Source organism: Arthrobacter ulcerisalmonis (assembly GCF_900609065.1).
Classification (GTDB): Bacteria; Actinomycetota; Actinomycetes; order Actinomycetales; family Micrococcaceae; genus Arthrobacter; species Arthrobacter ulcerisalmonis.
Window position 1 is genome coordinate 1 of sequence record NZ_UXAU01000035.1, and the last position, 57,041, is coordinate 57,041.

50 protein-coding genes, 3 tRNA genes and 2 riboswitches (1 of these 55 running past the window's edge) are annotated in these 57,041 nt (G+C 65.0%); of the genes, 15 read left to right on the top strand and 38 right to left on the bottom strand.

Annotation, left to right across the window (positions count from 1 at the left end):
- Window positions 1–60 precede the first annotated feature (60 nt).
- Window positions 61–2,127: a DUF4082 domain-containing protein gene (locus PSET11_RS11675; RefSeq protein WP_124092491.1), complete on the top strand. Its 2,067-nt coding sequence runs from the start codon at window positions 61–63 to the stop codon at window positions 2,125–2,127.
- 91 nt (window positions 2,128–2,218) lie between these two features.
- Here the strand turns inward: PSET11_RS11675 and PSET11_RS11680 are convergent, their stop codons facing one another.
- The 6 genes from PSET11_RS11680 to PSET11_RS11705 form a co-directional block, all read right to left on the bottom strand.
- Entirely contained in the window at window positions 2,219–3,409 is a 1,191-nt protein-coding gene (locus PSET11_RS11680) for an acyl-CoA dehydrogenase family protein (protein ID WP_124092493.1), read from the bottom strand.
- A gap of 359 nt (window positions 3,410–3,768) precedes the next feature.
- Window positions 3,769–3,842 (bottom strand) — tRNA-Ile (locus PSET11_RS11685).
- A 77-nt stretch (window positions 3,843–3,919) separates the two neighbouring features.
- Window positions 3,920–5,116, bottom strand: coding sequence for a glycosyltransferase (locus tag PSET11_RS11690; RefSeq protein ID WP_124092495.1), 1,197 nt, complete (start codon window positions 5,114–5,116; stop codon window positions 3,920–3,922).
- Between the two features lie 104 nt (window positions 5,117–5,220).
- The gene (locus PSET11_RS11695) at window positions 5,221–6,129 is read right to left on the bottom strand and encodes a DMT family transporter (protein WP_124092497.1); all 909 of its coding nucleotides are present in this window, start codon (window positions 6,127–6,129) and stop codon (window positions 5,221–5,223) included.
- On the bottom strand, window positions 6,129–6,752 hold the full coding sequence (locus PSET11_RS11700) for a CDP-alcohol phosphatidyltransferase family protein (protein WP_124092499.1): 624 nt from the start codon (window positions 6,750–6,752) through the stop codon (window positions 6,129–6,131). The genes PSET11_RS11695 and PSET11_RS11700 overlap by 1 nt, the downstream gene beginning before the upstream one ends.
- A gap of 76 nt (window positions 6,753–6,828) precedes the next feature.
- Window positions 6,829–7,680: a phage holin family protein gene (locus PSET11_RS11705; protein WP_124092501.1), complete on the bottom strand. Its 852-nt coding sequence runs from the start codon at window positions 7,678–7,680 to the stop codon at window positions 6,829–6,831.
- A 178-nt stretch (window positions 7,681–7,858) separates the two neighbouring features.
- Between PSET11_RS11705 and PSET11_RS11710 the strand changes: the two genes are divergently transcribed.
- The 3 genes from PSET11_RS11710 to PSET11_RS11720 all read left to right on the top strand — a co-directional run bounded on the left by PSET11_RS11710 (window position 7,859) and on the right by PSET11_RS11720 (window position 9,808).
- On the top strand, window positions 7,859–9,082 hold the full coding sequence (locus tag PSET11_RS11710) for a multidrug effflux MFS transporter (RefSeq protein WP_203415965.1): 1,224 nt from the start codon (window positions 7,859–7,861) through the stop codon (window positions 9,080–9,082).
- Between the two features lie 11 nt (window positions 9,083–9,093).
- A complete protein-coding gene (locus tag PSET11_RS11715; RefSeq protein ID WP_124092503.1) occupies window positions 9,094–9,288 on the top strand; it encodes a hypothetical protein in 195 nt (64 codons plus the stop codon).
- A 112-nt stretch (window positions 9,289–9,400) separates the two neighbouring features.
- On the top strand, window positions 9,401–9,808 hold the full coding sequence (locus PSET11_RS11720; protein WP_124092504.1) for a hypothetical protein: 408 nt from the start codon (window positions 9,401–9,403) through the stop codon (window positions 9,806–9,808).
- An 88-nt stretch (window positions 9,809–9,896) separates the two neighbouring features.
- On the opposite strand, the gene PSET11_RS11725 is transcribed toward PSET11_RS11720, so the two are convergent.
- The 6 genes from PSET11_RS11725 to PSET11_RS11750 all read right to left on the bottom strand — a co-directional run bounded on the left by PSET11_RS11725 (window position 9,897) and on the right by PSET11_RS11750 (window position 16,250).
- Window positions 9,897–9,969, bottom strand: a tRNA-Asn gene (locus PSET11_RS11725).
- Window positions 9,970–10,093: 124 nt separating this feature from the next.
- A tRNA-Asn gene (locus PSET11_RS11730) sits at window positions 10,094–10,166 on the bottom strand.
- Window positions 10,167–10,242: 76 nt separating this feature from the next.
- Entirely contained in the window at window positions 10,243–12,129 is a 1,887-nt protein-coding gene (gene dnaG, locus PSET11_RS11735; protein ID WP_124092505.1) for a DNA primase, read from the bottom strand.
- 62 nt (window positions 12,130–12,191) lie between these two features.
- Window positions 12,192–13,490 (bottom strand): deoxyguanosinetriphosphate triphosphohydrolase, encoded by a 1,299-nt coding sequence (locus tag PSET11_RS11740; protein ID WP_124092506.1) that lies wholly within the window; start codon window positions 13,488–13,490, stop codon window positions 12,192–12,194.
- Window positions 13,474–14,652 (bottom strand): tRNA dihydrouridine synthase DusB, encoded by a 1,179-nt coding sequence (gene dusB / locus PSET11_RS11745; protein ID WP_124092507.1) that lies wholly within the window; start codon window positions 14,650–14,652, stop codon window positions 13,474–13,476. The genes PSET11_RS11740 and dusB overlap by 17 nt, the downstream gene beginning before the upstream one ends.
- A gap of 65 nt (window positions 14,653–14,717) precedes the next feature.
- Window positions 14,718–16,250: a YibE/F family protein gene (locus PSET11_RS11750; protein WP_124092508.1), complete on the bottom strand. Its 1,533-nt coding sequence runs from the start codon at window positions 16,248–16,250 to the stop codon at window positions 14,718–14,720.
- Between the two features lie 84 nt (window positions 16,251–16,334).
- Here PSET11_RS11750 and PSET11_RS11755 point away from each other — a divergent pair, with 84 nt between their 5' ends.
- Both PSET11_RS11755 and PSET11_RS11760 read left to right on the top strand, forming a co-directional pair.
- Window positions 16,335–17,093 carry an alpha/beta hydrolase gene (locus PSET11_RS11755; RefSeq protein ID WP_377946973.1) on the top strand — a complete coding sequence of 253 codons (759 nt, stop codon included), beginning with the start codon at window positions 16,335–16,337 and terminating at the stop codon, window positions 17,091–17,093.
- A 31-nt stretch (window positions 17,094–17,124) separates the two neighbouring features.
- A complete protein-coding gene (locus PSET11_RS11760) occupies window positions 17,125–17,955 on the top strand; it encodes a lysophospholipid acyltransferase family protein (RefSeq protein WP_124092509.1) in 831 nt (276 codons plus the stop codon).
- A gap of 61 nt (window positions 17,956–18,016) precedes the next feature.
- On the opposite strand, the gene PSET11_RS11765 is transcribed toward PSET11_RS11760, so the two are convergent.
- The 3 genes from PSET11_RS11765 to PSET11_RS11775 form a co-directional block, all read right to left on the bottom strand.
- Window positions 18,017–19,033 (bottom strand): GNAT family N-acetyltransferase, encoded by a 1,017-nt coding sequence (locus PSET11_RS11765; protein WP_124092510.1) that lies wholly within the window; start codon window positions 19,031–19,033, stop codon window positions 18,017–18,019.
- Window positions 19,034–19,035: 2 nt separating this feature from the next.
- Window positions 19,036–20,421, bottom strand: coding sequence for a glycine--tRNA ligase (locus PSET11_RS11770; protein WP_124092511.1), 1,386 nt, complete (start codon window positions 20,419–20,421; stop codon window positions 19,036–19,038).
- Between the two features lie 134 nt (window positions 20,422–20,555).
- Window positions 20,556–21,542, bottom strand: coding sequence for a DMT family transporter (locus PSET11_RS11775; protein ID WP_124092512.1), 987 nt, complete (start codon window positions 21,540–21,542; stop codon window positions 20,556–20,558).
- Between the two features lie 32 nt (window positions 21,543–21,574).
- Between PSET11_RS11775 and PSET11_RS11780 the strand changes: the two genes are divergently transcribed.
- Entirely contained in the window at window positions 21,575–21,805 is a 231-nt protein-coding gene (locus PSET11_RS11780; protein ID WP_124092513.1) for an RNA-binding S4 domain-containing protein, read from the top strand.
- Between the two features lie 56 nt (window positions 21,806–21,861).
- Here PSET11_RS11780 and PSET11_RS11785 read toward each other — a convergent pair whose 3' ends face one another.
- Window positions 21,862–22,230 carry a VOC family protein gene (locus tag PSET11_RS11785; protein ID WP_124092514.1) on the bottom strand — a complete coding sequence of 123 codons (369 nt, stop codon included), beginning with the start codon at window positions 22,228–22,230 and terminating at the stop codon, window positions 21,862–21,864.
- A 60-nt stretch (window positions 22,231–22,290) separates the two neighbouring features.
- On the opposite strand from PSET11_RS11785, the gene PSET11_RS11790 reads away from it, so the two are divergent.
- A complete protein-coding gene (locus PSET11_RS11790) occupies window positions 22,291–22,761 on the top strand; it encodes a MarR family winged helix-turn-helix transcriptional regulator (RefSeq protein WP_124092515.1) in 471 nt (156 codons plus the stop codon).
- A gap of 67 nt (window positions 22,762–22,828) precedes the next feature.
- Here the strand turns inward: PSET11_RS11790 and PSET11_RS11795 are convergent, their stop codons facing one another.
- The gene (locus tag PSET11_RS11795; protein WP_124092516.1) at window positions 22,829–23,479 is read right to left on the bottom strand and encodes an alpha/beta hydrolase; all 651 of its coding nucleotides are present in this window, start codon (window positions 23,477–23,479) and stop codon (window positions 22,829–22,831) included.
- Between the two features lie 76 nt (window positions 23,480–23,555).
- Between PSET11_RS11795 and PSET11_RS11800 the strand changes: the two genes are divergently transcribed.
- Together PSET11_RS11800 and PSET11_RS11805 are read left to right on the top strand one after the other, a co-directional pair.
- The gene (locus PSET11_RS11800; protein WP_124092517.1) at window positions 23,556–24,422 is read left to right on the top strand and encodes an SGNH/GDSL hydrolase family protein; all 867 of its coding nucleotides are present in this window, start codon (window positions 23,556–23,558) and stop codon (window positions 24,420–24,422) included.
- 68 nt (window positions 24,423–24,490) lie between these two features.
- On the top strand, window positions 24,491–25,072 hold the full coding sequence (locus tag PSET11_RS11805) for a hypothetical protein (protein WP_124092518.1): 582 nt from the start codon (window positions 24,491–24,493) through the stop codon (window positions 25,070–25,072).
- A 98-nt stretch (window positions 25,073–25,170) separates the two neighbouring features.
- On the opposite strand, the gene metX is transcribed toward PSET11_RS11805, so the two are convergent.
- The gene (gene metX, locus PSET11_RS11810; RefSeq protein ID WP_124092519.1) at window positions 25,171–26,283 is read right to left on the bottom strand and encodes a homoserine O-acetyltransferase MetX; all 1,113 of its coding nucleotides are present in this window, start codon (window positions 26,281–26,283) and stop codon (window positions 25,171–25,173) included.
- A 12-nt stretch (window positions 26,284–26,295) separates the two neighbouring features.
- A riboswitch (SAM riboswitch) is annotated at window positions 26,296–26,411 on the bottom strand.
- A gap of 126 nt (window positions 26,412–26,537) precedes the next feature.
- Window positions 26,538–27,869, bottom strand: a complete 1,332-nt coding sequence (locus PSET11_RS11815; protein ID WP_124092520.1) for a bifunctional o-acetylhomoserine/o-acetylserine sulfhydrylase — start codon at window positions 27,867–27,869, stop codon at window positions 26,538–26,540.
- A 42-nt stretch (window positions 27,870–27,911) separates the two neighbouring features.
- A riboswitch (SAM riboswitch) is annotated at window positions 27,912–28,027 on the bottom strand.
- A gap of 161 nt (window positions 28,028–28,188) precedes the next feature.
- Between PSET11_RS11815 and PSET11_RS11820 the strand changes: the two genes are divergently transcribed.
- Window positions 28,189–28,827, top strand: coding sequence for a VOC family protein (locus PSET11_RS11820; protein ID WP_124092521.1), 639 nt, complete (start codon window positions 28,189–28,191; stop codon window positions 28,825–28,827).
- Between the two features lie 277 nt (window positions 28,828–29,104).
- Window positions 29,105–30,070 carry a patatin-like phospholipase family protein gene (locus PSET11_RS11825; protein ID WP_124092522.1) on the top strand — a complete coding sequence of 322 codons (966 nt, stop codon included), beginning with the start codon at window positions 29,105–29,107 and terminating at the stop codon, window positions 30,068–30,070.
- Window positions 30,071–30,141: 71 nt separating this feature from the next.
- On the opposite strand, the gene PSET11_RS11830 is transcribed toward PSET11_RS11825, so the two are convergent.
- From PSET11_RS11830 to tdh, 6 genes are all read right to left on the bottom strand, one after another.
- Window positions 30,142–30,939: a CPBP family intramembrane glutamic endopeptidase gene (locus PSET11_RS11830; RefSeq protein ID WP_124092523.1), complete on the bottom strand. Its 798-nt coding sequence runs from the start codon at window positions 30,937–30,939 to the stop codon at window positions 30,142–30,144.
- 54 nt (window positions 30,940–30,993) lie between these two features.
- Window positions 30,994–31,782, bottom strand: a complete 789-nt coding sequence (locus tag PSET11_RS11835; protein WP_124092524.1) for a DeoR/GlpR family DNA-binding transcription regulator — start codon at window positions 31,780–31,782, stop codon at window positions 30,994–30,996.
- Window positions 31,783–31,860: 78 nt separating this feature from the next.
- A complete protein-coding gene (locus PSET11_RS11840; protein WP_124092525.1) occupies window positions 31,861–33,072 on the bottom strand; it encodes an amidohydrolase family protein in 1,212 nt (403 codons plus the stop codon).
- A gap of 12 nt (window positions 33,073–33,084) precedes the next feature.
- Entirely contained in the window at window positions 33,085–34,185 is a 1,101-nt protein-coding gene (locus PSET11_RS11845) for an NAD(P)/FAD-dependent oxidoreductase (RefSeq protein WP_124092526.1), read from the bottom strand.
- Window positions 34,186–34,229: 44 nt separating this feature from the next.
- Entirely contained in the window at window positions 34,230–35,426 is a 1,197-nt protein-coding gene (locus tag PSET11_RS11850; protein WP_124092527.1) for a glycine C-acetyltransferase, read from the bottom strand.
- 8 nt (window positions 35,427–35,434) lie between these two features.
- Entirely contained in the window at window positions 35,435–36,481 is a 1,047-nt protein-coding gene (gene tdh, locus PSET11_RS11855) for an L-threonine 3-dehydrogenase (protein WP_124092528.1), read from the bottom strand.
- Window positions 36,482–36,598: 117 nt separating this feature from the next.
- On the opposite strand from tdh, the gene PSET11_RS11860 reads away from it, so the two are divergent.
- Window positions 36,599–37,510, top strand: coding sequence for a LysR family transcriptional regulator (locus PSET11_RS11860; RefSeq protein ID WP_124092529.1), 912 nt, complete (start codon window positions 36,599–36,601; stop codon window positions 37,508–37,510).
- Between the two features lie 79 nt (window positions 37,511–37,589).
- Here PSET11_RS11860 and gatB read toward each other — a convergent pair whose 3' ends face one another.
- From gatB to PSET11_RS11880, 4 genes are all read right to left on the bottom strand, one after another.
- Window positions 37,590–39,098, bottom strand: coding sequence for an Asp-tRNA(Asn)/Glu-tRNA(Gln) amidotransferase subunit GatB (gatB, locus tag PSET11_RS11865; RefSeq protein ID WP_124092530.1), 1,509 nt, complete (start codon window positions 39,096–39,098; stop codon window positions 37,590–37,592).
- Window positions 39,098–40,666, bottom strand: coding sequence for an Asp-tRNA(Asn)/Glu-tRNA(Gln) amidotransferase subunit GatA (gene gatA, locus PSET11_RS11870; RefSeq protein ID WP_124092531.1), 1,569 nt, complete (start codon window positions 40,664–40,666; stop codon window positions 39,098–39,100). Before gatA ends, gatB begins: the two co-directional genes overlap by 1 nt.
- A gap of 2 nt (window positions 40,667–40,668) precedes the next feature.
- Window positions 40,669–40,965, bottom strand: a complete 297-nt coding sequence (gene gatC / locus PSET11_RS11875) for an Asp-tRNA(Asn)/Glu-tRNA(Gln) amidotransferase subunit GatC (RefSeq protein ID WP_124092532.1) — start codon at window positions 40,963–40,965, stop codon at window positions 40,669–40,671.
- Window positions 40,966–41,128: 163 nt separating this feature from the next.
- The gene (locus tag PSET11_RS11880) at window positions 41,129–42,616 is read right to left on the bottom strand and encodes a CitMHS family transporter (protein ID WP_124092533.1); all 1,488 of its coding nucleotides are present in this window, start codon (window positions 42,614–42,616) and stop codon (window positions 41,129–41,131) included.
- 157 nt (window positions 42,617–42,773) lie between these two features.
- Here PSET11_RS11880 and PSET11_RS11885 point away from each other — a divergent pair, with 157 nt between their 5' ends.
- Together PSET11_RS11885 and PSET11_RS11890 are read left to right on the top strand one after the other, a co-directional pair.
- The gene (locus PSET11_RS11885) at window positions 42,774–44,483 is read left to right on the top strand and encodes a sensor histidine kinase (RefSeq protein WP_203415966.1); all 1,710 of its coding nucleotides are present in this window, start codon (window positions 42,774–42,776) and stop codon (window positions 44,481–44,483) included.
- Window positions 44,476–45,141: a response regulator gene (locus PSET11_RS11890; protein WP_124092534.1), complete on the top strand. Its 666-nt coding sequence runs from the start codon at window positions 44,476–44,478 to the stop codon at window positions 45,139–45,141. Before PSET11_RS11885 ends, PSET11_RS11890 begins: the two co-directional genes overlap by 8 nt.
- A gap of 1 nt (window position 45,142) precedes the next feature.
- On the opposite strand, the gene PSET11_RS11895 is transcribed toward PSET11_RS11890, so the two are convergent.
- The 9 genes from PSET11_RS11895 to PSET11_RS11935 form a co-directional block, all read right to left on the bottom strand.
- Window positions 45,143–45,526: a RidA family protein gene (locus tag PSET11_RS11895; protein ID WP_124092535.1), complete on the bottom strand. Its 384-nt coding sequence runs from the start codon at window positions 45,524–45,526 to the stop codon at window positions 45,143–45,145.
- A gap of 47 nt (window positions 45,527–45,573) precedes the next feature.
- Entirely contained in the window at window positions 45,574–46,077 is a 504-nt protein-coding gene (locus PSET11_RS11900) for a GNAT family N-acetyltransferase (protein WP_124092536.1), read from the bottom strand.
- Between the two features lie 40 nt (window positions 46,078–46,117).
- The gene (locus PSET11_RS11905) at window positions 46,118–47,326 is read right to left on the bottom strand and encodes an AAA family ATPase (protein ID WP_124092537.1); all 1,209 of its coding nucleotides are present in this window, start codon (window positions 47,324–47,326) and stop codon (window positions 46,118–46,120) included.
- 4 nt (window positions 47,327–47,330) lie between these two features.
- Entirely contained in the window at window positions 47,331–48,185 is an 855-nt protein-coding gene (locus tag PSET11_RS11910; RefSeq protein WP_124092538.1) for an inositol monophosphatase family protein, read from the bottom strand.
- On the bottom strand, window positions 48,182–50,473 hold the full coding sequence (gene ligA / locus PSET11_RS11915) for an NAD-dependent DNA ligase LigA (protein ID WP_238989134.1): 2,292 nt from the start codon (window positions 50,471–50,473) through the stop codon (window positions 48,182–48,184). The genes PSET11_RS11910 and ligA overlap by 4 nt, the downstream gene beginning before the upstream one ends.
- 78 nt (window positions 50,474–50,551) lie before the next feature.
- Window positions 50,552–51,139: a hypothetical protein gene (locus tag PSET11_RS11920; RefSeq protein ID WP_124092540.1), complete on the bottom strand. Its 588-nt coding sequence runs from the start codon at window positions 51,137–51,139 to the stop codon at window positions 50,552–50,554.
- A gap of 120 nt (window positions 51,140–51,259) precedes the next feature.
- Window positions 51,260–55,705 carry a type VII secretion EssC family protein gene (locus PSET11_RS11925; protein ID WP_124092541.1) on the bottom strand — a complete coding sequence of 1,482 codons (4,446 nt, stop codon included), beginning with the start codon at window positions 55,703–55,705 and terminating at the stop codon, window positions 51,260–51,262.
- On the bottom strand, window positions 55,702–56,406 hold the full coding sequence (locus PSET11_RS11930) for a hypothetical protein (protein ID WP_124092542.1): 705 nt from the start codon (window positions 56,404–56,406) through the stop codon (window positions 55,702–55,704). Before PSET11_RS11930 ends, PSET11_RS11925 begins: the two co-directional genes overlap by 4 nt.
- A gap of 65 nt (window positions 56,407–56,471) precedes the next feature.
- Window positions 56,472–57,041, bottom strand: the 3' portion of a protein-coding gene (locus PSET11_RS11935) for a serine/threonine-protein kinase (protein WP_124092543.1). Its footprint extends 1,125 nt past the window's final position; the window shows 570 of its 1,695 coding nt (coding positions 1,126–1,695); the start codon falls outside the window, past its right edge; its stop codon occupies window positions 56,472–56,474.

Below are 57,041 nucleotides of genomic sequence, written 5' to 3' on the forward strand. Positions count from 1 at the left end.
CTCAAATACAACACTCCCCCTCCCCCTCCCTCGCGGCGCATACGAGAGCGAGCCTTTTCCATGCCTTCACTCAGTCGCGCTTCCGACGCGCGTTCCTCCAGATTCAAACGACGTATTGCTACCGTCATATCGCTGCTTGTTGTGGCGTCCGGCATTGCCATCGTGGCTCCGGCCATAGCGGCGGCCGATTCATCCGGAATCTTCTCCGAGAGCCTGGAGCCCGTGACCCCTGTTGATCCCGACCGAACCACCGTGGAACTTGGGGTGAAATTCTCCAACAGCAACGCTGGCACCGTCAGTGCACTGCAGTTCTTCCGGACTGAGGCTCAGACCGAAGACTACAAAGCCACCTTGTGGTCTGCCAACGGCACTCCCCTGGCCACCACGACCTTCCTAGCAAATGGCGAAACCGGGTGGCAGACAGCCACTCTCTCCAAGCCCGTCGACATAGCTGCCAATGAGCAATATGTCGCCTCCTACCTGGCCACCCACGGCTCCTACGCAGTCACCGAAAACGCGTTCACCCGCACCTACCGCAGTAATGGATTCACGGTGCGCAGCAACGGCGGAGTCTTTGCCTATGGCGACGGCGAGTTCCCTACGTCGAACTACCGCAACTCCAACTACCTGGTGGATGTGGTCTTCAAGCCCTCCGACGCCACCGTTCCGGGGCCGACCACAACGCCGACAGCTACACCGAGCGCCACGCCTACGGCGACGCTGACCGCGACACCAACGGCAACGGCAACGCCCCCCGTGACGCCAACCGCCACCCCAACGGCCACATCTACACCTTCGGCTACCACTACGCCGCGCCCCACCGTCACGGCAACGCCGTCGGCCACCCCCACAGCAACGCCGACTGCAACCCCCACGGCCACCCCACAGCCAACAACGACTCCAACGGCTACTCCCACCCCATCGGCTACACCCACGCCGACCAACCCGAACCCAGGCACCAGTGTGCTGAACCTGCCGCGGATTCCCTGGGAAGGTGGCCCGGACTACTGGAAGCAGTTCCCCAATGCCAAGGAGTGGACTGACCCGTCGTTCTTCCCCATTGGCATCTGGTTCAACGGCTTCAGCAATAACGCTGAGGTTCAGTGGGACAAGGACCACGGCATCAACACCTACGCCGGAATGTGGGAAGGTACGGACTTCTCGCTCTTCGAGGACAACGATGTGTACTGGCTGGGCAACAAGCTGAACTCCACCTTCAAGGACGATTCACCAAACTGGCCCGGTGTCCTGCTGGACGACGAAGTGGACGGGCGCTTCACCCCGTCCGAGGGCATCAAGCACCTTGAGAGCCTGAAGAGTGAGCTGGTGACCGGCCAGGGCAAGTTTGCCTACGCCAACTTCACCCAGCTGGTTATTGGCTCGGATATGTCCATCGCCGACCAGGAGCGCTACGTCAACCTGACGGACGCCGTGTCGGTGGACATGTATTGGTACACCATCCCGTTCTGCGACTGGACTCCATACCGCGGCACCCTTTATGCCGATCCGGTGGACCAGGCCACGTGCCGGACAGCATCCAGCTACGGCAAGGCCGTCAACGGCATGACCATCCGCGATGCTGCGGACGGCAAGTTGCAGCCCCGGTGGATGTTCCTGGAGAACCTGAACGGCTTGTCCGGTCAGGCCCACGTTGGCTACATTCAGCCCGGCCAGGTCAAGGGCGCCGCCATGAGCTCCGTCATCAACGAAGCACGGGGCCTGTTCTGGTTCAATCAGTCCTTCACCGGCGATTGCCAGACCGATGGCGCACTGCGACTCGCCCAAGTGCAGGGCACCAGCTTCTGCGGCTACCCCCAGATGCAGGCCATGGGTGAGGTCAACAACCTCATCCAGAGCCTGGCCCCTGTCCTCAACACCCAGTCCTACGAGTGGACGTTCGGACAGCGGCTGGACACCATGTTGAAGGTCAGTAAGGATTCTGCCTACATCTTCGCGATGACAGACGGCACCACCGGCGCGCGGACCTTCACCCTGCCAGCGGGGATCAAGGGAACCAAGATCGATGTGGTCGGCGAAAACCGGTCCCTGACGGTCACCAACGGTTCGTTCTCTGATAATTTCGCCAACGAGTACACGTATCACGTGTACAAGATCGCGATGGGCTAGCCACCAGAGCCACCGCACGTACAGAGGGCCCCTTCCGAGTCTTGAAACTTGGAAGGGGCCCTCTGTGCGTCAGCCAGGTTTGCCGATCAGGTCAGACGATTGTGGAAATACCCGTAATGGCCCGCCCTGTCACCAGCGTGTTGATTTCGTGCGTTCCTTCGTAGGAGTAGACAGCCTCGGCGTCAGCGAAGATCTTGGCCATGCCGTAGTCCGTCACGATCCCATTGCCGCCCAGGATGTTGCGGCCCGTGGCCACCGTTTCGCGCATCCGCTGGGTGGTGAAGGCCTTTGCCAGCGCTGACTGTTCGTCCTTGGCCACGCCGGCATCTTCAAGCTGCGACAGCCGGACCATCATGCCCATTGAGCTGACGGTATTGCCCAGCATGCTCACCAACTGGCTTTGGACCAATTGGAAGGACGCCAACGGGCGGCCGAACTGTTGCCGCTCCACGGCGTAGCTGCGGGCCACATCGAAAGCCGCAAGCTGCAGCCCGACTGCCTGCCAGGCAACGCCAAGGCGGGTGACTTTCAGGACTTTGTTGACGTCGCGGAAGCTGTTCGCCTCGGCAAGTTTGAAGAAGTCGGGTACCACCACATCGGTCAAGGTGATGTCAGCGTTTTGCACAGTCCGCAGCGAGATCTTGTTTTCGATCTTGGTGGCCGCATAGCCGTCCCAGCTGGTGTCCACCAGGAAGCCCTTGACCTTGTTGTCCGCCACGTCGCGCGCATAGATGACCACCCAGTCTGAGAAGGTCGCATTTCCGATCCAACGCTTTGCGCCGTTGAGGATCCAGGTGTCGCCGTCGCGCCGTGCCGTGGTGCGCGTTCCACCAGCTACATCGCTGCCACCCAGCGGCTCGGTCAAGCCAAAGGCCCCGATCTTCTTCATGGCGTAAATATCTGGCAGCCACGCATCTTTTTGTTCCTGCGATGCCAGGGCTTCAATGGATCCGGTGAACAACCCGTCGTGGACTCCCATGAAGGTGGAGATTGAGGCGTCCGCCCGAGTTACTTCCGCGTGGACCAAGCCAGCAAAAACATTCGAGTAGCCCTGCCGGCGAACTGGGCTGACCAGGTCAATGCTGGCGAGCTTGGGAATCAGTTCCATAGGGAACTCGCCGCGGTTCCAGCAGTCAACAGCGATCGGCTTCACTTCGCGGGCCAGGAAATCCCTGATCTCCGCGAGCCTGTCCTGCTCCTTTTGGCTTAGCAGTTGCTCGAAGGCATAGAAGTCGCCGTCCGCGTAGGGAAGTGACGAGAGATCTGCGGAAGTGGTGGACATGATGACCCTCCAAGCGTTGACGGGCGCTTCGCAGCCGAAACGCACATAAGTTACTGGACAGTAACTTACCGCAGTCCTGCAGATCTGCATAGGGCGGACGGCGATCGAGATCAGCGGAGAGCGCCAGTACCGCGGGGCAAAAGCGCGAGACATGTCGGACGAATGCGCAGGCTGTGGAGGCCAAGGCGCGAACTCTGCCCGCGAGGAACCGAGCTGTGCTCGGTGAAGGCAGCGGCGTCCGAGAATCTGCGGCGGAAGGATGCACTGCGCCGCTGGGTCCCGGGTGTCCGGGCCCCATGTAGGTAGCGCTAACTGCAGTTTTGAGGGGTCAAAACTGCAGTTAGCGCTACTTAGTTGGGTAGGGCTACTCGGACTTGAACCGAGGACCTTAGGATTATGAGTCCCGCGCTCTAACCAGCTGAGCTATAGCCCCGTGCAACCCAGTCCGAACCGACACGAAACCGAGGCGGACGGAAGGGCTAAAACACTCTAACAAAGACCCGGCGGAGCCTAGACCACTGTGTCGTCGTAGCTTGCGCCCCGGTAGAGGTTTTCAAACGTCTGCAGGGTGCCGGCGATGCTGTGGGGCTCCACCATCTCCCGGCTTACCCGGCCCATGGCCAAGCGCTGGTCCGCTGGAAGTTCCAGGATTTGGGTGATCTTCTTGGCGAGGTCATCGGCGTCGTTGGGGATGAAGAGGTAGCCGTTAACGCCGTCGCGAACCAGGTGCGGCAGTGCCATGGCGTCGGCAAGGACCACCGGAGTGGACGCGGACATCGCCTCCAGCGTGACGAGTGACTGCAGTTCGGCGGTTCCCGGCATGCAGAACAGGTCAGCCTTGATGTAGGCCAACCGCAGGTCCTCGTCGCTGGCCAGGCCTAGGAACTTCACCCGTGAGCCCAGGCCCAGGCGCTGGACCAGGTCTTCGAGCGCGGCCCGAACCTCGCCGCCACCCACAATCTCGAGGTGCACGTTGAGTTCGGCAGGCGTTTTGGCGATCGCCCGGATCAGCACATCTACGTGCTTTTCTTCTGCCAACCGGCCGGCAAAGACAACAGTCGGGTGCTGGTGCGGTTCGATCTGCTCGCCTGGCTGCACCTCATACGCGGCTGAGTCGATGCCATTGGACAGCGGCAGGACTTTCCGAAGGAACGCGTGATCGTGCATGGCCTTGGCGGCAAGCGGCGTGGGGGTGGTGATGACCTGAGCCTGGCCCATGACCTTGCCCATGTCCCGCCAGGAAACCCGCCCAATCCGGTTCTTCAACCACTGCGGGAACGGCAGGAACGGGTTGAGGTTCTCCGGCATGAAGTGGTTGGTGGCAACGATCCGGATGCCCCTGCGGACGGCTTCCTCGAGGACTGCCTTGCCGATCATGTAGTGGCTTTGGATATGCACCACATCGGGCTGTACCCGGTCGAAGAGCGCGGCGATGTCTTTCCGGATCTCGAAAGGTAGGCAGATGCGGAAGTACTCGTGGGTAAACGCCTTGCGGGAACGGAGCCGGTGCACGGTGGCTTCGTCCCGAAACTCGGAGAATGGCTTCCCGTTGTCTGCCCGGCCGGCCACCACGTGGACAGTGTGTCCGAGGGCAGTCATGCCTTTGGCCAGACGGTAGCCGAACTGGGCCGCACCGTTCACGTGGGGCGGGTAGGTGTCCGCGGCGATCAGAATTGTCAGCGGTTGCTGGTCTGCGGGCGTGGTCATGGGGAATTCTCCTGATGGTCACGGTGCGGACAGCGGAAGCTGAGCGCACGGTTGGCCGCTGGCAGGGTTGGCGCCGGGCCTCGTGGGCTAACTGGTTGATCGGTTTATCGCGGCGATTTACCCGAAGCTTTGCGCGCTTCTTTCCTGCGCTTGGTGACCTCGGGATGGTGCCGGGAAAGGGCAATTACCCCAACGATAGCAAGGCAGGCAGCGGTTCCCATGGCAATCGCCATGACGGCGTGGACGTCCGGGCGCAGTTCGCCCAAGATGACGATGCCAATGGCAATGCCCACAATGGGGTCGATGACTGTGAGGCCCGCAATCACCAGGTCCGGCGGACCGGCCGAGTAGGCGCTCTGGACGAACCACGAACCGAGCCCACCTGCGGCGATGATAGCCACCACCGAATACCACTGGACGTTCAGCAGGAACTGCCCGTTGGGATCGAGGAGGTGCTTACCAATGATCCGCGTTAGAACTGCCACAAAACCAAAAAGGACGCCGGCGCCCAGAATGAAGATGAATGCGTTCAGTCGATGCCGGAAGACGACGGCGAGGGTACCGAAGATGCCGACCGCCAGGGCCAGCAACAAGACAATGGTCAACTCGTTTTCCGTGCTGACGTGATGGTTTTCCTGCGTCACCGTCACGGCCAGCAGCACGAACAACGCAGATCCGCTCACACATGCAGTGATGGCCACGATGGTGGCCCTGTTGATGGTGAGGTGTTGGTCCCTGGCGTTGACGACAGTGGTGATGACCAGCGCGATCGCGCCGATGGGCTGGACAACGGTCAACGGCGCCGACACCAACGCCACCGCATTCATCCCCATGCCCACCACCAGGAGGACCAACCCGAAAACCCAGCGCGGGTTGCGCAGCAAGCGGAGGAAACCGTTCGAGTTCAGTGCAAGCCCACCGGTGTCGGCTTTAACCGCGCTCCCCTGCCGTTGCGCACCAAAGGCGAGGCAAAACGCACCCAGCACGGCGAGGACTACCGCCACCCACACCACTAGGCGGTCCCGCCGTCGTGCGTTGAATGACCGCGGCCCTTACGGAGGATGGCCCAAAAATAGTTATAGGCAGCGATCCAATGGCCGATCAGGCCCAGCCCCAGGATGATCCAGGCGGCCACAAATAACCCAGACGCGAACCCTACGTCCAGTTTGGAAAGCACCAGCAACGGCGTGCCCAGCAGCAGCAAACCCGTCCGGAACTTTCCGACCGAGCTGACGGGCAGGTCCGGGTGGCCGCGGAAAAACACCAGGGTCAGCACCAGCAGCACGGCGTCGGGCACCAAAAGCGCGGCCAGATACAACCAATGCACGACGCCGGCAATCACCAGGGTGAGCGCCACGGCGATGAGGGCGAGCCGGTCAGCGATGGGGTCCATGACCCGGCCCAGCTTGGACGCTTGGTTGAAGCGCCGGGCCACATAGCCGTCCACCCAGTCGGTACTCGCCATGACCGCCAGGACCACCACGGCGATACCGTATTCGCGCTCGGCCAGCACCAACCACATGAACAGGGGGACGCCCATGAACCGGAGGACGGTGAGGAAGTTGGGGACCGTAAAGATCAGGTCGTGATCAATCTGGGGACGGTCAGGATGGGAGCCAGCGCCAATGAGCTTCATAGCGGTTCCCCCCTTTCCGACCGCCCTATGGCGTCTAGTGTCAACGGTGCGGCGATGGGCCAGGCCCATCGCCGGGTCAGTAAGTGCGAATGAGCTTTCGGATCAGGACGGCTAGGGCAGTGCCAGCCACGGCAAGTGCTGCCAGCGGCTTCCAGCGCTCAGCCAGGTCGGCAGATTCAGCCACCTCTGCAAGCTTGTGGCTGGCCGTTTCGGCCCCCTTTGCTGCGACCTTCTGGCCCTCGCTGACTTTGTCTTGCGCCACGCTCAGAAGGTACTGGGACTGGGTCTTGACGTCGAGCTGGGTGCCGAGGTCGTCCCGGACGCCGACCAAGTGCTGACGGCGCTGCTTCAGGCGAGCTGCCAACTCCGGCTCAGAAGCATGCGGGAACTCCTTGCGGTGCTCCTGCTCCTTGACTTCCTTCTCCGCCTTGGCCTTGGCTGCCACCTCATCCTTGGCCGCCTTCGCGGCCTTGGCTTCGGGGCTCTTGGGGTCCAGGACGGCCGGGTTGAACGCCGAGCCTTCCTTGGCAATGCCAAGATCGTGTTTGATGCCGCGCAGGGTCTCTTCCGGTACCAGCGGCATGGCTTTCTTGAACTTACTCAGCCCAAGGAGCGCGCAGATCCCGGCGATGACCAAGAACGCGGCAGCAACAAGGAGTGCAGACAACCAGGCAGGCATGATGGTGGCCAGTCCCATGATGGCCGCCACGATCAACGCCACCACCAACATCAGGACGAACACCAGGGCCACGACAAAGAAGGCAGCGGCGACACCCACCTGGATGCCCTTGCGCTTGAGTTCGACCTTGGCAAACGCGATCTCGTCGTTGAGCTGGCGTGGCGCCAGTCGTGCCAGGAGCTTCACTGTCCGGGGCAGTGCGGTGAAGCGCAGCCCTGGGCTCGTGGTGCCGCTGTGACGTCCGCTCATCGGTTCCGCCTTACTGAATGTGTGATGTGAATCGGCTTCCCTTTGCTCAAGAATCCGCAGGTAAACGGTCCCCGTCCCCAAAACTATCATTCAGGATCCGAGTGAACTCCGGGGCCATGCCGTGGTGAGCAGGCGAGAAAGTCCAAATACTCTTGAGGCAGGCCTAGGATTGGTGACCGTGACCACTCCCGCCAATCCGGGCGATCTGCTGAGCCGCCGCCGGAAAATCCTGTACATCTTTGTCCTTGGTGCCCTCACGGCGCTGGGACCTTTCACCATTGACCTGTACTTGCCCGCGTTCCCTGCGCTGGAGGCGAGCTTGGGCGTGTCCGAGGCCCAGGTACAGCTCACCTTGGCCGGCACCACCCTCGGATTTGCACTCGGCCAACTGCTGGTGGGGCCGTTCAGCGACAAATTTGGCCGCCGGATGCCCTTGATCCTGGCGACCGCGCTGCACATTGCCAGCTCGATTGGCGCTGCCCTGTCCACGGACATCACCACACTGGGTCTCTTCCGGGTCCTCATGGGCGTTGGTGCTGCAGGTGGCGGCGTAGTGGCCATGGCCATGGTGCGCGATCTCTTCTCCGGCTACGCCATGGTCCGCATGTTTTCCCGAATGGCCCTGGTCAACGGATTGGCACCGATCCTCGCTCCGGTCATTGGTTCCCAACTTTTGTTGGTCATGGCGTGGCCGGGAATTTTCGTGTTCCTGGCCTGCTACGGCTCGTTGGTGATCATTGCCGCCCTGTTCCTTATCCGCGAGACACTACCTGCGGAGAAGCGCAGCCAGGGCAGCCAAACCATCCGCCAACGCTACGGCGCGCTGTTCAAGGACAGGATTTTCGTTGGCCTACTGATCATTGCCGGTATGAACTTCGGCGGCCTCTTCACCTACCTTTCCGCCTCGCCCTTCCTCTTCCAGAAAGTTTTCGGGTTCTCGGCGCAGGAGTACGGCCTCATCTTCGGCATCAACTCATTGGGCATCGTGGCTGGCGTCCAGACGAGCGCACGCCTGATCCGGCGCGTCCCGCCGCAGTGGATCCTTGCCTTCGCCTCGGCGTGGATGTTCCTGATGTCACTGCTCATCGTGCTGTTCGACGTCCTCGGCTTCGGTTTGTGGGGGGTCCTGGTGCCCTTGTGGTTCTACATCCTGGGGACCGGTTTTATGTTCCCGTGCGTCCAGGTCCTGGCCTTGGCCAGCCACGGCGCCCAGGCCGGCACTGCCGCGTCCCTGTTGGGTGCGTCCACCTTCCTCGCCGCCGGGCTCATCTCCCCCGTGGTGGGGTGGTTGGGACTGGAAAGCGCGACGCCGATGGGCGCCTTGCAGGCGGCCTGCATCCTGGTTGCCATGGCCGCGCTCTGGCTCATCGTGCGGCCCCGCACCGTCCCTGCCATCCAATAGGAGCCGCACCCATGGCACCCAAACCGAACCCTACTAAACCGCACCGCAACGGCCGGGGACTGTTCCTCGGTGCGATGCTGGGCGCCGTCGTCGGCTTCCTTGCCGGCCGGGCGATGGGAGCCGCAGTGATCGGCATGGTGCTGGGCGCGCTGATCGGAGCGGCCCTGCTCTACCGGGTGAACCCCGGACCGAGGAAAAAGCCCTAGCCCCGCCGGCCCCCGGCCATAACCCTCGCCGAGACGCCGAGACAGAGGCCATCCGGGTGACAAAAACTGCCACCAGGTGCCATCTCGGCAGGGAGGGCGTTAGCATGATCTTGTGCCCAAACGGCCGGAAATTCCGCCCCTTCCCGCCACGTGGCTGCGCTGCGACGGACGCATCCTGCCACTGTGGTGGGATCGGTTGTGCGCGGACCTGGGTGAGCAGTCGGCGGCCCTGTACGCGGCCGGGTTGTTCAAGGAAGACCGCCGCCGCCCCATTGCACAATGGTTCAATCCCGCCTTCAACGCGGCGCTCCTGGTGGCCCCCGAAGCGACCGCAGAGTGGCCTGTACAGCGCTTCGGCATTTTCTATGCGCCCTCGGAGCAGGGCTTCGTCAAGATCCACTCAGCCGCCCACGAGTGGAGCCCTCGGCACCCCCGGGAGTCTCCTACCGAGCAGGAAGCCTTCCAAGCCGCAGTGGCTGAAGCCGAGCGGTTCCTGCATGTAGAAATGGACTTCGTCTGAGCCGGTTCCACCCCGGCCGGATCAGCGGCCACAAAGGCAAAGAAAATCCCCGTCCGGCATGACGCCGAACGGGGATTTTCCGTGCAAGCTCCTCCTGCTGGACTTGAACCAGCAACCCTTCGATTAACAGTCGAATGCTCTGCCAATTGAGCTAAGGAGGAATGAAGCAGGTATGACCTTAGCAAGAGATTCAGGCGAATGTGAAATCGGCTCGGCCTGCTGACCTGACAGGGTGGCCTGGGCAGAAAAATCCCCGTCCCGGAGACCCGGAACGGGGATTGTGCGCTCCTCCTGCTGGACTTGAACCAGCAACCCTTCGATTAACAGTCGAATGCTCTGCCAATTGAGCTAAGGAGGAATGAAGCAGGTAATAGCCTAGCAAACACCGGACCGGGATACGAAATCGACGGCTCGACCCAGGCTACCAACGGTCCTCAGCTCTCCGTCCGCAGCGCCCTGCGTTCCATTTCCAGCATCATCAACTCTCGGTTGAGCTGCTGATATGCCTCCGGATCCACGGCCGGGTCCAGCCGTTGCAACTGACCCATCTTGTCTGCTTTGACCCGGGTGATCTGCAATTCGAAGAGACGGGCCAGAATGTCCCGGCAATACCGTTGCATAGCGTCGTCAGTGTTGGCCGGCAGCGGGACTACCGCCAGCTCGGACACGAGAGGCCGCAACGGCTCAGGGACCTCGTGCATGACGTACTCCACCCAGCGGACGGGATCGCCCAAAAGGCCCACGCCTGTAGCGCGCATGGCGTCGTGCACGGCGGCGAACGCGGGCGTGACGAACCGGACGTCGCTGAATCGATCCCAGGCGGCGCCCACCAAGGTGGCAGGTTCCTGCAAGGCAACTTCCAACGCCTGCCGCTCCATTGAGGCCACAGGATCGCGCGGGTCAGGCCGATGGTAGGAGGGAACAGCGCCCGACGCCGGCCCCTGGGCTACGCCCGGCCCGCCAGATTGGGGCCCGGATGGCTGCCCTGAACTGCCACGCTTCATGGCCACGGCAACGGCCCGGTTGACTTCCTCGACAGCCATCCCCAGCCAGCCAGCGAGTTCGCGGGCGTAGCCGGGCCGAATGCCGGCGTCGCGGATCTGTCCCACCACCGGCGCCGATTCCCGCAGAGCAGCAACCCTGCCTTCAACGGTGTCCAGGTTGTGCCGCTTCAGCGAGGCCTTGATGGCGAACTCGAAGAGCGGCTTCCGACTGTTGATGAGCTCCTGCACCGCGGCATCGCCCTTGCTTTGGCGAAGATCGCACGGATCTGCGCCGTTGGGCTCCACGGCCACGAAGGTCTGGGCGGTGAAGCGCTGATCTTCTTCGAACGCCCGCAGCGCGGCCTTCTGGCCGGCAGCATCGCCGTCGAAGCAGAAGATCACCTCGCCCCCGGTGCCGTCGTCCGACAGCAGTCGCCGGGCCACCTTGATGTGTTCGGTGCCGAACGCGGTGCCGCAGGTGGCCACCGCCGTCGTGATTCCCGCCAAGTGGCAGGCCATCACGTCCGTGTATCCTTCCACCACCACCAGCTGCCGGTCCTTGGCAATGCTCTTCTTGGCGAGGTCAATGCCGTAGAGGACCTGGGACTTTTTGTAGAGCGTGGTCTCGGGGGTGTTGAGGTATTTGGGGCCTTGATCGTCGTCGTAGAGCTTCCGCGCGCCGAATCCGATGGTGTCGCCGGCAATGTCCTTGATCGGCCAGATCAGCCGCCCGCGGAACCGATCGTAGATACCGCGATTGCCCTCGGAGAACATGCCGGTGAGCTTCAGTTCCGCATCCGTGAAGTTGCGGCCGCGGAGATGCTTGAGAAGCGCGTCCCAGCCCTGCGGGGCGTAGCCCACCCCAAAGTGCTCCGCGGCCTCGCGATCGAAGCCGCGGCCGAAGAGGAAGTTGCGGCCCTCCGCGGCGCCGGGCGTCAACAGTTGCGCGCGGAAGAATTCATCGGCAATTTTGTGGGCATCCAGCAAGCGTTGCCGGCGGCCCACCTCTTCCCGGTTGGGGCCGGTGCCGCCATCTTCGTAGCGGAGTTCGTAGCCGATCCGGGCGGCGAGCTTCTCCACCGCTTCATGGAAGGAGCTGTGGTCCTGCTTCTGCACGAAAGCAATGACGTCACCGTCTTCGCCGCAGCCAAAGCAATGGTAGCGGCCCACCTGCGGGCGCACGGTGAACGACGGCGAGCGCTCGTCATGGAAGGGGCAGAGGCCCTTCCATGTTCCCAGCCCGGCACCTTTGAGGGTGACGTAGCCGTCAACCACTTCCTTGATGTCGGTGCGCTGGCGTACTTCGTCAATATCGTCACGTTTAATCAGGCCAGCCACTATGCCATCCTAGTCCCGGCCATGGGCCAGCCCGTTCCCGGTGAGGGGCACCCCGATCCGGGTCACCACAGGGACGGCAGGCTCCCCACCAGTCGCTCGTACATGGCGAGTGCGGAGCCGTCGGTCAGGGACGCCACCTGGTCAATCACCACGCGAAGCCTGGCGGCATCATCTGTCGCCAGACGCCAGTCGGCGGCAAACATGGGTTCGAGGTTTCGGTCCCCGGACGCGCTCAGTGCGGTGACCAGCGCATGCAGGACCTCGCGCTGGCGCTCGTAAATGGGTTGGCGGTGATCGGTGGTCATCACAAACGTGGTGGCCAGGCCCTTCATCACCGCGATCTCGAGGATGGTTTCCTCGGGGACCATCAGCTGGGCGTTGTAGCGGGTCAGATTCTCCGGCCCGTAGACGGCACGGGTGGCTTCGAGGGAACTCTGGCAGAACCGGCCGATGAGTTGGCTGGTCATGTTCTTCAGCGCCGCCATTGACTTGCGGCTGCCGTCCGCCTCGCGGACCCAGACGTCGGTGGCCTCGAGCCGAGCCAGCGCAGCGTCGATGGCTGCAGGATCGTTGTGCGGCAGGTACCACTGCTTGGCGTAACCCACCACGCGGGCACGGTGATCCGGGTTGGTCATCCAGCCCAGTTGGAAGTGACCAGCCACGATCGCGTCTTCGACGTCGTGGACCGAGTAGGAGATGTCGTCCGCCAGGTCCATGACCTGGGCTTCGAGGCAGGACCGTCGTTCCGGGGCCCGGTGCCGCAGCCAGGTGAAGATCGGCAGATCGTCTTCGTAGGCGCCAAACTTGCTGGTGCGCTGGCCGTGGATCACTGGCGCTTCCAGGGCTGACCACGGGTACTTTGCCGCAGCATCCAGGCTGGCCCGGGTGAGGTTCAGGCCCGCGGGTTGGCCGTCAACGGTGAGGACCTTGGGTTCCAGCCGGGTCAGCAGCCGTAACGTTTGGGCGTTCCCTTCAAACCCGCCAATGGCGTGTGCCACCTCGTTGAGCGCGGATTCGCCGTTGTGGCCAAAGGGTGGATGCCCCAGGTCATGGCTCAGGCAGGCGGTGTCCACCACATCCGGGTCGCAGCCCAGGGTGCGGCCCAGTTCGCGGCCCACCTGGGCCACTTCGAGGCTGTGGGTGAGTCGGGTCCGGACAAAGTCGTCCGTGTCTGGCGCGACCACCTGCGTCTTGGCCCCTAGCCTGCGCAGGGCAGAAGAGTGCAGGACGCGGGCTCGATCGCGCTCGAAGTCTGACCGGTAGGTGGTCTTGGCCGGTTCCTCCACCCAGCGGGCGGAATCCTGCTCTGTGTAGCCGGGCAAGGCCAAAGGTGCTGTGTGCGTCTCAACCACCGGAGACATCCAGTTCAGCAGCTGAAATATCGAGTGACTGCGCGTCGTTCAATGCTCGTGAATCCAGCCAATCCTTGGGCAGCGCGGGCTTCTTGGGCGAGCCGGCGCGCCCCCGAGGGCCCTCGGCGTCCACACCGGGGTAGGGCGAATCGGAATCCAACTCGGCCAACGCGGCCCGGAGCTCTTCGAGGCTGTTGACCAGCGCCATTCGGGTACGGAGTTCGCCGCCCACCACGTAGCCCTTGAAGTACCAGGCGATGTGCTTGCGGATTTCCCGCAGCGCCTTGCCCTCGTCCGCGAACGTTTCCACCATGAGCTCGGCATGCCTGTAGACGCCTTTGCCCACTTGGCCCAGGTTGGGTTTGTGGCGCGTGTCCTTGCCTTCGAACGCGGCCTGCAGATCACCAAAGAGCCACGGCCTCCCCTGGCAGCCGCGGCCCACCACCACACCGTCGACGCCGGTCTCCCGGACCATGCGGATCGCATCTTCGGCGGACCAGATGTCGCCGTTGCCCAGGACGGGAATGTCCGGCAGGGCTTCGCGGAGCCGTCCGATCGCCGACCAGTCTGCCTGCCCCGAGTAGAACTGTGCGGCGGTCCGGCCGTGCAGCGCGACGGCGGCCACCCCGGAGTCGCGGGCGATCCGGCCTGCCTCGAGGTACGTCAGGTGGTCATCGTCGATACCCTTGCGCATCTTGATGGTCAGCGGGACGTTGCCTTTGCCGGCCTCGCGCACCGCTGTCTGCACAATGGCAGTGAACAGGTCGATCTTCCATGGCAGGGCCGATCCCCCGCCACGTCGGGTCACCTTGGGAACCGGGCAGCCGAAGTTCAGGTCAATATGGTCTGCCCGGTCTTCCTCCACGAGCATCTGCACGGCCCTGCCCACCGTCACCGGATCCACGCCGTAGAGCTGGACGGAACGGACCTTTTCGTCGTCGTCGTGGGAGATGATGCGCAGCGATTCCGGCGTCCGCTCCACCAGCGCGCGGGAGGTCACCATCTCGGCGACATACATTCCGCCGCCGTATTCGCGGCACAAGCGGCGGAAGGCGGAGTTGGTGATGCCAGCCATGGGCGCGAGGATCACCGGGGTGTCCACGGTGATCGGACCGAGCTTGAGGGGCGGCAGTTCCAGTTTGGGGGCGGGAGGCGTTGCTACAACAGTCACCCTTCCATTGTTGCAAAGCCGCACAAATCCGGCGCGCCCGGCGCCGGTTTCCTTCGCCGGGAGCCCTAGGGCCTGCGGTCAGCGCGCCGGCCGCGCCTCGTCCCTGCCGCTGCTGTGGTCCCGTCGGCAGTACCGCCGGCCGTGTCGCCGCCCAGGTGGACATCCTCGCCGAGAGGAGGCCCGACGTCGTCCCTTCCGCTTTGGCGTGCCCGCGCGGGGAGGTGCGCGCCGCCGTCGTCCGCCTCGCCAGACAGCACCGGCGCACCGCCTTCGAGTCCCATCGGCTGGCGCCGGCCCATGTGGGTGGCCTTGACCACCAGGACGGCGATCAGGGTGGTGACGGGGATGGCCAGGACCAGGCCGATGGATCCCACGAGCGTCCTGATGACTTCCTCGGAAAGCTCTGCGCTGGTGAGAGTTTCGCCGAGTGGGCGGTCGTACAGCATCACGATGATGAGGATGGGCAGGGCGGCGCCGGCGTAGGCGAAGGCGATGGTGTAGACGGTGGAGGCGATGTGGTCGCGGCCAATCCGCATGGCTGAAGTGAAGAGTTTGCGGGCGCTGCTGTCCGGCGCGAGTTCGTAGAGTTCCCAGACGGCTGAGGACTGGGTGATGGTGACGTCGTTGAGCACGCCGAGGCCGGAAATGATGAGCCCACACAGGATGACACCGGTGATGGAGATGTTGGCAGAGGTGTTGATCAGCGTGGTGGCGTCATGGTTTCCCACCCCGGCGAGGTTAGCCGCGTCAGTGGCCCACGCCGCCAGGAGGGCCGTGATGCCCAGCCCGAACATGGTCCCGAGCAGCGCCGTGGAGGTGCGCGCGGAAAAGCCATGCGCAAAATAGAGCACCCCGATCATGATCACCGTTGACCCCACCAACGCCAGCAGCAGCGGCGGCTTGCCCTCCACCAGCCCGGGTAGGATGAACCCGGCCAGCACAAAGTAGGCGCCCACCAAACCCACCAACGCCCGGAAACCGCGCCAACGAGCCACCACAATCACCACCGCCGCGTAGAGCAGCGCCAACAGCACAATGGGCAGGGTCCGGACGAAGTCCAGGAAGATGTACGACGGTGAAGTCTGCGACGCTGATGCGCCCTGCACACCCGACAGGTTCAGATAGCGGATCTGGTCCCCCGGCTTCACGCCGTGCGAGCTCGCCACGTCCGGGTTGATCACCACTTTGACCGGGCTGCCACCCTTGTCCGGCTGCGTCAGGGCAAAAGTGCAGTCCGAGCCGGCAGCCTGCTGGCCACCCTGGGTGTCCAGGCTTCCTGGGGTGCCCTGCGTTCCTTGGGTGTCTTGGCCCGCTTGGCCGGGCGCCTGCTGCGGCGTGCCCTGCATGCAGCTATCGAGGCTGACGCTCTGGATGGTGCCCGTATCGAAGGTCACGCCGGGGGCAGCCGAGTACGGGTTGGCCAGCGAAATCCCCTCTTTGCTGCCGGACGGCCACAACATGGCCATCCCCGCAAGAGTCAGCAAGGTGAGCGGAATGAGGATCGCGGCCAGGATGCGATTCGCTTTTCGCCGGGCAGCAATCGCAGCGGGTGTTGGCTCCGAATGATCTGGTGAAGCGTGGGAGTGACCGGCTCCCATCAGCAGTAAATCCTCATGCGTTGAACTCTACTTGCGGCACCGTAGGGTTGATAAATAGATGATCGGCACTGGGAGGTACCAAGCGTGGCGAATCGCAATACCGAGGGCAGAGGCTCGCAACGCCCTGAGCCCTTGACCCCCACCCACGGCCAGCACGCGGTGCTGACTGTCCTGCCGCCGTCGGGCCCCACGACCGGTGTGGTGTTGGTGCTGCACGGCGGACAATCTGTCAGCCACGAGCCCGTCCGCGCCCGGCACCTGAGCCCCGTCCGGATGATTCCGTTCGCCAAGGAGCTGCACCGGGCCGGCCGGGCGCACGGGTTGTCGGTGTGGGTCCTGCGCAACAGCGTCCGGGGCTGGAACGGTGCGGAGATGTCCCCGCTATGGGACGCCAATTGGGCTTTGCAGCAGATCACCGAGCAGCACCCTGGCGTGCCGATTTATTTGTTGGGGCATTCGATGGGCGGCCTCACCGCTGTCTGCGCGGCCGATCACCCGCAGGTCCAGGCCATTGTTGCGTTAGCGCCGTGGCTGAGCCCCGAAACCCCCACTACTGGAGTTGCCGGTAAACGGGTCTTGATTGTCCACGGCAGCACCGATCACTGGACCAGTCCCGCGCAGTCTTTGGCCTTCGCCCGCCGTGCCACGCCTGTTGCGGCGAGCCTGCAATACGTGTCCCTGCGAGGGGTGGGGCACTTCATGCTGCGCAAGGTCCCGGTATGGCAGACCCTTGCCACCGGGTTCGTGCTGACCGCCCACAACCAGGCCACCGGCGCCACGGCCACCATTCCGCGACGCTTTCCAGCGCTGTTGCCACCGGCATCGGTGCAGGTGACACTGTGAGCCCGTCCAGCACTCCCCTAGAGGCCTGACCATGCCGTGGCGGCCAGCACCCAGCGACAGGTTTTACCGGGTGATCGTGCGGACCGGCCAACTCTTCCGCGCTGCGTTGGGGCTCCAGGTCATCTGCACGGGCGAGGAGAACCTGCCCGCACCGGACCCGCGGCGCGGCGCTTCGCGGGCTGTGCAACCCGGTACCGGAGCCGTCTTTGCCTTGACCCACTTCGGCTACCTGGACTTTGCGGTGGTGGAGTTGATGCTGTGGCGGCACACCCGCGCACAGCTGCGGTTCCTCATCCATCAGGGCGCCGCCGATCATTGGCTCGCGGGCCCCGCCATTTCCGCGTCCGGACACGTGGTGGTGGGCTATGACGACCGGAAAGACGCCTATGACGCCGCAGTGGCCAAACTGCGGGCCGGCGAATACCTGGCGGTGTTTCCTGAAGCCGGCGTCAGCCGCAGCTACACGGTGCGGGAATGCAAGACCGGTGCTGTGCGGATGGCGGCAGAGGCTGGCGTGCCCGTCATCCCGATCTCCATCTGGGGCGCGCACCGGCTCCTGACGCGCGGACATGGTTTCTCGCTTCGCCGGGCTTGGCGGGCGCCCATCCGGGTGCACATCGGCGAGCCGCTCAGGTTTGGCGCCGACGACGCCGCGGATCTGGCTACCGAATCACTGCGCGAGACGCTGCAGCACGGCATTGACCTCGCCACCGCTGACTTTCCCCTCCCGGCCGAACCTGGGGCGTGGTGGCTGCCGGCGCGGCTCGGCGGCGCTGCCCCGTCCGAACGTGAGCGGCAGTCACTGGACGCTGCGGACGCTGCGCGGGGTCGCCGTCGTCGGTCCCCTCGCCCAACTGGGTAGCGCTAACTGCAGTTTTGAGGGCTCAAAACCGCAGTTAGCGCTACCTGGTTGGGGGCGGGGGTCAGTCCGAGACCACCCACGTGTCCGAACCCACCACGTGCGCCGTGCCCGCGGTGAGGACAGGTTCGACGGCGGCACGCAAGGCCGTCATCGCGTCGTCAAGTTCCAGCATCAGGGGGTGCTGGTAGGCGATGAGGGACAGCATGTCCCGGACCGCCTCGGCCGCATCCGCCGCCTCAAGCGCCGGTTCGTGCCCCACGAAAACGTCCGTTGGAGCGCTCTCGTTGCCGGCAGGTTGGCCGTCAGCATCCGTTGCCTGCGCCGCGTAACTCACGGCAAACGCCCGGATCCGGCCCTTACGGCTCGCCGCGACGCCAGAGCCAAACGCGGACCCTGGCTGCGAACGCAGCACAATCGCTCCGTGCGCGCCGGTCAGGTCATCGAGGAACAGACGCTGCACCTGGCCGACGGACAGTTCGCCCGGCGAATCCCAGTCATGGACGGCCGTGTAATACCTGCCCACCACGTCGGTCAGCTCCACCGACCCCGTGGCCAGATCCATGACCACGTCAGAGCCGGCGTTCTCGCCGCCGGCTCTGTCCGTCTCCGGGAACACCGGCAGCCGCAGCGCACCAGGGTCCACCACCACCAGCCGCGACCGCTGGATCGGGGCGAGGTTAAAGGTGGCGGCGAAATTGGCACCGGGGGTGCCCGGCTCCACCTTGGCGCGCAGCTTGGCAACGCCCGACGGCGACTGCTCGGCTTCGCGGCGCAGCATGGTTATCAGCGTGGCACCAATGCCGGCCCGCCGATGATCCGGGGCCACCTCGATGTAAGCCCACAGCCGTTCGGGATGCAGCGCCGCCTCGTAGACGACTGCCGCTGCGACGGGAATTCCGACGCCGTCCAGCACGTCTTCGGCCACAATGCACCGGCGCCACGGCGCACCGTTGCCCCCTGCCGAGGAGACGGCAAAGGAGCTACGAAACTGGCGTGCCTGGTACGTTTCCGGGTCGCCCCAGATTTCGAGGAGCGCGAGGTCATCGCCCTCCCGCCACTCGCGGTATTCGATGGCCATGCTCAGGCGCCGATCAGGCGGGCGGCCAAGTAGCCTTCCACCTTGTCTAGGGAAACGCGTTCCTGGCTCATGGTGTCCCGTTCGCGGATGGTCACGGCCTGGTCTTCGAGGGTGTCGAAGTCCACTGTGATGCAGAACGGGGTGCCGATCTCATCCTGGCGACGGTAACGGCGGCCAATCGCACCGGCGTCGTCAAAGTCGATGTTCCAGTTCTTGCGCAGCTGCGCGCCCAAGTCCTTGGCTTTCGGGGACAGGTCTTCGTTACGGCTCAGCGGCAATACGGCTGCCTTCACCGGGGCGAGCCGCGGATCAAGCTTGAGCACGGTGCGGACATCCACGCCGCCCTTGGAGTTAGGGGCTTCGTCCTCCGTGTAGGCGTCAACCATGAAAGCCATGAAGGACCGGGTCAGGCCTGCGGCAGGCTCGATCACGAACGGCGTATAGCGCTCGTTGGTGGCCTGGTTGAAGTAGCTGAGGTCCGTGCCGGATGCTTTCGCGTGCGTGGACAGGTCAAAGTCGGTGCGGTTGGCGATGCCTTCCAGCTCGCCCCACTCGGAGCCCTGGAAGCCGAACCGGTATTCGATGTCAGTGGTGCCCTTGGAGTAGTGGCTGAGCTTTTCCTTGGGGTGTTCGAAGAAGCGCAGGTTCTCTTCCTTGATGCCCAGGCCGGTGTACCAGGACATCCGCTCTTTCATCCAGTATTCGTGCCACTGCTCATCAGTGCCGGGCTCGACAAAGAACTCCATTTCCATCTGCTCGAACTCGCGGGTGCGGAAGATGAAGTTACCCGGTGTGATTTCGTTGCGGAAGGACTTGCCGATCTGGCCAATGCCGAACGGCGGTTTCTTCCGGGCGGTGGTGAGCACGTTGCTGAAGTTCACAAAAATACCTTGAGCGGTTTCGGGGCGCAGGTAGTGCATGCCCTCTTCGCTGGCTACGGGGCCCAAGAAGGTTTTCAGCAACCCGGAGAACTCCTGCGGCTCGGTCCACTGGCCGCGGGTGCCGCAGTTTGCGCAGGCAATGTCCTTGAGGCCGTTTTCGGCGGGCCGGCCCTTCTTTTCCTCATACTCTTCTTCGAGATGGTCGGCGCGGTAGCGCTTGTGGCAGGACATGCATTCCACCAGCGGATCGGAGAACACATCAACGTGGCCCGAGGCTTCCCATACCTGGCGGGGCAGAATGACGGAGGAATCGAGTCCTACAACGTCTTCGCGGCCACGGACCATTGACTGCCACCACTGGCGCTTGATGTTTTCCTTCAGCTCAGCGCCCAAGGGCCCGTAGTCCCACGCCGAACGCGAACCGCCGTAGATTTCACCGGCCTGGAACACGAAGCCCCTCCGCTTGGAGAGGGAAATGACCTGGTCGAGTACGGACTTTGCTGCCATGGGGGAACTCCAGTTTCTGCAGGGCCGCTGGGTGCGGTCCTTGGGTTTTCGGGGCCACGGTGCCCAGGGTGGACACCACGGACTGCCGGGCGGGATGCGTGCAGTATCTCCTGCGAAATGCTGCGTGCAACAGCCTACCGGCCAGAGCCTCGCACGGCGCCTCTGGGCCAGGGCAATGTGGCCAGAATAATGGCACCGAGTGTCAGGACCGTGCCCACCACTGTGGCCAGCGCCACCGCTGTTCCCGGCGCGGGGAACACCAGGTCCAGGCCCAGCGAACCCAGGAGTTGGCCGGCAATCATACCAAGGCCCGTGATGAGGACACCCAGGCTGCGGACCAGCAGTGCACCGAGGCCAATGAAGACGCAGCCCATGGGCCCGCCCAGGTACAGCCACCAGTCCCCTGGCAACGGATTACCCGCCCCGGCCACAGCGACCTTGACGGCGTAGGCGATCCACAGGACTGACGTGCCCATCACAAAGTTGACCAGCGTGGCGGTGATGGGGGTGCCGTAATGAACGGTGGCGGTGCCGTTCATAGCCTGCTGAAAACTCGTCAGGAACCCGGCGACCACCGGCAAAAGGAGGGGCAGCAACAGACTTGCCATCCCGCCGTCGGCCGCTCCCCCTGCTGAAAAGCGCGGCGACACGGCGAAAACGACGGCGGCGATGGTCAGGACGCAGCCCAGCACGCGGATGCCGGTGACGGCCTTGCGCCCGGCGGGCCCAATTCCCAATCGGTCCACCAGCAGGCCGCTGACCGTCTGCCCGGTCACGGTGGCTACGGTGAACAAGGCCACGCCAAGGAGGCCAACAGTGAACGATTGCGCGAAGACGAATACGGCGCCGATCGCACCGGCGAGGAGGTAAATCCGCGGGAACGCACGACGGCGGATGGCTGGCACGATGCCTGCCAGGCCAGCTCGGCCACGGGGCAACATGATGGACACCAGAATCATCACCACAAGGCCAGCCGAGAAGCTCACGACGGCGGCGGCGATTCCGTCGTTGAGGCGCGCACCCAGGGCACCGTTGATCCGCGCCTGGACGGGAATGGCCAAGCCGGCACCAACAGCGAGCGGCAGGCCGACCAGAGGCGATAAACGGGGAGAGGAGGTCATTGAAACCACCTTACGTCAGGCATTATTACTGTATGAGCAACCGTGTAGAAGACGTCCCCATCCGTGACAGCATGATCCGGTTGGGCCAGCTCCTGAAGCTCGCCAACCTGGTGGAGGACGGCGTGGAAGCAGCCGAGCTCATCAAGAACGGCATGGTCAAGGTGAACGGCGAGATCGACGATCGCCGCGGCCGCCAACTTCACCACGGTGACACCATCACCGTCAACGGCCAGACCGTCCGGGTGGCGGCGGCCGGGAGCTGAGGCGAATGCTTCGGCGCCTGGGTCGCGGTTTACGGACCGCACCAACTAGGCGGCCCCTACGCCCGGTCGTGCAGGGTGATGTGATAACCATCCGGGTCGGCGAACGTGAAGGTCCGGCCGAACGGGCCGTCAACGGGCGCTGACGTGATGATGTGACCATCGGCAGCAAGGGCATCGTGGATCGCTTGGACATCGGTGGCGTGCAGCCAGATCGCAGACCCGATACCGGGCTGGGACACTGAGTCTAGATCCGTCCCCAGCACTACATCCCGGAGCGCAAAGGCGATCGGTGCGGTCTGAAATACGACGGCGTGCGGCGGGCCTTGCGGGGAGCGCACCAGCCCGAGGTACTTTTCGTAAAAGGCTTGGGACGCAGCAAGGTTGTGGGCCTGAAGTGAGATGAAATCGGGGCCAGTCACGGGCATGGGAACCTCCAAGTTGATGTCAGTTATCTGACACAAATTAGATTATGTCAGAATATTGACATGAGTCAAGACGGTGTCGACCTCGAAACTTCGCTGGGCTACCTGCTCAAGGAGGTGTCCAGCGCCTTGCGCTCCGCCATGGAGGCGGCGCTCCGCCCTTTGGGGATGACCGTGACGCACTACTCCTGCCTGGAGCTGCTCGCTCAGCGTCCGGGCATGTCCAATTCGGAGTTGGCGCGGGGCACATTTGTCACCCGGCAGTCCATGAGCGTGCTCCTGCAGGCCTTGGAACGGGAAGGCTCTGTCACGCGCCCCGCCGAGGCAGCAGTCGGCAAGGTACTGCCAACCCAACTCACCCAGCAGGGACGGCGGCAACTGCAGAAAGCTACAACGGCCGTCAGGAACGTCGAGGTCAGAATGCTCAGCGGAATGACGGCAGAAGATCAGTCCCACGCCCGCAGGCTGTTGCGGAGTATGAGCACGTCGCTGGGCAGCGGCGAGCAGACAGGGACAGAGGAACGGCGCGGCTGACAACCAACGGAGCCAGGCGCTCGTCTGTCGTTTGCGCGACACCCCCGCCGGGCCGCCGTCGTACGTCCTATTTCTTGAGCACTTCGTGGGTGAGGAATTCGCTGACGTGCCCGATTTCCTGCTGGTTGATGCCGTGCCACATTCCCGTATAGAGGACCTTGGTGAGCTTGACGTGCTGCCGGACCCAGCCCATGGTGTAGTCAATTTTGTCGGCGGTGATCACCGGATCCTGCTGGTCGCGGCCCCAGAACAGTGGGAAGGTGCCGTCCAGTTCGGCGTCGCGGAAGGACGGGTCGTCACCGGCGTCCACGGCAAATCCGGACAGCCCGACGACGGCGGCATAGTCCGTGGGGCGTTGGCGCAGCAAGGTGGTGGCCATGGCCATTCCCATCGAGAACCCGAGGAGGCTGACGGTTGGGTGGCTGGGTCGAACCGCATCCAACCACTCCTGCACGTAGGCCGAAGCGTCGGTGACCCGGGCCAACGTGTAGTCGATCGAGGCCGTCAACGGGAACCAGGTGAAACCTTGCCCCATCTGGATGGGTGCTCGGAGGGACGCGATCACGAACTCGTCGGGCAGCATGTCCGCCAACCCCATGAGGTCTTGTTCGTTGGCCCCATATCCGTGCAGCAGCACCAAGAGCGGCTTTCCGGCGCGCTCATTTTCGGGGTGGGACCACAGGACAACGGGAGCTGGAAATACGGAAGCGTCAGTCATGGTTCTATTCTTGCAGTTACTCAAAAGTAACAACTTTCGTTGGCGCGGTGGACGCGACAGCAGGCAGGATAGGAATGTGAGTGACACGAATGCCGTCCCCAACCCGACCATCCCCCACGGATCGCACCCCTGGACCCGCTACGTAGCCCTGGGTGACTCCTTCACCGAGGGTATCGGCGATCCCGAGCCTTCCAGTCCCGGCGGTTTCCGCGGCTGGGCCGATCGGGTGGCAGAGGAACTCGGCCGCGGTCAGCAGGATTTCGCTTACGCCAACCTCGCCGTCCGTGGCCGGCTACTGCAGCAGATCGTGGACCAGCAATTGGCTCCCGCCTTGGCCTTGCGGCCCGACCTGGTCACCCTCTCAGCTGGCGGCAACGATCTCATCCGGCCCGGGGGCGATCCCGATGTCCTGGCCGAAAGGCTCGACTCCGTGGTGCAGATCCTCGCCATGAACGGCGCCACTGTGGTGCTGTTCAACGGACCAGATACGGGCTCGTCGGTCCTGAGCCGGATCCGTTCGAAGGTGGCCATCTATAACGAAAACCTGCGCACCGTAGCTGCACGGCACGACGCCGTCATCGCCGATATGTGGGCGCTCCGCCAGCTCAGCGACCCACAGATGTGGGATCAGGACCGGCTGCATTTCTCCCCGATGGGCCACCACACCATCGCCGCCATGGTCCTCGATTCGCTCAACGTGGAACACTCCCTGGACCCCCTGCACCCGAAGCCGCTCCCGCCCAGCACCTGGCGCGAAGCCCGCTCCGGCGACTTTGTTTGGGCCCGGGAATACTTCGTCCCGTGGGTCATCCGGCGGCTCCGTCACCAGTCCTCCGGGGACGGCATCACCGCCAAGCGGCCGACGCCGGGACCCGTCTTCGGTTCCGGCGCCCCCCTGGGATCCGGCGAGGGTCCGCTGGGGAGCCCAGGCAGCCGGGCTTAGCTCCCAGCGAACCCCTGCCGGACGTGCCCCCGCTAAACTGGGATGACACACTCGAGAGGCGCGTCACCGTGAGCAACCTGTTTTTCTGGATCATCATCTTGTCCTTCCTCATCCCCATGGGCATGCGGATGTACCGGAAGTCCGTGGCCAAGAGGAACCAGGACCAGACCTTCCAGGGCCGCTACCCCAACCAGTTCGGCAGCACCGGAGCGCAGAGCAATCAGCCTCGTGACGGCTACACCCAGCAGGACTACTACGGCGGCGGGTTCCGGCAGTTCGACCCGCCCCAGCCCATCGACAACCCCCAGCCGCTACCGAACCAGTTCGGCCAGCCGCCCGCTCCCTACCAGGGGTTCCCGGGCCAACAGTTTCCAAGCCAGCCGGGCCAGCAGTTCCCGGGCCAGCCCGGCGAGCCGTATCCGGGACAGTCCTATCCTGGCCAGGGGTACCCGAACCAGCCCCTCCCCACCCAGCCGGACGCCCAGCGACCTGCTCCGGAACCGCCGGCAGCCCCGTCAACTCCCCCGCCGCCGTCGGCCCCGCAAGGTTTCCGGGCGCGGAAACTGGCCGAGTTGGACCAGCAGTACACGGACGGAAAACTGTCCATGGAAGAGTACATGTCCCGCCGCGGCGAGATCATGAAGGGCTGAACCGGCACCATTCCTAAGCTTGTTGGCGAAACCTAAGCTACAAGGCTCTGACCCGCGAACAAGCTTAGGACGGGGCAGCGGCCACCCCAAAGGCCAAGCTAGGCCGCGAACCAAGTCCGGAGCTGCTCACCCAGTTGGCTGATCTCCGTCAGGAAGCCGTCATGCCCAATGGGCGCCTGGATGATGTGCACGCCCACGTCGCCGGGCAACGCATCAGCCAACTCGAAGGACTGCGCCGGGAAGTAGAGCCGGTCAGAATCGACGGCGGCAACCAGGAACTGTGCGTTGGAAACGGCCAGCGCCTCGGTCAAGGTCCCCCGACCGCGCGAGATGTCGTGACTCATCAGCGCCTCCGTCAAGGCGATGTAGCTGTTGGCATCGAACCGCTGCACCAGCTTGCTGCCTTGATGGTCCAGGTAACTTTCCACCTGATAGCGGCCGCGCGCCAAGGATTCGCTGCGGAGCGGGGTTTCTGCCGCCTGCGCCAGCCGGCCGAAACGTCCCTCCAGTTCAGCAGCGGAGCGGTAGGTAATGTGCGCGATCCGCCGCGCCAAGGCCAGCCCGTCCTGGGGTTGGACGCCGCCGTAGTAGTCGCCGCCCTGGAAGTTCACGTCCTGGCGGATGGCCAGTGTCTGGGCCTGTGCGAAGGCAATCTGCTCGGCGGTGCTGGCTGCTCCGATGGAAATGACGGCGCAGCGCTGCACACGCTCCGGGTAGGTAATGGCCCACTCGAGGGCGCGGGCCCCACCCATGGAACCGCCCAGGACGGCAAACCAGCTGTGGATTCCCAGGAGGTCAGCCAGCCGGGCCTCGGCCACGGTGCTGTCGCGGAGCGTTACCAACGGGAAACGTGAGCCCCACGGCTGGCCATCCGGAGCAGCCGAAGACGGTCCTGTCGACCCGTTGCAGCCACCCACAATATTGATGGAGACCACAAAGAATCGGTCGGTGTCGACCGGTGCGCCAGGCCCAGCCAACTCCTCCCACCAGCCAGGCTCGTCGCTATCGCCGCGGGTCACATGGGTGCTTCCGGTGAGGGCGTGCTGGATCAAGACCGCGTTGCTGGCATCCTCGTTGAGTGTCCCCCACGTTTCATAGGCGAGGGTGACGTCCGGCAGGTATCCCCCCGCTTCGCAGCTCAGTGCGCCCACGGCGGCGTAGCGGACCACGCCATGCTGGGGGGTGGTGGTACGGGCTACGGTGACTGTCACAACAAGACCTCTTCTACGCGCTTGCCTACCGTCGAATGACCGGCAGGCCAGGTCCTCACCCGGGGCACCCCACCGCGGATGGAGGGTTGCCGACCAGCAAGCCGGGGCTGTCACTGGTACTCATGACCTCAATCGAGTGTACGAAGAACACCCCTCAAGCAGCCAAGAGTGTGACTGGTTGTGACTTACCCCGGCCTGCCGACCACCGCCTGCGCGCGCCAAGCTGCTAAGGCCGGGCCGCCGTCGTCGTTCCCCTACTCGGCGGCGCCAGGTGCCGACTTCGCTGCCCGGAAGCCGGCTTCCAGATCGGCAAGGATGTCGTCAATGTGCTCCAGGCCGACAGAGAGCCGCACGAGCCCCGGCGTCACGCCAGCCACGGCCTGCTGCTCAGCGGAGAGCTGGCTGTGCGTGGTGGAGGCAGGGTGGATGACCAGGGATCGAACGTCACCGATGTTGGCGACGTGGGAGTGCAGTTCCAGGGCGTCGACGAAGCGCTGCCCGGCCTCGGCGCCACCGGCCAGGTTGAACGCGACGACGGCGCCCGTCCCCTTGGTTCCGTACTTGCGGCCGCGCTCAAACCAGGGGCTGGACGGCAGGCCAGCGTAGGCGACGGATTCGACGTCGTCCCGCGCCTCCAGCCATTGGGCCACCTCGACGGCGTTGGAGACGTGACGCTCAACCCGCAGGCTGAGCGTCTCGAGGCCCTGCGCGATCAGGAACGCGTTGAAGGGCGAGACGGCGGAACCCAGGTCGCGCAGCAGCTGGACGCGGGCCTTGAGGATGTAGGAGAGGTTGGCGCCCAGCGCGCCGTCTGCGCCGAGGTCCCGGCCGTAAACCAAGCCGTTGTAGGTGGGGTCCGGGGTGTTGAAGCCGGGGAACTTCTCCGGCTCCTTGGTGAAGTCGAACTTCCCCGAGTCCACGATCACACCGGCGATGGCCGAGCCGTGTCCGCCAAGGTACTTGGTGGCCGAGTGCAGCACGATGTCGGCGCCCCACTCCAACGGCCGGATCAGGTACGGGGTGGAGAGGGTGTTGTCTACAATGAGCGGCACGCCGGCTTCGTGCGCCACAGCGGAGATGCCCTCGATGTCCAGGACGTCCTGGCGGGGGTTGGAGACGACTTCGCCGAAGAAGAGCTTGGTGTTGGGCTGCACGGCGTCCCGCCAGTGGTCCAGGTTGTCCGGGTCTGCGACGAACGTGACGGTGATGCCGAAGCGCTTCAGGGTGTGCGCAAACAGGTTGTAAGTCCCGCCGTACAGGCTGGGGCTGGCCACGATGTGATCGCCGGCCTCCGCGATGTTGAGGACCGCGAAGGTTTCGGCAGCCTGCCCCGAACTGAGCAGTAGGGCCGCAAGGCCTCCTTCCAGGCTGGCGATGCGCTGCTCCACAGCGTCCTGGGTGGGGTTGCCGATGCGCGTGTAGATCGGCGCCAGTTCGGCCAGCGCGAATCGGTTGGCAGCGCTTTCGGCGCTGGGGAACACGAAGGACGTGGTCTGGTAGATGGGCAGTGCCCGGGCGCCGGTGGCGGGATCGGGCGACTGGCCTGCGTGGATCTGGCGGGTTTCGAAAGACCATCCGTTGGACATGTCCTGGCTCCTCATGACTGGGCCCGGTGCCGAAGCATGCACGGGCCGCGCTTGCCATCCGGCCGGTGCCGGACAGCCAGGTCTTCACCCGGGGCACCCCACCGCGGTTGGAGGGTTGCCGGCCAGCGAGCCGGGGCTTATCGCTGACGCTCATGACCTGAGAACAGTGTAGGAACACCGCAGGTCAGGGCACCATGATTGTGACGAACATAGTCTCCAGCAGCCGGGTCGCCGGCGGGAACAGTATCCGATCACCACAGCATTCCGGGTAAGGCTAGCCTTAGCTGAGAGCCGGATCACAAAGTGTCAAGATGTTGGCATGCGCATGGATCACGTCTCTTACGCCTGTGAACACGATGGCCTCGCGGCCACCACCGAACGGATCGCCACTGCCTTGGGCGTGGAAGCCGTCAAGGGCGGGGTGCACCCCCGCTTTGGAACTCGAAACATGATTATTCCCCTGGCCGGCCACAAGTACCTCGAAGTGGTGGAAGTCCTGGCACACCCTGCCTCGGACAAAGCGCCGTTCGGCCAGGCTGTCCGCGCACGCTCCGAAGCCGGGGGCGGCTGGATGGGCTGGTGCGTCGAGGTGGATGACCTGGGACCGTTCGAGGAACGTCTGGGACGCGCCGCGGTAAACGGCAACCGCAAGTTCCCTGACGGCCGGGAATTGATGTGGAAGCAGATCGGCATCTTGGGCCTGATTGCCGATCCCCAGGTTCCCTACATGCTCAAGTGGGACGGCGACCCCGCCTTGCACCCTTCCAACGTCTACGAAAGTGGCGTCAAGATGAGCAGCCTGACCATTGCCGGTTCCGCTGAGCGGGTCACCGAATGGCTGGGCGAACCCGTCGAGAAACCGCTCGAGGACGTGGCCGTCAACTGGTTGGCCCCCCACGGCACACCAGGAATCCTCTCGGTCACCTTCGAGACTGCCACGGGAGCCGTAACCCTTTAAAGGTCCCCAGGGTCCAGCACCACGGTGCTTGCGCCTGCACTACTTCGGCCTCCCTCAGCGCGCCACAAAGGCGTGACGTGCTGATGGGGGCCGAATCCTTTTAATTGCCGCCGCGTCGGTGCGCGAGTAGCATGTCGACTATCGTGACCCAGTAGTAGGAGGTGAGACCCATGACGGCAGTACCCACCATGGCGCTCCCCCGCGGTCCGCGATTCGCGCGACTGAGATAGTCGCAACCGGGAGCGTCGTTACTGGCACCATCGCAAAGGCGACTCCCATGACTTCACCATCTTCTGGCCTTCCGGCTGCAACAGCCCATCACCGCGCCCTGGTCCTTGCCGGCGGTGGTGCCGCTGGCAACGCCTGGCAGCTCGGACTCATCGCCGGCCTGGCCACGGCGCACGTGGACCTCACCTCAGCTGAGCTGATCGTTGGTACTTCTGCCGGCTCCACCGTGGCCGCCCAGATCACCTGCGGCATCCCGCCAGCCCAGCTCTACGCCGCGATTTTCGCGGAGGTGCCCGCGCGCTCTGGGGCACCTGGCGGCTCACCTATGGCGCGGCAGGCACCCACGGCATCGGCCCAGGGCTACCTGGACTGGACTGACGCCGTTATCGCCGCCGCATCAGATGCCAGCGACATGCGCCGCCGAATGGGTGCCGCGGCGTTGGCGTTGGGGTTCCAAGGCAGGCCCGACGGCGGCGCTACTGACCCTGCGTCCGGCGTCGGCACAGCGGACCCGCGGCAGGCGCGTTGGCGCGAGATCGTTGCCGCAAGGCTGCCCAGCACGACCTGGCCCAGCCAGCGGATCCTCATCACGGTGGTGGATGCCGTCACCGGCGAGCCGGTAGCGCTGGACCGGAATAGCGGTGTGGAGTTGGTGGATGCGGTGGCAGCCAGCACCAGTACCGTCCCGCCGTACCAGGCAGGTGGGCGCCGCTACATCAGCGGCGGGTACCGGCGCAGCGAGAACGCCGATCTCGCCGCAGGCTACGGCACGGTCCTGGTGCTCTCACCTTTTGGCGGCAGAACACGCATGCCGCTGTCCTGGGGCATGGACCTGGCCAGCCAGGTGGCGGAACTACGCTCTGGTGGCAGCCGGGTGGAGACGGTGTTTCCTGATGAGCGTGCGGGCGACGTCTTCAACGCCAGCGCGGCTGACCCGGCCACTCGCCGCCGGGCAGCGGAGGGTGGCTACCAACAGGGCATGGACCTGGCGGCGCAGTTGGCCGCCATCTGGTGAGCGTGGCAGCCCCTTCGGCAGCCCGGCACTCCAGACAAAAAGCCCAGCGACTCAGCCAGTAACCCAGTACCTCACCCCAGGCCAACTGCCTTTCCAAACAGGCTGAAGCCAACAAAGGCGACGATGTCCAGCAGTGCATGGGCAATGACCAGCGGCATCACTCGCTTGGTGCGGGTGTAGATCCAGCCGAACACGATGCCCATGACCACGTTGCCGATGAACGGCCCGAACCCCTGGTACAGGTGATAGCTGCCGCGCAGCACTGCGCTGACGGCGATGGCAGCAGGAACACTCCAGCCAAATTTGCCGAACCGGTTCAGCAGGTAGCCCACCACAATGACTTCCTCGACAATCCCATGCCGGATGGCCGAAAGGATGAGCACCGGCACTGTCCACCAGTAGGCGTCCAGGGCGCTGGGGATGATGGCGGTGGTGATGCCCAGCGCGCGACCCACTGCGTAGAGTCCCAGCGAGGGGACGCCGATCAGCGCGGCCAGGCCCAAGCCTTGCAGGGCATCCTTCCCGGGCCTGTCGAAGGTCAGGCCAATTTTGGCGAAAGCGGACCGAGACGCCGGAGCGGGCCCAGATCCACGCGCCGTCAGCTCAGCCGGCTGCCGCTGATCTGTCAGGAGGTAGATGACCAGCAATACGGGAACCAGGGCGAAGACAATGTCCAGCAACTGGTACGTCAGGTCGAAATACTCACGCGAGCTTTGCGAACTGTTCAGGGTTGAGGTGCCCTCCACCAGCGGCGCACGGGATAGCTTGTCGAGGAGTTGCACCACCGAATAAACAGCGGATTGACCCAAAGAGAGCCCTAGAACAATCCAGACTTCGAGCCGCAACCGGCGGCGGGAGGGAGCGAGCATGTACCCATCTTGCCTGCAGTTTCTGGATCTGGCCTGATGCTGGCCAGCACGGACTCAGGCCGGAGCCACCATGACCTCGGTCCCGTTGGCTTCAAAGGCGGCTTTGTCTGCTGCCGAGATGCCTGCGTCGGTGATCAGGTGGGTGAAGTTGTAGCCGTCCATGGTGGCGAACGCGCGGACCCTAACCTTTGACGAGTCGGCCAACACATAGGAGCAACGGGCCCGGCTGGCGAGCAGCGCGTTCACCGACGCCTCGCCCTCGCCGGTGTTGGTGGGGCCCACCTCCGGGTCGATCCCGTTGACGCCAATGAAGGCGATGTCCAGCACGACCTTCTGCATGATGATGTCCGTGTAGGGGCCCACCAGTTCGTAGGACCTCGGGTTCAGGATCCCGCCGGTGACCATGACCTTGATGTTGGGCCGAACGGCTAACTGGCCTGCAATGTTGATGGCGTTGGTGACCACCGTCAAGGTGTGTTGGTTGGCGTGCGCATTCAAGTCTTCGCGGGTGGCCAGGATCTGCGCCAACGCGGTACTGGTGGTGCCGCCGCAGAGGCCGATCACGGCGCCGGGCCACACCAGGTCGGAGGCAGCTTGCGCGATCTGTTCTTTGGCATGGCCGTGATCGTCGCGGTTGTAGCGCCCGGGAAGGTCGTACGCCAATGCCCCTGTGGTTGCGCCGCCGCGGGTCCGGGTGAGGAGCCGGCGTTTAGCGAGGCTGTCCAGATCCCGCCGGGCTGTGGCTGGCGAGACCGCGAGTTTGGTGACGATTTCCTCGACCTCCACCTGCCCCGATTCGGCCAAGAGATCCAGGATGGCCGTCAGGCGATCAGTGCGAGTCATACGGTGCCTCCAAACGCTCAGTCATCACCCATGAATGACTTCTTTTGATCATTACGATCATATGCGCTCACAGGCCGGTCATCTCACCTTGACGCCCGCGCGCCAGACGGCGTGGGTGAGCGGCATCCCGGGGCGATAGGCCAGGTGCGTTGCCGACGGTGCGTTCAGGACGTGCAGATCGGCGCGATGCCCGACGGCGAGCGACCCGACTGCGCGGCCGCCGTCGTAATCGCTGCCGGTATCCCTATGCAGTGCCAGCGCGCCACCGTACGTCGCCGCCCGGACAGCCTCGTGCACACTGAGTCCCATCTGCAGCACGGCAGTGGTCACGCAGAACGCCATGGAACTAGTGAACGACGTGCCCGGATTGCAGTTGGAGGCCAGCGCCACGGGGACGCCAGCATCCAGAAGGTCCCGGGCGGGCGCCAGTGGTTGCCTGGTGGAGAGGTCGCAGGCGGGCAGGCAGGTGGCCACGGTGCCGCGGGACCCGGTCCCAGCCGAGGCGTCCCAGTCCGACCACGTTCCGGCGAGCGCCGCAATGTCGTCGGCGGCGAGATAGTTGATGTGGTCAACGCTGGCGGCGCCGACCTCAACGGCCAGTTGCACTCCCGGACCGAAGCCCAACTGGTTGCCATGGACGCGGAGGCCCAGGCCGGCATCCCGGCAGGCCAGCAGAACGCGGCGGGCCTGGGATTCGGTGAAGGCACCCACTTCGCAGAAAACGTCTGCCCACTGCACATACGGCAGGGCCGCGCTGAGCATGGGCCCGCACACCATGTCCGTATACGCTTCCGGGTCAATGTCGGCGGGGACCAGGTGGGCGCCCAGGAATGTCACCTGGTCCGCCACGGTCGAGGCGATGCGGGCGCTCCTGGCTTCTTGCTCAACATCGAGCCCGTAGCCAGTTTTGGTTTCCAGGTAGGTGGTCCCCTGTGAGGTGGCCTCCGCCACCCTGCCCAGGGCCAGCCGGGTTAGGTCGAAGTCACCAGTAGCGCGGGTGGCCTCCGTGGTGACGGCGATCCCGCCAGCAGCATAGGACTCCCCCGCCATCCTGGCCTCGAATTCGGCTGTCCGGTCGCCGGCAAAGACCAGGTGCGTGTGCGAGTCGACCCAGCCCGGCAAAACGGCCCGCCCGCCGACGTCGAGCACGTCATCCGCCGCGGGCGCCTGTGCCGCTGGCCCCAGCCAGGCAATGCGTTCGCCGTCGATCACTACCGCTGCGTCGCGGAGGACCCGGTGCTCCAGATCCTGCGTCATCAGTTCGGCGATGTTGGTGATCAGGGTACTCATGATTTCCATTCTTCAGCGTCGGTTGGACCACCGGGTGGCGGCCAGCGCGCACGTTGTCTGGGATTCCGGACGTGACTCGCCGCTGAGGTGAGCGCGGATCTGCCCGGCGGCGAGCTGGGCCATGGCGGCTGACGTCTGGAATCCATAGCCTCCTTGGCCGGCGAGCCAGTAGAACCCGGTTGCTTCTGCGTCGAATCCGGCCACCGGTATGCCGTCTGCCGCTTCAGTGCGCAGCCCGGTCCAAGCACGGCGGACACCGGTGATGCCCAGGACCGTGACGTTGTTGAGCCGGTCCACCAGACGCTCGACGTCCCCGGCCCTTGGCTTGGCGTCTTCTGGTCCGCTGGGGACGGTTTCCGACGGCGAAATGAGGACGTCACCGCCGTCGGGCCGGAAGTAGAAGGAATCATCTGCCGCGGCCACCATCGGGCTTTGGGCAGGCAGCGGATGGTCGACGGCGGCAATCGCCGCGGTGCGCCGGTACGGTTGCAGCCCGAGCTTCTCCACGCCGCTGATGACCGCCAGTTCGTCCGCCCACGCGCCTGCAGCGTTGACCACGACAGTGGCGTCGAAGCCGTCCACGCCAGCGCCAACCCGCCAGCCGGACCCGAGGCGCTGCGCCGAGTGCACCCTTGCGCCCGTGAAGATCTCGGCTCCCGCAGCCAGGGCGACATGACGGTGGCGTTCAAGCAGCAGGGGCGCGTCGCAGCCGAAGGACCCCGTGTCCAGGCCAGCCGCCGCAAAACTGTCCAGCAGCAGCGCCGGGCAGAGCCTGAGGGCCTCGTCGATGGTCACGGGCTCCATTTGGTCACTGCCGTGGGCTGCGACCCCGGCTTCGGTGCCGATCAGCATGAAACTTCGCGGGGTCAGGACGGGGTGCTGGCTCTCGGCGTCGTCGGCTGCGATCAGCGCGAGGGTGTCCCGAGTCAGCTCCTGGACCACCGGCGGACCGTAGCTGGGGATGAGTTGCCGGGCGGAGCGGGAGGACGTGTGGTACGCCAACTCCTGCTCCGCCTCGACCAACGCCACAGTGCAATGCTGCGCCAGCTCCGCGGCAAGCGAGAGCCCGGCAATGCCGCCGCCAACAATCAGGACATCCACGTATGCTGCCATGGCTCCATCCTTGCAGAGGCCGACGCCGGCGTGCTGGCTGTTGCCTAGCTGTCCACTGCCGCGCGGCTGGCGACGAACGCGGCAACGCACGCTTCGACGTCGGCCGCTGAATGCGATGCTGAGAGCTGCACCCGGATTCTGGCTGCACCGCGCGGAACCACGGGGAAACTGAACGCGGTGACGAAGACGCCATGCGAGAGCATCTGGTCGGCGACCTTTGCCGCGACGACGGCATCACCGAACATGACCGGCACAATGGCGTGCTCGCCGGGCAGGAGGTCGAAACCCTCCTCCGTCATCCGGGTCCGGAAAAGCTCGGCGTTCTCGAAGAGACGGCTGCGCAGGTCAGCAGAGTTCTCCACCAGGTCCAGGGCCTTGAGGGTGGCGGCCACAATGGCGGGTGCCAGCGAGTTGGAGAAGAGGTACGGGCGGGCTTTTTGCCGCAGCATGGCCACCACTTCGGCGCGGCCGGACACGTAACCGCCGGAGGCGCCGCCCAGGGCTTTGCCGAACGTTCCGGTGTAGATGTCCACCCGATCGGACACTCCTGCGTGCTCGGGTGTACCGGCGCCGGTCTCTCCCATGAACCCGACGGCGTGCGAATCGTCCACCATGACCAGCGCGTCGTAGCGTTCCGCGAGGTCGCAGATCGCGGCCAGCGGGGCAAGGTAGCCGTCCATGGAGAAGACGCCGTCCGTGACGATGATCCGGCGTCGTGCGTCTGCAGATTCCTGCAGCCGCGCCTCCAACTCAGCCATGTCCTGGTTGGCATACCGGTAACGGCGCGCCTTGCAGAGCCGGATACCGTCGATGATGGAGGCGTGGTTCAGGGCGTCCGAGATGATCGCGTCCTCTGGCCCGAACAGCGATTCGAAGACGCCGCCGTTGGCATCAAAGCAGCTGCCGAACAAGATGGTGTCTTCGGTGCCGAGGAACGAGGAGACCCGCGCTTCGAGTTCCAGGTGCAGGTCTTGCGTGCCGCAGATGAAGCGGACGCTGGCCATGCCGAAACCGCGCTGGTCCAAGGCCTCTTTCGCGGCGCTGATGATCTGGGGGTGGTCGGCCAGGCCCAGGTAGTTATTGGCGCAGAAGTTCAGGACACCGGCGCCTGCTTCGCCGATCTTGCCAGCCGTGATGTGGCTGGACTGGGCGGAGTTGATGCTGCGTTCGGTCTTGAAGAGACCCGCGGTGCGGATGTCTTCAAGCTCGCCTTGGAGTTGATCTTTGATGGCGGAGTACATGGGGTTCCTTAGAATCGAGTCCAGTCGAGGACAACTTTGCCGCCGGTGCCGCTGCGGGCCAGGTCGAAGCCCTTCTCCCAGTCGGCGGCGGGCAGGACGTCCGTGACCACTGCCGAGATGCCGGCGTTCAGGACGGGGTTTGAGGAGAGCATGGCGCTCATGGCGTACCAGGTTTCGTACATCTCCCGGCCGTAGATTCCCTTGAGGGTCAGCATGTGCGTGACCACCTTGCCCCAGTCAATGGTGATGTCCTGGCTGGGGAGTCCCAACATGGCGATCCTGCCACCGTGGTTCATGTTCTCGATCATCTCAGGGAGTGCGGTGGGGTGACCGGACATTTCCATGCCAATGTCGAATCCTTCCCGCATCCCCAGCTCGCGCTGCGCATCCCGGACCCGGGTGGTGGAGACGTCGATCGCCAGGTCGGCACCGAGCTGCAGCGCCAGGTCCAGGCGCGGCTTGGAGACATCCGTGATGGCGATTTTGCGGGCGCCAGCGTGCCGGGCCACCGCAATGGCCATCAGACCGATGGGTCCGGCGCCGGTGATCAGGACGTCCTCGCCCACCAGCGGGAAGCTCAGTGCGGTGTGCACGGCATTGCCGAACGGATCGAAAATTGCGCCCAGCTCAGGGGTAACGGACGGGTCGTGATGGACCCACACATTGGTCTCGGGCAGCACCACGAACTCGGCAAACGCGCCATCGCGCTGCACGCCAACACTGACCGTGTGGATGCACATCTGCCGGCGGCCGGCGCGGCAATTGCGGCAAATTCCGCAAACCACGTGGCCTTCACCGGACACCCGATCGCCCACCTTCACGTCCCGGACGTCGCCACCAACAGCCACCACTTCGCCGTAGAACTCGTGGCCGGCAATGAGTGGGGCTTCAATGATGCCTTGCGCCCAGGCGTCCCAGGACTGGATGTGCAGGTCAGTGCCGCAGATCCCGGTGGTCATCACCCTGATCTTCACCTCTGCCGGTCCAGCCTCGGGCTCGGGCCGATCCACCAGTTCGAAGCCAGCTTGCGGGCCCGCCTTGTACAAAGCCTTCATTGGCTCCTCCTCATTCTTGTACGCCAGGTACTGCCATTACAGCGAGCTTGACGGCTTAGCACAACAGCGAATTTCTCAATCGACGATGTAGCTTTTGCTAATGTGTAGACTGGGCGGGTGGAAATACATCAGCTGGAAATCCTGCGGGAACTTGGCGCGCTGGGCAGCGTGAAAGCCGTGGCGGACACTCTCATGGTCACCCCGTCCGCCGTGTCGCAGCAACTGGCCATCCTGCAGCGCTCCGTGGAGGTGCCCCTGACGCGCAAGGAAGGCAGGAACCTGGTGCTCACCGACGCCGGCCAGGTCCTCGCGGACGCCGGAGCCGCCGTCGTCAGCGCCATGGCCGACGCCCGGGACGCGATCGGCACCTATCACGGGTCCGCCGTCGGCAGCGTCCGGGTGTGCGGGTTCCACAGTGCCGGGCAGGCCGTGTTCGCGCCGCTGGCCCGGGCGTTGGACGGACCGGGACAGCCGCGGATTGAGCTGACTGATGAGGACGTGGCGCAGCACGATTTCCCTGCGCTCACGGCCCGGTATGACCTGGTGCTGGCACACCGGATGGACCACAGTCCGCGCTGGCCGGCTGAACGGGTCACGGTGATTCCGCTGGCGCACGAGCCGCTCGATGTGGCGCTGCCTGCCGGACATCGGTTGGCGGGGCAGGCAACGGTGAGCGCCGCCGATGTCGCGGCCGAGGCGTGGGTGACCAGCCACACCGGCTACTCCCCCTCCGACGTGTTGTCCGCCATCGCGGCCGTCTCCAGCACGGAACCAAACATTGTGCACCGGATCAACGACTACTCCACGGTGGCGGCGCTGGTGGCGGCAGGTGGCGTGGTGGGGCTGCTGCCGCGCTACACGGCGGGGCCAGTGCTGAATCCTGACATTGTGCTGCGGCCGCTGGCCGGGATCAGCACCCGACGCCGGATCGACTTGTTGGCGCGGCCCGAGAACCTGAAACGCCGGTCGGTGATGATGGTGTGCCGGGCGTTGCAAGACATCGTGGCTGGCCTGGTCCAGGACGCTTAACTCAACTAGGTCGCAGTTGTTGTCGTTTTGAGGGCTCAAAACGACAACAACTGCGACCTAGTTGGGAAAACGGGGGGAACTAGCCTTCCACGCCCAACTTCTCGAGGATCAACTCACGGACGCGGCCGGCATCGGCCTGGCCACGGGTGGCCTTCATGACGCCGCCAACAATCGCACCAATCGCCTGGACCTTACCGCCGCGGATCTTCTCCGCGACATCCGGCTGGGCCGCCAAGGCTGCGTCAATCGCCTCCAGGAGAGGGCCGTCGTCGGACACCACTGCCAGCCCGCGGGCGGCAACGATCTCCTCCGGGGTTCCTTCGCCGGCCAAGACACCGTCCAGGACCGCCGACGCCATCTTGTTGTTGATCTTGCCGTCCTCAACCAGGCGGTTCAACGTCACGATCGTGGCGGGTTCCACACCCAGCTGACCTGGATCGACATCGGCGTTCTTGGCTCGCCCCACGATCTCGCCCATCCACCATTTGCGGGCCACCGAGGCGGAAGCGCCTGCAGCGATGGTTTCTTCGATCTCGTCCAGGACGCCAGCGTTGACTACGTCGCGGAACTCCAGCTCGGAGTAGCCCCAGTCAGCTTGCAGCCGCTTGCGGCGGGCAGCCGGCGGCTCAGGGAGCGTAGCGCGCAGCTCTTCGACCCACTCACGAGACGCCACCACGGGAACCAGATCGGGTTCCGGGAAGTAGCGGTAGTCATCTGCGTCAGATTTGGGCCGGCCCGAGGTGGTGCTTCGAGTTTCCTCGTGCCAGTGCCGGGTCTCCTGGATGACCGGGTTGCCGGCGTCCAGGACGGCGGCGTGGCGCTGAATCTCGTAACGGACGGCGTGTTCGACGGCGCGCAGCGAGTTAACGTTCTTGGTCTCGGACCGGATGCCGAACCTTTCCCGGCCGTGCGGGCGGAGCGAAACGTTGGCGTCGCAGCGCACGTTGCCGCGCTCCATCCGGGCGTCGGACACGCCAAGGTTTTTGACGATCTCACGAACGGCAGCGACGTAGGCCTTAGCAAGTTCGGGGGCTCGTGAACCGGCGCCCTCGATGGGCTTGGTGACGATTTCCACCAACGGAACGCCTGAACGGTTGTAGTCCACCAAGGAGAAGTCGGCACCCTGGATCCGGCCAGCCGCACCACCCTTGTGGGTCAGCTTGCCAGCGTCTTCTTCCATGTGTGCGCGCTCGATTTCCACGCGGAAGACTGTGCCGTCGGCCAGTTCAATGTCCAGGTACCCGTCGTACGCAATGGGGTCCTCGTACTGGGAGGTCTGGAAGTTCTTGGGGGTGTCCGGGTAGAAGTACTGCTTTCGGGCAAACGTGCAGGATTCGGCGATCTTGCAGTTGAGGGCCAGGCCAATCTTGATGGAGGACTCGATGGCCTTCCCGTTCACCACGGGCAGGACGCCGGGCAGGCCGAGGTCCACCTCGTTGACGTTGGTGTTGGGCTCGTCACCAAACACGTTCGGGGCGGAGGAGAACATCTTGGTCTTGGTGTTGAGCTCCACGTGGACCTCGAACCCCAGGACGGGATCGTACTTCTCCATGGCCTCTTCGAAGCTCAGGGTTGCGTCGGTGCTCATTACTTTGCCTCCTGGGTTTCGAGTGCCGTGGCGGCAAGCTCGGGGGCCTGGGCCAGCAGCGGGCCACCCCATTTTTCTTCCAGCAACGTTTCCAGGACAGCACCCACCCGGTACAGGCGGGCGTCCTCGCGGGCCGGGGCCAACAGCTGGATCCCCACGGGCAAGCCGTCCTCGTCCGCCAGGCCACCGGGCAGCGAGATACCCGGGATGCCCGCCAGGTTGGCGGGGATGGTGGCGACGTCGTTAAGGTACATGGCCAGCGGATCGTCGAGCTTTTCGCCGAGCTTGAACGCCGTGGTGGGCGCCGTGGGCGAAATCAGCACGTCAGCCTGGGCAAACGCGGCGTCGAAGTCGCGCTGGATCAGGGTGCGGACCCGCTGGGCGGAGCCGTAGTAAGCGTCGTAGTAGCCTGCGCTCAAGGCGTAGGTGCCCAGGATGATCCGGCGCTTGACCTCGTCGCCGAAGCCGGCCGCACGGGTGGCAGCCATGACGCGTTCGATGGTAAGTGGCGGCTCGGTGGGTAGTACCCGCAGACCGAACCGCACGCCGTCGAACTTTGCCAGGTTGGACGAGGCCTCTGAAGGCATGATCAGGTAGTAGGCACCCAGCGCGTACTGGAAGTTGGGGCAGGACACCTCGACGATCTCGGCACCAGCGTTGCGCAACAGCTCCAGCGACTCGTTGAAGCGGTTTTCGACGCCGGCCTGGTAGCCCTCGCCGTGCAGTTCCTTGATGATTCCAATCCGGAGTCCTGCGACGCTGCCGTTGCGGGCAGCGCTAGCCAGGTCCGCAAGTGGTTCCGGCAGTGAGGTGGAGTCCTTGGGATCGTGCCCGCCAATGACCTGGTGCAGCAGTGCGGAGTCAAGCACGGTCCGGGTGACAGGGCCGATCTGGTCCAGCGAGGATGCCATGGCAATGGCACCGTAGCGGGACACGCTGCCGTAGGTGGGCTTCACGCCAACGGTGCCAGTGACGGCGCCAGGCTGGCGAATGGAGCCACCGGTGTCGGTGCCCAAAGCCAGCGGCGCTTCGAAGGCGGCGACGGCGGCAGCGGAACCGCCGCCGGACCCGCCGGGGATCCGGTCCAGGTCCCACGGGTTGCGGGTGGGACCAAACGCAGAGTGTTCCGTGGAGGAACCCATGGCGAATTCGTCCAGGTTGGTCTTACCTAAGATGGGCATCTTGGCCGCGCGGATCCGCTCGATGACGGTGGCGTCGTACGGGCTGTGCCAGCCCTCCAGGATCTTCGATCCGGCAGTGGTTGGCTGTCCCACGGTGACAATCAGGTCCTTGATGGCGATGGGCACGCCAGCCAGTTCGTGCAGCGCCGCAGCGTCGGCACCACCGGCGGCGCGGATGGCGTCCACCTCGGCGGCGACGGCGAGCGCTTCGTCGGTGTTGACGTGCAGGAAGGCTTTGACGCCGCGAGCGCCACCATCCACTGCGGCAATCCGGTCCAGGAAGGCCTGAGTAAGTGCAACGGAGGTGATCTCGCCGGCGGCGAGCTTCGCGGCGAGTTCCGCGGCGGAGAGACGGATCAACGTCTCAGCAGAGTTCAGTTCAGTCATTGTTATGCCTCATCCAGGATGGCCGGAACCTTGAAACGGTTGTCGTCGGAGTCCGGGGCCCCGGAGAGCGCCTGCTCTGCGGTGAAGGTGTGGCCCACCACGTCGTCCCGGAAGACGTTGGTCAGCGGGATCGGGTGGGACGTTGCGGGAACGTCGTTCCCGGCAGCTTCGCTGACGGATTTGACCGAATCGACGATGACGGCGAGTTCGCCGGCCATCGTGTCCAGCTCTTGGTCGGTCATCTCGATGTGAGCGAGTCGCGCCAGGTGCGCAACATCGTCACGGTTGATCGCAGCCATGGATCTCCCCTGCAAGTTCAAAGTGTTGGTCTAGAACAAGTACGAATTGTTCCCGATCCAGTCTAGTGGGCAAAGAGCAATGCCCGTCTGACGACCCCCAGCGGGCGTCAGACGGGCATTGTCTTCCTGCGCTGGCCGGAGCCTGCTGCAGGAAGCCTCAAGATTAGCCGATTCCCACGGCTCCGGTGAGGACGCCGATTCCCAGCATCACCAGGGAGATCACGGCGGTGCGCCACAGGACCTTCTTGTGGTGGTCGCCGAGGTCCACCTTAGCCAGCGAAACCAGCAGCAGGATGGCCGGAACCAGCGGGCTCTGCAGGTGGAACGGTTGGCCGGTGATGGAGGCCCGGGCCATGTCCGCGGCGGGGATGCCGTAGTGGCTGGCCGTCTCCGCCAAGACCGGGAGGACGCCGAAGTAGAAGGCGTCGTTGCTCATGAAGAACGTCATGGGGATGGAGAGCACGCCCGTGATGATGGCCAGGAACGGGCCCATGCTGCTGGGGATGATCTGGACCAGCCATTCGGACATCGCTGCCACCATGCCCGTGCCGGTGAGGACGCCGGTCAGCACTGCTGCGGCCATGACCATGCTGACCACTGCCACGATCGAGGAGGAGTGGGCCACCAGCTGTTCAGCCTGTTCCTTGACCCGGGGGAAGTTCACCAGCAGGGCGATGGCGGAGCCCACCATGAAGACGTAGGGCAGCGGCACCAAGTCGGCCACCAGCATGGCCATCACGGCCACGGTCAGGCCCAGGTTGAACCAGAACAGGTGCGGGCGGAGGGTCTTGCGGTTGGGATCCAGGGCGGTATCGGCCAAGCCGTGGCCGTGATCCCCGTCAGGAGCGTCGGTGCGTTCCAGAACGGCGACGGAGGAGCCGTCGACGGCGGGGGCTGCTCCGCCGGGAGTGCTACCCTTGCGTCCGGGGGTTCGGGTTGCGGTGCCCCCGGTTACGGAGGCACCTGCGGGGGTGCCGCCGTCGAACGTTCCGTTGGAATCAGTGGCACCCGGGGTGGCCCAGAGTCCCGGCTCGGTGGCGCGGAGGCGGTTGCGTTCCTGCAGGCCCAGGAGCCAGGCGAAGACCATGACCACCACGAGGCCGCCGATCAGGGACGGAATCATGGGGACGAAGACATCGTTGACATCGATCTTGAGGGCGGTAGCGGCGCGGGCGGTGGGGCCACCCCACGGGACGATGTTCATGGTGCCGTTGGCGAGGCCGGCGACGCAGGTGAGGACCACGGGGCTCATCTTCAGGCGAAGGTAGACCGGCAGCATGGCCGCGGTGGTGATGATGAAGGTGGTGGAGCCGTCCCCGTCCAGGGAAACCGCTGCGGCGAGGATGGCGGTGCCCAAGACCACTTTGGCGGGGTCGTTACCCAGCCTGCGGAGGATGAACTTGACCAGCGGGTCGAAGAGGCCCACATCGATCATCAGGCCGAAGTAGATGATGGCGAACATCAGTAGGGCGGCCGTGGAGGTCATGGATTTCATGGACTCCAGGACCATGTCGCCAATGCCCAGGCCGGCGCCGGCGAAAAGTCCAAAGATGGTGGGGACGATGATGAGCGCCAGCACTGGCGTCAACTTCTTCGTCATGATCAGCACCATGAATACCGCGATCATTGCGAATCCAAGTATTACCAGCACGGCCGGCTCCTTACGTGTGTTCAGCGCCACATCGGTGTGACGCGTGCTACAGACTGTAGGGCGGCCGCAACACCGGCCGTGCCTTTGGCTCAATTGATTGGCATACTGCTTATTGGGAGCATTTTGCTCATTGTGCTCACACCCGTCGAGGAGGACCATGCCGCGCCCTGCGCTCCGTACACCGTTGCGGTTCTCGACCCAGACGCTCCTGCTGCAGCTGGGCGTGGTGCTGTTGGTGGTATTCCTCAGCACCGCCGTGCATGCGTGGCTGACTTTTGACCGGGTGGGCGGCGACGCCGAAAACCAGGCGTTGACGCTGGCCAGGACTGTTGCTGCGGACCCTTCGATCCGCGCGGACGTGCTGGCGATCAGTGCCGAAGAGGGCACCCCGCCCGCCGCTGAGCTGGTGAAGGGCACGCTGCAGGAAGCGGCGGAAGCCGTGCGGGCACGGACTGGTGCGCTGTTTGTGGTGATCACGGACGAGACCGGACTGCGGCTCGCGCACCCTGACCCCACCCGGTTGGGCGAAGGGGTCAGCACGGATCCGTCCGAGGCCCTCTCCGGCCAGGAGATCACCACGAGGAACACCGGAACGTTAGGCCCTTCCGCCGGCGCCAAGGTTCCGGTCTACGCACCCAACAGCAGCACCGTGGTGGGCGAGGTCAGCGTGGGCTACTCGATGGAGACGGTAGGCCAGACCGTTGCAAGGGATATTGGCCCGGTGGGCTTCACTGCCGCCGGGGCCCTAGGCGTGGGCGTGCTGGGGTCTTTCCTGTTGCGGCGTCGGTTGCAGCGGCTCACGCTCGGGCTGGAGCCGGAGGAGATCAGCACCATGGTCCACGATCAGGTGGCCGTTTTGCAGGGCGTGGACGACGGCGTCATCGGCGTCAGTCCCGACGGCCGGATCTCCGTTTTCAACGCCGCCGCCCAACGGCTCCTGGGGCTCCCGGACCTGACCGGGACCCGCTGGGCTGATGCCCCCGTCCCGGAGCAGCTCGCCTCACTCACCCTGCCCAGCTACGCCGGCCCGGAGGCCCTCGAACTGGTGGCGAACGGTCAGGTTCTGGTGGCGAACGCCCGGAAGGCACTGCACCGCCGGGAGGACCTGGGCTGGGTGCTCATGTTGCGCGACCGGACGGAGCTGCAGCAACTCACCCGCCAGCTCGATGCCGTGGGCACCATGTCCACGGCGCTGCGGGCGCAGCGGCACGAATTCGCCAACCAGCTGCACACTCTCGCTGGATTCATGAGCATCGGCCAGCATCAGCAGGCACGCGAATACTTGGGCGGGCTGGCCGCCACGGGACCGCTCCGCTTCCCGGTGGACCAGGCCGAACTGCTCCAGGACCCGTACCTGCAGGCCTTTGTGGGCGCCAAGGGGGTGGAGGCTCACGAACGCGGCGTGGCCCTCCGGATCGGCCCCGAAACCCTGGTGCGCGGCCAGGTCATGGAGCCCCAGGATGTCACCACCGTCCTGGGGAACTTGATCGATAACGCCGTCAACGCTGCCGTGGCTGGTTCGGCGACGGAACGCTGGGTGGAGGTGGAGGTCCTTGATGGGGCAGCGGACGACGGCGGGACGCTCCACATTGTGGTGGCCGACTCCGGGAATGGCCTCGCCGCCGGAACGGGACCCGAGGACGTCTTTGCCGCAGGCTTCACCACAGCAGCTGGGCCGGTCCGGGCTGGCGGCGGGCAGGGCTTTGGCCTGGCCTTGGCCCGACAGTTGGCCAGGCGGCGTGGCGGGGACGTCACCCTCTTGGCAGCCGGCGGGCCTGGTGGGCCGGGCGCCGTTTTCATGGCCGTGTTGCCGGGCACCCTTGCGCTGCCCGGCGCAGCAGAACAATCAAAGGACAGGCATGAGTGAGGACTTCCGCGTTTTGATCGTGGATGATGACTTCCACGTGGCTAAATTGCACGCAGCCTATGTGGATTCGGTGGCCGGATTCTTGGCGCTGGCTCCGGTGGGAACGGCGTCGTTGGCGCGCCAGGCCATCCACAGCCTCCGTCCGGACCTGGTGCTGCTGGACGTCTACTTGCCGGATGCGTCTGGTCTTGACCTTCTGCAGCAGTTGGATGTGGACACCGTAATGCTCAGCGCCGCCTCGGATCCAGCGTCGGTTCGGTTGGCGCTGCGCCGCGGCGCCTTGGGCTACCTATTGAAGCCGTTCACCGCTGACGCACTGTCCCAGCAATTGCGCTCCTACGCCAGGTTCCGGCGGCTCCTGAGCCAGCCCGGCGCCCTGGACCAGGACGGGGTGGAGCGCGCCAAACGGGCGCTGATCCCGGGGGACGTGACGCCGTCGGCCAAGCCGCGCTCAGCCACCGAGGCGGCGGTGCTGGAATCCCTGGTGGTGGGTGAACAGTATTCTGCCGCTGAGGTGGCCGGCCGGGTTGGAGTATCCCGTGCCACCGCGCAACGGTACCTGTCCTCGCTGGCTGACGACGGCGCCGTGGACATCCAGCTGCGGTACGGCACCACCGGCAGGCCGGAGCACCGCTACGGTCTGCCGGGGACGCCGTAGGCTACTCGGCGCTCTTCTGCGCCACGAGCTCGATCTCCACCAGCATTTCCGGGTCGAGGAACGGCAGGACGTGGACCAGGGACATGGTGGGACGGATATCGCCGAAGACTTCGCCGTGCGCGCGGCCGGCGTCTTCCCACTTGCTGATGTCCGTCAGATACAGCTTGGTCTGGACAACATCAGCAAGGCTGAAGCCGGCATCTGCCAGCACCTTGTCCAGCTTCTGCAGGATGAACTGCGTCTGCGTGTAGAAATCAGCGCCCACAATGCCGTCCTCGCCGCTGGCGGCCGTTGCGGAAATGTAGAGGGTGTTGTCCACCTGGACGGCGCGGGAATAGCCAAGGCTCTGCTCCCAAACGGAGCCGGTGCCGAACGTTTTACGCATGGAGTGCCTTTCAAAGGGAGATGAGGTCGGCACCCACTGTAAGGCGGCTACAGGTCGAGGCGATAAACCAACAGTTTTATGTCAGTTTCGGGGACGAACCAGTCCCGTTCGGGGACCCTGCTGAATCCGGTTTTGCGGTAGAGGCCATGGGCGCTTTCCCAGGTCATCCCGGTGGTGAGGGCCACGGCATCGATCCCGGGAAGTGAGCGGGCATGGGCAATGATGGCTTCCACCAGCGCTTTTCCTGCTCCGCTGCGCTGGACTTCCGGGTCCACCACCAGCATGCGGAATTCCAGCTCACCCGCCAAGGCAATATCCGCGAAAGGCTCCCCCGCCACCGCCAGGGTGACCGAGCCAACGATCATGCCGTGCCGTTCAGCCACCCAGATCATGGCGTGGGCCGCCCGGTGTGCCACGTCTTGGATGGCCTGCATGTAGGGGTGCTGATCGTCGTCGAAATACCCTGCCGCCAGATAGGAAGCAACGGTAATCCGGGCAATTTCAGAATAATCGGCGGGAACGGCGGGACGAATCAGAATCTGGTGTGGCACCCATCAATGGTAGACCTTCACCGTAGGAGTCTGCCCCGGCTCACCGTGACGGCCAACTCCAGAGCGGCCCCTCCAACGAACCCCGACCCCGCACCCGGGTCTCCCCCAGTTCCTTCTCCAGTTCATGCTCCGCAACGGTTCCGCTCTCACGCAGGGCAGCGATGAGGGCGCTCGAGTGCGACACCACCAGCACCTGCGAGCGCTCAGCAGCCTGGGTGATGAGCTCCGCCAAGGCGGGCATCAGGTCTCGGTGCAGGCTGGTTTCGGGTTCGTTGAGGACCATCAGCTGCGGCGGTTCGGGAGTGAGCAGGGCGGCAGTAAGCAGGAGGAACCGCAGCGTGCCGTCGGACAGCTCAGCGGCCTTGAGTGGCCGCAACATCCCCTGTTGTCGCAGCTGAACGCCGAACATGCCGTCGCTGGTGCTGATTTCCAGCCTGCTGCCCGGGAAGGCCCGCGCAATGACCTTGTCCAGTAGGACGTTCTCGCCGGTCTCCCTAATGGTTTGCAGGGCAGCGGGGAGATCGGCGCCGGTGGGGTCCAGCACCGGGGTCCGGGTACCCACCTGCACCTGGCGCGCCGGTGCCGCGTGGTCGGTCCGGAAATGGTCGTAAAACCGCCAGGACCGCACGGTGTTCCTGACCTGCAGGACCTCTGGCGACCGCTCGGGATCTGCGATCTCCGTCAGGACGCTTTGGTAAGGCTTCAAGGTAATGGCTTCCTGCTGCCAGTCCCCGGCGGCGTTGCGGACGCGAACGGCTGCCCCGCGACGGTCCACCAACCACGACGCCGGACGGGCCACCGGACCAGAAAACACCACCTCGCGCTTGATGTCCGGATCGTTGGCGAACAGCGAGACCTTCGGCTTGCGGGTCTGTTCGTCCATTTCGCCCATGACGGGTACGGGGATGCCCAGGTCCACCAGGTACCCGAAGCCGTCACCCGAGAATCCCAGCTTCAGATTGATCGGATCTTTGCGGACAGTCCCTTGGACGGGCGCCTCGCCGCGCCGCATGGCACCGCTGAGCGTCTCAGGCCCTGCCCACAACGTAGATCCGAGGCCGCCTTCCCTGGCCAGGGACCCCACCACGTTCCCACCTGCCCCGCCGGCACAGTCGGCGAGCAGCCGCAGAGCCCGGTACAGCGATGACTTGCCGCTGCCATTGGCGCCGGTGACCAGGTCCAATCCGGACAGCTCCAGGGACAGGTCGCGAATGGAACGGTAGTTGGCGATGGCCAGCGTGGTGATCATGCGGCTACAGCGGGAATTTTCCGGATAATTCCAGGGTGCCGGCGCACGTCCACGCGGCTAATCGGTCGGCATCGGTGGGGCCGCCGTCCAACGGGTTGGTGAGCCGGGGCCGGCGCACCCAGCAGCCCGCTTCCTCGGCGATCAGCGCGCCCGCCGCGAAGTCGTGTTCGTTCAGTCCCCGCTCGCCGTACGCGTCGTGGGTGCCGTCTGCCACGAGGCACAGGTCCAAGGCGGCTGAGCCGAGCCGGCGCACGTCAGCGAAGCCGTCCATCAGGCCCGCCAACAACGCACCCTGTTCGGCACGGACCGCGGGATCGTAGCTGAAGCCAGTGGCCAGGATTTGCCCCGTCCGTCCCGGCTGCGGTCCCGTCAGTTGAGCCTTGGTTCCCCGTTCTTCAACCCAGGCGCCCTGGCCCCGCGAGGCGTAATACACCTTGCCGAGGACCGGCGCGTCCACGACGCCCGCCAGCCAGACTCCGTTGGCGTCCGCCACCGCCACCGACGTCCCGTAGTAGACAATGTTGCGGATGAAATTGGTGGTGCCGTCCAGCGGATCGATGGACCAGCGGTACCCCGAAGGCTCGGCCGGCCGGCTGGGGCCGTGCTCCTCGCCGGTGATGGCGTCGTGCGGGCGGGCCGCGGCGATCACATCGCGGACGGCGGTCTCCGCGGCCAGGTCATACGCCGTCACCCAGTCCCCGGCCTCGCCTTTGTTATTGACGACGGCGGCTGTTGCCAATTCGGTGTGGCTCCGACCAGCCAGGACAGCTGCGCCCGCTGCCGCGGCTGCGCGGGCTACTTGCAGCAGCTCGGCCAGGAGAGCCTGGTTGGCGGGCTGATGTGTCGGCGTCGTACTCATTCGGATACTCCTGGTTCGGCGGATTCGGCAACGGACGCGGTGTCGGCAGCGGACTCCGGGTCTGCGGGTTCGGGGTCTACGGACTCGGGCGGGGCCGGTGGTCCGTTTTCGAGGAGATCACGGAAGCCGTCCTCGTCCAGCACGGGGACGCCCAGCTGCTCCGCCTTATCCAGCTTGGTGCCGGCAGCTTCTCCGGCCACCAGGAAGCTGGTGTTTTTGGAAACCGAACCGGCAGCTTTGCCGCCACGCAGGAGGATGGCTTCCTTGGCTTCGTCGCGGCTGAAGTTCGGCAGCGAACCGGTCACCACCACCGTCAGGCCTTCGAGAGTACGGGGCGTTGACTCGTCCCGCTCGTCAGCCATCCGGACACCAGCGTCCGCCCACCGGTCCACGATCTCGCGGTGCCAGTCCTCGGCAAACCATTCCTTCAGGGCCGCCGCGATAGTGGGGCCGACCCCGTCCACCCCAGCGAGTTCTTCCTCGGAGGCATCCCGGATGGCTTGCATGGTGCCGAACCAGGTAGCCAGCGAGCGGGAGGCCCGCGGCCCCACGTGCCGGATGGACAGCGCCACCAGGACCCGCCACAGCGGCTGCTTCTTGGCCTTCTCCAGTTCAAGGAAGAGCTTGTTGGTGGTGGCGGTGGGCTTGGACGGCACCTTGGCCGTACCCCGAGTATAGAAGTACGGCACCAGCTCGAACTCACCGGTGGCCACGCCCTTTGAGCGCTTCTCGCGCCGGATCCGGACCTCAGCCAGTGCCTCTGGAGTGAGGTCAAACAGGCCGGCCTCGGACGTCAGCGGCGGGACCTCCGGCTCGGTGGGTTGGGTGAGCGCGATCGCTGCTTCCCAGCCCAGCGCCTCGATGTCGAAGCCGCCGCGCCCTGCGAGGTGGAACACCCGCTCCCGCAGTTGCGACGGGCAGGACTTCGCGTTGGGACAGCGGATGTCGACGTCGGCCTCTTTGGCAGGTGCCAGCGGCGTCCCGCAGGAGGGGCATTCGGTGGGCATCACAAAGTCCCGGACCGGCGGATCCTGCTGGTCACGGAGGGCCAGCACGGGCCCCACGATCTCGGGAATGACGTCGCCGGCTTTGCGCAGGATGACAATGTCGCCGATCTTGACGCCCTTGGCTTTCACCACGTCCTGGTTGTGCAAGGTGGCCATCTCCACGGTGGAGCCGGCCACCTTGACGGGCTCCATCAGGCCAAAGGGAGTGACCCGCCCCGTCCGGCCCACGTTGACGGCAATGTCCAGCAGCTTGGTGTGAACTTCCTCCGGCGGGTACTTGTACGCCACGGCCCAGCGGGGCACCCGGGAGGTGTAGCCGAGCGCACGCTGGGTGGCGAAGTCGTCCACCTTGACCACAATGCCGTCGATCTCGTGCAGCAGTTTGTGCCGTTTCTCGCCGTAGCCCTTGATGTAGGCCAGCACCTCTGCCACGGTGCCCAGCACCTCAAAGTAGGGGCTGACCGGCAGCCCCCATTCCTTGAGCAGGGCATACGTTTCCGATTGCGAGGCAGACCCCAGGCCTTCCCGGGCACCGATGCCGTGCACAAACATCTGCAGCGGCCGTTTGGCCGTCTCCGCGGGATCTTTCTGCCGCAGCGAGCCTGCGGCGGCGTTCCGCGGATTCGCCAGCGGTGCCTTGCCGGCCTCGATCAGGGCCGCGTTGAATTCGGCGAACGCTGTGGAGGGGATGAACACCTCACCGCGGATTTCCACCTCGGCCGGGATGCCCGCACCGGAGAGTTCCTGGGGAATTTCCTTGATGGTGAGGACATTGTGGGTGATGTCCTCACCGGTGTAGCCGTCGCCGCGGGTGGCCGCCCGGACCAGTTTGCCGTCCCGGTACAGCAGGTTGACGGCCAGGCCATCGATCTTGAGTTCGGTCAGCCAGGCAATGCTGGGGGCCGTGTCGCCGAGCTTGGCCACGCCCGCCTCGGCCTTCGCCAGCCACGCTTCCAGCTCCTCAAGCGAAAACACGTCCTCCAGGCTGTACATCCGTTGCAGATGGTCGACGGCGGCAAACGCCGCAGAAACTTCGCCGCCCACTTCTTGGGTTGGCGAGTCGTTGGCCACCAATTCGGGGTGCAGCGCCTCAATCTCCTCGAGCCGACGGAACAGCTCATCGAACTCTGCGTCCGAGACAACAGGCGCATCCTCCTGGTAATAGGAGAACCGGTACTTGCGCACCAGATCGGCGAGACGCTCGTATTCGTCGCGGATCCCCTCGGCGGGGACCTGTTCGTTGGGGACTTCGTCTGCTGCGGGGCCTGGAACTGTGCTCACAGACCTATCTTGCCTTATCAAGGCCTTGTGCAGCCGGGGGCTGCGTGGGCGGGGTGGAATCCTTTGGCCAGCGCGTGCTTAGTGCGTGCGGCGCCCGGTCCTGGCCCACCAGGCGAAGGCGACCCCGCCCAGGAGCAAGAGGATCAGGCCAGCGATGACGGGCAGGTTGAGCCCTCCGCCGGATTCTCCAGAGAGCGCCATGTCCGTGGCCTGGCTGGGCGTGGCGGACTTCGAGATGGGCTTGTTCCAGTTCGATTCCGACGACGGCGCCGCCGAGCGGGTCACGCTGGGGGCGTCCGTGGGCAGGTCCTCGACGATCTCCGGGCTGGCCTCAGCAGTGCTTGGCACCGGGGTCTCCAGCGGCTCTTCCGTGACCGGCGCGGGCGGAGCCGTGGGAGCGGGCAGCGGCGCTTGGCTGCGAACCGTCGGCTGGCTGCTGGGGACGGGGTCCGCCGTCGGCCGTGCAGCGGTGGGACTGGGCGGAGGCGGCGTAACAGTCACAGTGGCTGTTGCGCTGGCGCTTGGCGTCGGCGGGACTGTGGCTGCGGCGGCCGCGCCGCCAGCCACCAGCGAGCCGACAAGGAGTGCTGTCGCAACGCCGACGACGGCCAGCGCAAGCGCCACCGCCGCTAATGCGGTGCGGAACACCGGGGAGGAGAAGGTCATTGCTGCCTTTCGACGCGCGCAGTCCCCCAGCCACGGCAGTATAGATTCCCCGGTAGTCTGCTACACCCGCCCAGACCCCGCAACTCCTGATGTCCCCGTGGCCAGCCTGGCCACGGGGAATCAAGCCTTGTTTTCGGGCGGCAACGCCACTTGGATTTTGCGGACTTTTCCGCGTCCCACCACGTAGCCCCGGCCTGGGATGAAGCCACCGGACACCCTGCCGAGCGAGGTATTCAGGAGGCTGTCGCCCTCGATATCGCCGGGGTTCAGGAGCAGGCCGCGCCGGCCCGACTTGAACGGTTGCGCCAACTGCCAGGCGGAAGACCAAGTGGACGATTCGGACTCGCCCACCACCCATTGCTCCGCCTTGATCGCCGATGTCACCAGCTGCGCCACTCCGGATTCTGCGAGAGTGTCGGTGAAGTCGGTGAGGCCCTCAACGAAGATCGCCAGCTTTCCGGGATTCTCGGTGGCGTACTCGGACAACTCGTCAGTGGCGTCGGCAACATCGTCCGGGCCCACCAGGGAGCGGTTCCAGACTGCCAGGCCTGCCACCGCTGTGCGCCGGGACCCCAGGTAAATGATCTCGATCTGCGGGTTAGCCCGTCGCAAGGCATACGCCAGGGTGACCAGGGCTACCGTCCGGCCGGAGCCAGGCGGGCCAGCCAGCAGCAGCGGGCCCTTGGCCAGCAGCTCTGCCGGTTGGAGGGTTTCGTCGTCGACGCCGATAACCGGCTGGTCTGGTGCGCCGGTGGGCAACACATCGAGGTCCACTTGTTCGGGCAACTGCTCGATCCCCGGCGCCTGTTCGAACCCTTGCCGGAGCATGGCGTCACTGAGCTTATGCACTTCCCGGGCCTGGAGCGCCAGGTTGGCGTTTCCACCCAGCACTGCCAACTGGACTTCGAGCCCATCCAACAATCCGCGCCCTGGCGGCGATGCCGCCGTCAGGACGTCCCGCGGCACATCCATGGAGATGTAGTCGTCTTCGGAGGAGAGCCGGAGCACCAGCCGGCGTTGGATGGAAGCGAGGAGTGAGGTGGGAACGGAGTTGGGCCGGTCGCCGGACACCACCAAGTGGATCCCCAGCGTGCGGCCGTCCGTTGCCAACTGCAGGAAGATATCCCACAGTGCCGAGAGACGGCTGTGCTCATAGGCTTCCCGGAAGGCTGACATGCCGTCCACCAGTACGAAGATGCGTTTCTCTTCCGGCCGGTTGGCCAGCTTCCGGTACTCCCCGATGGTGGAGGCACGGACCTCGGCGAAGCGTGCCGAGCGCTGCTCCGCTTCGTCCCGCAGCATGCGCAGCAGCCTGCCCACCCGCTCCACGTCATCGCCATTTATCACTTGGCCTACGTGCGGCAACTCCTCCAGCATCCGCAGCCCTGAGGAGCCGCAGTCAATGCCGTAGACCTGCACGGGACCACCGCGCGGCGTGACGGCCGCAGCAATCGCTATCCCCCGCAAGGCCGCCGACTTGCCGGACCCACCGGTACCGTAGATGGCCATGTTGCCGTCTCGGTCCGGCTCGTAAAACACTGTTGGCTGCTCCTGCCGCGCGGGCACGTCTGCCACACCGAGGAGGAGCTGCTCATCGGTCCGCGGGTTGGGCAACTTGGAGAAGTCATAGGTGGTGGCCAGCTCGTCCAGCCAAGGTTTCCGAGGCGCAGCGATGTCCAGCGAATCTGCGGCCCGGACAATGTTGGCAGTCATCCGGGCAATATCGTTGGGGCCAGCGGGTTCTTCGACCTGTGGCTTGTCCGGTGCCGGCGCTTCCCAGCTTTGGCCGGACCCGAACGCCATCTCCACAATGTCGATCTGCGGCCGTTGCGGCTTCTCTGTGGTCCAGCCGCCGGCGTAGCCGGTCTGGAACCCCTGGATCCTGCCTGGCCCGGTTTTCGCGGCACCGCGGCCAGGGATGGCAGGGTCGAAGTACGCTGCGTCCGGCACGCCCAGGATGTCCGCGGCGTCGTCCTCGTCAGCCATCCGCAACGCCACGCGCAGGTTGGTGTTGGCGCGCAGACTGTCCTTAATGACACCGGCGGGGCGCTGGGTGGCGAGGATCAGGTGCAGGCCCAGCGAACGGCCGCGGGCCGCCACATCCACCACCCCGTCCACGAATTCGGGTACCTCGCTGGCCAGTGCGGCAAACTCGTCCACGATGATGATCAGGTACGGCGGCGCCTCAGGATCTGCCTCGCGCTGCATGGCGAGCAGGTCCTTGGCCTTCTTCCGGTTCAGCAGGTGCTCGCGGTAGTGCAGCTCGGCCCGCAATGAGGTGAGGGCACGCCGGACCAAGTGCGGTGAAAGGTCGGTGACCAGGCCCACCGTGTGCGGGAGACTGATGCAGTCGGCAAACGCGGCGCCGCCCTTGTAGTCAACAAACAGGAAGCTCACCCGGTCTGGGCTGTAGGCGGCAGCCATGCCCATCACCCAGGACTGGAGGAACTCGGACTTACCGGCACCAGTGGTACCACCCACCAGGGCGTGCGGTCCCTCGTTCTTCAGGTCAAGGTAGAGCGGTTCCACACCCTTGGAACCCACCAGGGCGCGGAGGGTACCGTTGTCCTTCCGATTGGCTACGGCCGTTGCGTGGACGGAGTTGTTCTCGGTCCACCGATCGGCCACGGCCTGCGGGTTGTCCAGGAAGTCCTTGCCGATCAAGGTGGCGTAGGAGACCGCGCGGGGTAGGTCGGAGTCGTCGTCCACCGGCTGGCCCACGTCCACCACCGGAGTCATCATGCGGGCCAACTGGCCCGCAAGCTCGGCGTCGACGCTTTCGCAGCTGACGGGATACGTGTGCCTGCCCAGGCGGACCTGGCCAGTGGTGGTGCCGTGGTCGCCATCCACCACCATGAAGTCCCGGCACACCGCGGGGAGAGCCTGGATGTCGGTGGCAATCCAGAGCACGTGTACGCCGCAGTCGGGACCGCGTTCGGCGAGCCGGGTCAGTCTGCCACGATCCACGGGGGCGTCGTCCTCGATGATGACCAGCACGGCTGGCAGGACCGGGTTGGGAACCTCCACCTTGGCGGGGTCCAGCTGCGGGCGCAGTTCAGGCCCTGTCCGCTTGGCGGCTTTCTCGCGGGCGGAAACCAGGTCTTCGAGCCTGGCCAGCAACGATGCTCCACCGGCGGAGCCTGCGGCCAGGTGGTCACCGGTCAATGGGCTGTGTCCGGACCCGGCGTGGGGCAGCCACTGAAGCCAGTTCCAACGCTCCCGCGATTGGGCGGAAGTGATGGCGGTCAGCACCACTTCAGCAGGAGAGTGCAACCCCACCAGCTGCAGGACAATCCCGCGGGCCACGTCATCCACCAGTCCGCGGGCGCCGGCGATGCCCAGCGCCCCCGAGGTGCGGAACTGCGAGACTACCGGTACGCCCTCAATGTCCTTGAACTGCTTGAGGCAGTCCTGGATTTCGCGGGCGAACTGGACCTCGGTGTCGTTATTCGCGGGCTCTTCCAGCCGGACCCTCGATGGCGCGGTGCCCAGGCCAAAGCGGAGGCCCAAGAACCAGGCGTGCTCGGGCCGATGCGTCCACAGCAGCGGGCCTAACTTATAGATCGCGTCAACCGTGTCGCTGACGGACGGGGCCTCCTGCAGCCGCACGGCCCGCTCCACCTTCTGCAATTCAGTGATGTCCGCCCGGAACGCAGCCATCGCGGCCCGGAAATGCTTGAGGCCTTCCTTGACCTGCTTCTTGGTGCGCATCTTCTGATCCACATAGTGTCCCAGGATGAAGATGGGCATCATCAGCATGAACAGGACTGACAGCGGATTGTTGGTGACGGCAAAGATGATGGCGCCCATCATCAGCGGCGCAATCAGCATAATGTAGGGGAAAGGCTGGTCCTCGGGCCGTTTAGGGCCCGCCGGCACCACACGTTTGGGTTCCTCGAAGCGCGGTACCACCCGCGGGGACCTGTTGAAGTCCACCAGCGGCGAGGTTGGCGCTGCCGCATGGCTGTGCCCCAACGGCACCACGGTGAGAGTGGTGTCTCCGAGGGTGACGGTGTCCGAGGAGTTCAGCGTGGCACGGGTGACGGCCAGCCCATCCATGAGCAAGCCGTTGGCGGAGTTGGTATCCACAATCTCCACGCCGTCGCCCACGGTGATCCGGGCGTGGCGTTTAGATGTCAACGGGTCCGTGAGGCGGATGTCCACGTCCCGGTCCCGGCCCACGTAACTGGTGCCGATCGGCAGCGAAAATTCGCGGCCGACGTCGGGCCCGGACAGGACGCGCAGGGTCGCCGCCGCAGGTCCCCGGGACGTCCCCGGCACGTGGAACTGGCTGCTGACCTGCGTCAACGAGACAACCGAGCCTGGCCGCAGCCCCGATTCGAGCAGGTTATCGTCGCGGCTAAGGATATTGCCGCTCATGCCGGCGCCCACGAAGGCCTCGTCGATACGCAACGACAGATTATCCGGTGCCGGGGTCCCCTTCCGGTCTGGGTCGGCGGCCCAGAGGACCGCGGCAATGTCGGCTACGGTGGCCAGGCCGTCAACAGTGACAGCAAGGTCTTTGGTTTCTGCCGGGTCGCGGCGGAGGGTCAGGCGAATCCTCATCCTTCGTCGACGCCCCTCATCTGCTCCAGGAGGTGCAGGTCATCGGCGGTCACCAGATGCGACGTGACAGCGTGTTCCACGAGCCTGGCCCGTCGGTTGGTGGCAAGCTTGCCACCGCCGCCACGGAGCCCCACCACTCCCACCCGGTCGAGTTTGTCGCAGACGTTGTCGAGCTTGCGGTTGAACCGGGTCAGCGCCCAGCCCAGGGTCTTGGCCGCCGCGGCCGAGGAGGGAATGGCGCTGAATCCTGTTCCTTCCCGCCGGAGCATTGGCTCAGCCAACGCCACGATCAGGGCCTTCTGGGAGTCCGTAAACACGACGGGGCCGATGGTAGTGTCACCGTTGCTGTCGCCGTCCCTGGACTCCTGCCGGAACGAAGGAGTCCGCAGGTGCACGGCGAATTCGTAGGTGGTGGGCCCTGCGGTGAAGATGATGTTGGTGTGGCTGAAGACCAGCGGAATGCGGGCGCCCGGCGCCAGCCAGGCCTGCATTCCGCCGGACGCGTCAGCCACCGTTGCGGAGAGCATGCCGCCCACGTTGCTGAGCCACCAGATGCCGGCGTAGCGCGCCACCTGCAGGAACTGCCGGTGCAGGTACGGATTGTCATCCACTTCCAGGTCGCCCTCGCGGCCTATATTGAAAACGTCTTCGTCAGACGGTTCGTACCATTCCCCGCAGAAATCTATTGCCAGATCCCCCATGTTCTGCCTCCTTTAGGGCTTAATGCTTGTCGTTGCCACGCGCGTTGGGTGCTGCTGAGAATGCCTCACGGGCCAATGCAGGCGATCGAATCAGGCTCCAGCGGCGAGGACGCCCCGTCGCTGCGGACGATCATCACCTGGACACACGTTTGTCCGGAGGGGTTCGGCGCCACCCGAACCGGTGATGCCTGCGCGGCCTGGAATTCGCCGCCGCCACCGATCGTGTAGACCTTCCACTTGTAGGAGTCCCCCGATTTGGGCTGCGGATTCTCCCAGCTGAAGTCGATCTGGCCGTTGGCTGCCACCACGCCCTTGAGATTCTCGACGTCGGGCACCGTGCCGTTGTCCAGGGCGTCTGCCGGTGGCTTGGACGGCTCCTGACTGACAGTCTTGGCCGGGACCGAGGCTGCGTTGGCCATCACGATGCCCACCACCGCGGCGACTGCCAGCACCGTCCCGCCCGTGATGCCCAGCCACAGATTGCGTTTGCCGTGCTCCTGTCCAGCCGTGGCGCGCTGTCCAGCGGCAGGTCGGAGGACGGTTGATTCGTCGGCCGGAGCACCCGGGTGGCTGCCGGCGGCATGGACTGCCGGCGGTGCGGCGAACAGGTCCCCAGGCACCTGCGGTGCCGCCGC

Bases quoted from the DNA above. Each gene is read 5' to 3' on its own strand.
- PSET11_RS11675 (WP_124092491.1), top strand. From the start codon at position 61: ATGCCTTCACTCAGTCGCGCTTCCGACGCGCGTTCCTCCAGATTCAAA.
- PSET11_RS11680 (WP_124092493.1), bottom strand. From the start codon at position 3,409: ATGTCCACCACTTCCGCAGATCTCTCGTCACTTCCCTACGCGGACGGC.
- PSET11_RS11690 (WP_124092495.1), bottom strand. From the start codon at position 5,116: ATGACCACGCCCGCAGACCAGCAACCGCTGACAATTCTGATCGCCGCG.
- PSET11_RS11700 (WP_124092499.1), bottom strand. From the start codon at position 6,752: ATGAAGCTCATTGGCGCTGGCTCCCATCCTGACCGTCCCCAGATTGAT.
- PSET11_RS11705 (WP_124092501.1), bottom strand. From the start codon at position 7,680: ATGAGCGGACGTCACAGCGGCACCACGAGCCCAGGGCTGCGCTTCACC.
- PSET11_RS11715 (WP_124092503.1), top strand. From the start codon at position 9,094: ATGGCACCCAAACCGAACCCTACTAAACCGCACCGCAACGGCCGGGGA.
- PSET11_RS11740 (WP_124092506.1), bottom strand. From the start codon at position 13,490: ATGTCTCCGGTGGTTGAGACGCACACAGCACCTTTGGCCTTGCCCGGC.
- PSET11_RS11750 (WP_124092508.1), bottom strand. From the start codon at position 16,250: ATGGGAGCCGGTCACTCCCACGCTTCACCAGATCATTCGGAGCCAACA.
- PSET11_RS11760 (WP_124092509.1), top strand. From the start codon at position 17,125: ATGCCGTGGCGGCCAGCACCCAGCGACAGGTTTTACCGGGTGATCGTG.
- PSET11_RS11765 (WP_124092510.1), bottom strand. From the start codon at position 19,033: ATGGCCATCGAATACCGCGAGTGGCGGGAGGGCGATGACCTCGCGCTC.
- PSET11_RS11770 (WP_124092511.1), bottom strand. From the start codon at position 20,421: ATGGCAGCAAAGTCCGTACTCGACCAGGTCATTTCCCTCTCCAAGCGG.
- PSET11_RS11775 (WP_124092512.1), bottom strand. From the start codon at position 21,542: ATGACCTCCTCTCCCCGTTTATCGCCTCTGGTCGGCCTGCCGCTCGCT.
- PSET11_RS11780 (WP_124092513.1), top strand. From the start codon at position 21,575: ATGAGCAACCGTGTAGAAGACGTCCCCATCCGTGACAGCATGATCCGG.
- PSET11_RS11785 (WP_124092514.1), bottom strand. From the start codon at position 22,230: ATGCCCGTGACTGGCCCCGATTTCATCTCACTTCAGGCCCACAACCTT.
- PSET11_RS11790 (WP_124092515.1), top strand. From the start codon at position 22,291: ATGAGTCAAGACGGTGTCGACCTCGAAACTTCGCTGGGCTACCTGCTC.
- PSET11_RS11795 (WP_124092516.1), bottom strand. From the start codon at position 23,479: ATGACTGACGCTTCCGTATTTCCAGCTCCCGTTGTCCTGTGGTCCCAC.
- PSET11_RS11815 (WP_124092520.1), bottom strand. From the start codon at position 27,869: ATGTCCAACGGATGGTCTTTCGAAACCCGCCAGATCCACGCAGGCCAG.
- PSET11_RS11820 (WP_124092521.1), top strand. From the start codon at position 28,189: ATGCGCATGGATCACGTCTCTTACGCCTGTGAACACGATGGCCTCGCG.
- PSET11_RS11825 (WP_124092522.1), top strand. From the start codon at position 29,105: ATGACTTCACCATCTTCTGGCCTTCCGGCTGCAACAGCCCATCACCGC.
- PSET11_RS11830 (WP_124092523.1), bottom strand. From the start codon at position 30,939: ATGCTCGCTCCCTCCCGCCGCCGGTTGCGGCTCGAAGTCTGGATTGTT.
- PSET11_RS11835 (WP_124092524.1), bottom strand. From the start codon at position 31,782: ATGACTCGCACTGATCGCCTGACGGCCATCCTGGATCTCTTGGCCGAA.
- PSET11_RS11840 (WP_124092525.1), bottom strand. From the start codon at position 33,072: ATGAGTACCCTGATCACCAACATCGCCGAACTGATGACGCAGGATCTG.
- PSET11_RS11845 (WP_124092526.1), bottom strand. From the start codon at position 34,185: ATGGCAGCATACGTGGATGTCCTGATTGTTGGCGGCGGCATTGCCGGG.
- PSET11_RS11850 (WP_124092527.1), bottom strand. From the start codon at position 35,426: ATGTACTCCGCCATCAAAGATCAACTCCAAGGCGAGCTTGAAGACATC.
- tdh (WP_124092528.1), bottom strand. From the start codon at position 36,481: ATGAAGGCTTTGTACAAGGCGGGCCCGCAAGCTGGCTTCGAACTGGTG.
- gatB (WP_124092530.1), bottom strand. From the start codon at position 39,098: ATGAGCACCGACGCAACCCTGAGCTTCGAAGAGGCCATGGAGAAGTAC.
- gatA (WP_124092531.1), bottom strand. From the start codon at position 40,666: ATGACTGAACTGAACTCTGCTGAGACGTTGATCCGTCTCTCCGCCGCG.
- gatC (WP_124092532.1), bottom strand. From the start codon at position 40,965: ATGGCTGCGATCAACCGTGACGATGTTGCGCACCTGGCGCGACTCGCT.
- PSET11_RS11885 (WP_203415966.1), top strand. From the start codon at position 42,774: ATGCCGCGCCCTGCGCTCCGTACACCGTTGCGGTTCTCGACCCAGACG.
- PSET11_RS11890 (WP_124092534.1), top strand. From the start codon at position 44,476: ATGAGTGAGGACTTCCGCGTTTTGATCGTGGATGATGACTTCCACGTG.
- PSET11_RS11895 (WP_124092535.1), bottom strand. From the start codon at position 45,526: ATGCGTAAAACGTTCGGCACCGGCTCCGTTTGGGAGCAGAGCCTTGGC.
- PSET11_RS11905 (WP_124092537.1), bottom strand. From the start codon at position 47,326: ATGATCACCACGCTGGCCATCGCCAACTACCGTTCCATTCGCGACCTG.
- PSET11_RS11910 (WP_124092538.1), bottom strand. From the start codon at position 48,185: ATGAGTACGACGCCGACACATCAGCCCGCCAACCAGGCTCTCCTGGCC.
- PSET11_RS11920 (WP_124092540.1), bottom strand. From the start codon at position 51,139: ATGACCTTCTCCTCCCCGGTGTTCCGCACCGCATTAGCGGCGGTGGCG.
- PSET11_RS11925 (WP_124092541.1), bottom strand. From the start codon at position 55,705: ATGAGGATTCGCCTGACCCTCCGCCGCGACCCGGCAGAAACCAAAGAC.
- PSET11_RS11930 (WP_124092542.1), bottom strand. From the start codon at position 56,406: ATGGGGGATCTGGCAATAGATTTCTGCGGGGAATGGTACGAACCGTCT.